The organism is Bacillus sp. LBA3-1-1.1 (genome assembly GCF_040676495.1).
GTDB lineage: Bacteria > Bacillota > Bacilli > Bacillales > Bacillaceae_G > Bacillus_A > Bacillus_A nitratireducens.
In genome coordinates this window covers 1-57,671 of record NZ_JBEGIB010000013.1, presented here as the reverse complement: position 1 = coordinate 57,671, position 57,671 = coordinate 1, and the positions used below count along the sequence as shown (strand labels likewise).

General features: G+C 35.3%; 55 protein-coding genes, 1 tRNA gene, 2 pseudogenes and 3 riboswitches (1 of these 61 running past the window's edge). Of the genes and pseudogenes, 23 read left to right on the top strand and 35 right to left on the bottom strand.

The genetic code is table 11. The features are described 5' to 3' along the window. Window positions 1–706, top strand: the 3' portion of a protein-coding gene (locus tag MRBLBA3_RS13805) for a DUF4931 domain-containing protein (RefSeq protein WP_002094762.1). It extends 203 nt beyond the left edge of the window; the window shows 706 of its 909 coding nt (coding positions 204–909); its start codon lies off the left edge, out of view; its stop codon occupies window positions 704–706. 11 nt (window positions 707–717) lie between these two features. On the opposite strand, the gene MRBLBA3_RS13800 is transcribed toward MRBLBA3_RS13805, so the two are convergent. Then, window positions 718–1,251 (bottom strand): transglycosylase SLT domain-containing protein, encoded by a 534-nt coding sequence (locus MRBLBA3_RS13800; protein ID WP_090814360.1) that lies wholly within the window; start codon window positions 1,249–1,251, stop codon window positions 718–720. Window positions 1,252–1,498: 247 nt separating this feature from the next. On the opposite strand from MRBLBA3_RS13800, the gene MRBLBA3_RS13795 reads away from it, so the two are divergent. Then, the gene (locus MRBLBA3_RS13795) at window positions 1,499–3,148 is read left to right on the top strand and encodes a polysaccharide deacetylase family protein (protein WP_363381733.1); all 1,650 of its coding nucleotides are present in this window, start codon (window positions 1,499–1,501) and stop codon (window positions 3,146–3,148) included. 35 nt (window positions 3,149–3,183) lie between these two features. Here MRBLBA3_RS13795 and MRBLBA3_RS13790 read toward each other — a convergent pair whose 3' ends face one another. The 6 genes from MRBLBA3_RS13790 to MRBLBA3_RS13765 all read right to left on the bottom strand — a co-directional run bounded on the left by MRBLBA3_RS13790 (window position 3,184) and on the right by MRBLBA3_RS13765 (window position 9,367). Continuing rightward, window positions 3,184–4,689: a DL-endopeptidase inhibitor IseA family protein gene (locus MRBLBA3_RS13790; protein ID WP_363381731.1), complete on the bottom strand. Its 1,506-nt coding sequence runs from the start codon at window positions 4,687–4,689 to the stop codon at window positions 3,184–3,186. Window positions 4,690–4,870: 181 nt separating this feature from the next. Then, window positions 4,871–5,704, bottom strand: coding sequence for a TatD family hydrolase (locus MRBLBA3_RS13785; protein WP_098775117.1), 834 nt, complete (start codon window positions 5,702–5,704; stop codon window positions 4,871–4,873). Window positions 5,705–6,450: 746 nt separating this feature from the next. Beyond that, window positions 6,451–6,807 carry a YxeA family protein gene (locus MRBLBA3_RS13780; RefSeq protein WP_363381729.1) on the bottom strand — a complete coding sequence of 119 codons (357 nt, stop codon included), beginning with the start codon at window positions 6,805–6,807 and terminating at the stop codon, window positions 6,451–6,453. Window positions 6,808–6,945: 138 nt separating this feature from the next. Beyond that, complete coding sequence (locus tag MRBLBA3_RS13775) at window positions 6,946–7,782, bottom strand: YitT family protein (RefSeq protein ID WP_000248057.1); 837 nt, start codon at window positions 7,780–7,782, stop codon at window positions 6,946–6,948. A gap of 117 nt (window positions 7,783–7,899) precedes the next feature. Further along, window positions 7,900–8,229 (bottom strand): PH domain-containing protein, encoded by a 330-nt coding sequence (locus MRBLBA3_RS13770; RefSeq protein WP_001292580.1) that lies wholly within the window; start codon window positions 8,227–8,229, stop codon window positions 7,900–7,902. 160 nt (window positions 8,230–8,389) lie between these two features. Then, window positions 8,390–9,367, bottom strand: a complete 978-nt coding sequence (locus tag MRBLBA3_RS13765; RefSeq protein ID WP_001273926.1) for a LacI family DNA-binding transcriptional regulator — start codon at window positions 9,365–9,367, stop codon at window positions 8,390–8,392. 306 nt (window positions 9,368–9,673) lie between these two features. Here MRBLBA3_RS13765 and MRBLBA3_RS13760 point away from each other — a divergent pair, with 306 nt between their 5' ends. Further along, window positions 9,674–9,769 carry a DUF3948 family protein gene (locus MRBLBA3_RS13760; RefSeq protein WP_001060010.1) on the top strand — a complete coding sequence of 32 codons (96 nt, stop codon included), beginning with the start codon at window positions 9,674–9,676 and terminating at the stop codon, window positions 9,767–9,769. Between the two features lie 223 nt (window positions 9,770–9,992). On the opposite strand, the gene MRBLBA3_RS13755 is transcribed toward MRBLBA3_RS13760, so the two are convergent. Then, on the bottom strand, window positions 9,993–10,598 hold the full coding sequence (locus tag MRBLBA3_RS13755; protein ID WP_000277793.1) for a lysophospholipid acyltransferase family protein: 606 nt from the start codon (window positions 10,596–10,598) through the stop codon (window positions 9,993–9,995). Between the two features lie 336 nt (window positions 10,599–10,934). Between MRBLBA3_RS13755 and MRBLBA3_RS13750 the strand changes: the two genes are divergently transcribed. Beyond that, entirely contained in the window at window positions 10,935–11,030 is a 96-nt protein-coding gene (locus tag MRBLBA3_RS13750) for a DUF3948 family protein (RefSeq protein WP_001061782.1), read from the top strand. A 60-nt stretch (window positions 11,031–11,090) separates the two neighbouring features. Here the strand turns inward: MRBLBA3_RS13750 and MRBLBA3_RS13745 are convergent, their stop codons facing one another. Continuing rightward, entirely contained in the window at window positions 11,091–11,231 is a 141-nt protein-coding gene (locus MRBLBA3_RS13745) for a YrzO family protein (RefSeq protein ID WP_000894059.1), read from the bottom strand. Window positions 11,232–11,252: 21 nt separating this feature from the next. Beyond that, the gene (locus MRBLBA3_RS13740) at window positions 11,253–12,221 is read right to left on the bottom strand and encodes a DMT family transporter (RefSeq protein WP_001252501.1); all 969 of its coding nucleotides are present in this window, start codon (window positions 12,219–12,221) and stop codon (window positions 11,253–11,255) included. A 128-nt stretch (window positions 12,222–12,349) separates the two neighbouring features. Between MRBLBA3_RS13740 and MRBLBA3_RS13735 the strand changes: the two genes are divergently transcribed. Beyond that, window positions 12,350–13,216, top strand: a complete 867-nt coding sequence (locus MRBLBA3_RS13735; protein ID WP_000423047.1) for a LysR family transcriptional regulator — start codon at window positions 12,350–12,352, stop codon at window positions 13,214–13,216. Window positions 13,217–13,471: 255 nt separating this feature from the next. Further along, the gene (locus MRBLBA3_RS13730) at window positions 13,472–13,573 is read left to right on the top strand and encodes a DUF3948 family protein (protein WP_212088814.1); all 102 of its coding nucleotides are present in this window, start codon (window positions 13,472–13,474) and stop codon (window positions 13,571–13,573) included. A gap of 65 nt (window positions 13,574–13,638) precedes the next feature. Here the strand turns inward: MRBLBA3_RS13730 and MRBLBA3_RS13725 are convergent, their stop codons facing one another. Then, the gene (locus MRBLBA3_RS13725; RefSeq protein WP_363381724.1) at window positions 13,639–14,586 is read right to left on the bottom strand and encodes a substrate-binding domain-containing protein; all 948 of its coding nucleotides are present in this window, start codon (window positions 14,584–14,586) and stop codon (window positions 13,639–13,641) included. Between the two features lie 133 nt (window positions 14,587–14,719). Here MRBLBA3_RS13725 and modA point away from each other — a divergent pair, with 133 nt between their 5' ends. The 3 genes from modA to MRBLBA3_RS13710 all read left to right on the top strand — a co-directional run bounded on the left by modA (window position 14,720) and on the right by MRBLBA3_RS13710 (window position 17,358). Beyond that, complete coding sequence (gene modA, locus MRBLBA3_RS13720) at window positions 14,720–15,526, top strand: molybdate ABC transporter substrate-binding protein (protein WP_044739086.1); 807 nt, start codon at window positions 14,720–14,722, stop codon at window positions 15,524–15,526. A 5-nt stretch (window positions 15,527–15,531) separates the two neighbouring features. Further along, window positions 15,532–16,206 carry a molybdate ABC transporter permease subunit gene (gene modB, locus MRBLBA3_RS13715; protein ID WP_002070208.1) on the top strand — a complete coding sequence of 225 codons (675 nt, stop codon included), beginning with the start codon at window positions 15,532–15,534 and terminating at the stop codon, window positions 16,204–16,206. 300 nt (window positions 16,207–16,506) lie between these two features. Beyond that, window positions 16,507–17,358 (top strand): GRP family sugar transporter, encoded by an 852-nt coding sequence (locus MRBLBA3_RS13710; protein ID WP_363381722.1) that lies wholly within the window; start codon window positions 16,507–16,509, stop codon window positions 17,356–17,358. 67 nt (window positions 17,359–17,425) lie between these two features. Here MRBLBA3_RS13710 and pnuC read toward each other — a convergent pair whose 3' ends face one another. Next, window positions 17,426–18,076 (bottom strand): nicotinamide riboside transporter PnuC, encoded by a 651-nt coding sequence (pnuC, locus tag MRBLBA3_RS13705; protein ID WP_363381720.1) that lies wholly within the window; start codon window positions 18,074–18,076, stop codon window positions 17,426–17,428. 187 nt (window positions 18,077–18,263) lie between these two features. Here pnuC and proC point away from each other — a divergent pair, with 187 nt between their 5' ends. The 4 genes from proC to MRBLBA3_RS13685 all read left to right on the top strand — a co-directional run bounded on the left by proC (window position 18,264) and on the right by MRBLBA3_RS13685 (window position 23,983). Continuing rightward, window positions 18,264–19,067, top strand: coding sequence for a pyrroline-5-carboxylate reductase (proC, locus tag MRBLBA3_RS13700; protein ID WP_328023975.1), 804 nt, complete (start codon window positions 18,264–18,266; stop codon window positions 19,065–19,067). Between the two features lies 1 nt (window position 19,068). After that, window positions 19,069–19,902 (top strand): aldo/keto reductase, encoded by an 834-nt coding sequence (locus MRBLBA3_RS13695; protein ID WP_328023977.1) that lies wholly within the window; start codon window positions 19,069–19,071, stop codon window positions 19,900–19,902. 154 nt (window positions 19,903–20,056) lie between these two features. Then, a riboswitch (SAM riboswitch) is annotated at window positions 20,057–20,161 on the top strand. Between the two features lie 132 nt (window positions 20,162–20,293). Next, window positions 20,294–21,934: a peptide ABC transporter substrate-binding protein gene (locus MRBLBA3_RS13690; protein WP_363381717.1), complete on the top strand. Its 1,641-nt coding sequence runs from the start codon at window positions 20,294–20,296 to the stop codon at window positions 21,932–21,934. A gap of 408 nt (window positions 21,935–22,342) precedes the next feature. Beyond that, window positions 22,343–23,983, top strand: coding sequence for a peptide ABC transporter substrate-binding protein (locus MRBLBA3_RS13685; RefSeq protein WP_363381715.1), 1,641 nt, complete (start codon window positions 22,343–22,345; stop codon window positions 23,981–23,983). A gap of 46 nt (window positions 23,984–24,029) precedes the next feature. Here the strand turns inward: MRBLBA3_RS13685 and MRBLBA3_RS13680 are convergent. Continuing rightward, window positions 24,030–24,227: pseudogene (locus tag MRBLBA3_RS13680) on the bottom strand (hypothetical protein); the annotation flags it as partial. Between the two features lie 146 nt (window positions 24,228–24,373). On the opposite strand from MRBLBA3_RS13680, the gene MRBLBA3_RS13675 reads away from it, so the two are divergent. Then, window positions 24,374–24,841 (top strand): YusW family protein, encoded by a 468-nt coding sequence (locus MRBLBA3_RS13675; protein ID WP_060749773.1) that lies wholly within the window; start codon window positions 24,374–24,376, stop codon window positions 24,839–24,841. Window positions 24,842–24,857: 16 nt separating this feature from the next. Here MRBLBA3_RS13675 and MRBLBA3_RS13670 read toward each other — a convergent pair whose 3' ends face one another. Genes MRBLBA3_RS13670 through MRBLBA3_RS13650 form a run of 5 tightly spaced genes read right to left on the bottom strand, consistent with a single transcriptional unit; the run spans window position 24,858 to window position 30,157 of the window. After that, on the bottom strand, window positions 24,858–26,468 hold the full coding sequence (locus tag MRBLBA3_RS13670) for a peptide ABC transporter substrate-binding protein (protein WP_212088802.1): 1,611 nt from the start codon (window positions 26,466–26,468) through the stop codon (window positions 24,858–24,860). A 13-nt stretch (window positions 26,469–26,481) separates the two neighbouring features. After that, a complete protein-coding gene (locus tag MRBLBA3_RS13665; RefSeq protein ID WP_363381712.1) occupies window positions 26,482–27,255 on the bottom strand; it encodes an ABC transporter ATP-binding protein in 774 nt (257 codons plus the stop codon). Further along, a complete protein-coding gene (locus MRBLBA3_RS13660; protein WP_000057273.1) occupies window positions 27,252–28,262 on the bottom strand; it encodes an ABC transporter ATP-binding protein in 1,011 nt (336 codons plus the stop codon). The genes MRBLBA3_RS13665 and MRBLBA3_RS13660 overlap by 4 nt, the downstream gene beginning before the upstream one ends. Next, window positions 28,219–29,223: an ABC transporter permease gene (locus MRBLBA3_RS13655; protein ID WP_363381710.1), complete on the bottom strand. Its 1,005-nt coding sequence runs from the start codon at window positions 29,221–29,223 to the stop codon at window positions 28,219–28,221. The genes MRBLBA3_RS13660 and MRBLBA3_RS13655 overlap by 44 nt, the downstream gene beginning before the upstream one ends. A 16-nt stretch (window positions 29,224–29,239) precedes the next feature. Continuing rightward, window positions 29,240–30,157, bottom strand: coding sequence for an ABC transporter permease (locus tag MRBLBA3_RS13650; protein ID WP_212088799.1), 918 nt, complete (start codon window positions 30,155–30,157; stop codon window positions 29,240–29,242). Window positions 30,158–30,294: 137 nt separating this feature from the next. Next, a riboswitch (SAM riboswitch) is annotated at window positions 30,295–30,400 on the bottom strand. A 171-nt stretch (window positions 30,401–30,571) separates the two neighbouring features. On the opposite strand from MRBLBA3_RS13650, the gene MRBLBA3_RS13645 reads away from it, so the two are divergent. Next, window positions 30,572–30,787: a DUF3951 domain-containing protein gene (locus tag MRBLBA3_RS13645; RefSeq protein WP_000371384.1), complete on the top strand. Its 216-nt coding sequence runs from the start codon at window positions 30,572–30,574 to the stop codon at window positions 30,785–30,787. An 18-nt stretch (window positions 30,788–30,805) separates the two neighbouring features. On the opposite strand, the gene MRBLBA3_RS13640 is transcribed toward MRBLBA3_RS13645, so the two are convergent. From MRBLBA3_RS13640 to MRBLBA3_RS13615, 6 genes are all read right to left on the bottom strand, one after another. Beyond that, window positions 30,806–31,309: a hypothetical protein gene (locus MRBLBA3_RS13640; RefSeq protein ID WP_000756513.1), complete on the bottom strand. Its 504-nt coding sequence runs from the start codon at window positions 31,307–31,309 to the stop codon at window positions 30,806–30,808. A gap of 233 nt (window positions 31,310–31,542) precedes the next feature. Continuing rightward, complete coding sequence (locus MRBLBA3_RS13635; RefSeq protein ID WP_363381707.1) at window positions 31,543–32,802, bottom strand: multidrug effflux MFS transporter; 1,260 nt, start codon at window positions 32,800–32,802, stop codon at window positions 31,543–31,545. Window positions 32,803–32,919: 117 nt separating this feature from the next. Continuing rightward, on the bottom strand, window positions 32,920–34,638 hold the full coding sequence (locus MRBLBA3_RS13630; RefSeq protein WP_044739096.1) for a DUF3981 domain-containing protein: 1,719 nt from the start codon (window positions 34,636–34,638) through the stop codon (window positions 32,920–32,922). 78 nt (window positions 34,639–34,716) lie between these two features. Next, window positions 34,717–35,250, bottom strand: coding sequence for an MFS transporter (locus MRBLBA3_RS13625; protein ID WP_000222371.1), 534 nt, complete (start codon window positions 35,248–35,250; stop codon window positions 34,717–34,719). After that, complete coding sequence (locus MRBLBA3_RS13620; RefSeq protein ID WP_363381705.1) at window positions 35,247–36,683, bottom strand: FAD-binding oxidoreductase; 1,437 nt, start codon at window positions 36,681–36,683, stop codon at window positions 35,247–35,249. The genes MRBLBA3_RS13625 and MRBLBA3_RS13620 overlap by 4 nt, the downstream gene beginning before the upstream one ends. Before the next feature lie 117 nt (window positions 36,684–36,800). Beyond that, entirely contained in the window at window positions 36,801–37,565 is a 765-nt protein-coding gene (locus MRBLBA3_RS13615) for a hypothetical protein (RefSeq protein WP_000733639.1), read from the bottom strand. A gap of 156 nt (window positions 37,566–37,721) precedes the next feature. Here MRBLBA3_RS13615 and MRBLBA3_RS13610 point away from each other — a divergent pair, with 156 nt between their 5' ends. From MRBLBA3_RS13610 to MRBLBA3_RS13595, 4 genes are all read left to right on the top strand, one after another. After that, complete coding sequence (locus MRBLBA3_RS13610; protein ID WP_000643846.1) at window positions 37,722–38,630, top strand: NAD(P)-dependent alcohol dehydrogenase; 909 nt, start codon at window positions 37,722–37,724, stop codon at window positions 38,628–38,630. Between the two features lie 80 nt (window positions 38,631–38,710). Further along, window positions 38,711–38,824: riboswitch (SAM riboswitch) on the top strand. An 85-nt stretch (window positions 38,825–38,909) separates the two neighbouring features. Continuing rightward, window positions 38,910–39,722: a MetQ/NlpA family ABC transporter substrate-binding protein gene (locus MRBLBA3_RS13605; protein WP_363381703.1), complete on the top strand. Its 813-nt coding sequence runs from the start codon at window positions 38,910–38,912 to the stop codon at window positions 39,720–39,722. Between the two features lie 12 nt (window positions 39,723–39,734). Then, entirely contained in the window at window positions 39,735–40,775 is a 1,041-nt protein-coding gene (locus tag MRBLBA3_RS13600) for a methionine ABC transporter ATP-binding protein (protein ID WP_044739099.1), read from the top strand. Further along, complete coding sequence (locus tag MRBLBA3_RS13595) at window positions 40,750–41,418, top strand: methionine ABC transporter permease (RefSeq protein WP_000527155.1); 669 nt, start codon at window positions 40,750–40,752, stop codon at window positions 41,416–41,418. Before MRBLBA3_RS13600 ends, MRBLBA3_RS13595 begins: the two co-directional genes overlap by 26 nt. Window positions 41,419–41,466: 48 nt before the next feature. Here MRBLBA3_RS13595 and MRBLBA3_RS13590 read toward each other — a convergent pair whose 3' ends face one another. Then, a complete protein-coding gene (locus MRBLBA3_RS13590; RefSeq protein WP_363381700.1) occupies window positions 41,467–42,243 on the bottom strand; it encodes an SDR family oxidoreductase in 777 nt (258 codons plus the stop codon). Window positions 42,244–42,743: 500 nt separating this feature from the next. Between MRBLBA3_RS13590 and MRBLBA3_RS20120 the strand changes: the two genes are divergently transcribed. From MRBLBA3_RS20120 to MRBLBA3_RS13570, 4 genes are all read left to right on the top strand, one after another. Beyond that, window positions 42,744–44,045, top strand: a complete 1,302-nt coding sequence (locus MRBLBA3_RS20120; protein ID WP_422653161.1) for a DUF5068 domain-containing protein — start codon at window positions 42,744–42,746, stop codon at window positions 44,043–44,045. 139 nt (window positions 44,046–44,184) lie between these two features. After that, complete coding sequence (locus MRBLBA3_RS13580; RefSeq protein ID WP_363381745.1) at window positions 44,185–44,676, top strand: RNA polymerase sigma factor; 492 nt, start codon at window positions 44,185–44,187, stop codon at window positions 44,674–44,676. Further along, the gene (locus MRBLBA3_RS13575) at window positions 44,676–45,587 is read left to right on the top strand and encodes a sigma factor regulator N-terminal domain-containing protein (protein WP_363381698.1); all 912 of its coding nucleotides are present in this window, start codon (window positions 44,676–44,678) and stop codon (window positions 45,585–45,587) included. Before MRBLBA3_RS13580 ends, MRBLBA3_RS13575 begins: the two co-directional genes overlap by 1 nt. A 255-nt stretch (window positions 45,588–45,842) precedes the next feature. Beyond that, complete coding sequence (locus MRBLBA3_RS13570) at window positions 45,843–46,349, top strand: DoxX family membrane protein (RefSeq protein ID WP_002113344.1); 507 nt, start codon at window positions 45,843–45,845, stop codon at window positions 46,347–46,349. A gap of 181 nt (window positions 46,350–46,530) precedes the next feature. Here MRBLBA3_RS13570 and MRBLBA3_RS13565 read toward each other — a convergent pair whose 3' ends face one another. The 10 genes and pseudogenes from MRBLBA3_RS13565 to MRBLBA3_RS13525 form a co-directional block, all read right to left on the bottom strand. Beyond that, window positions 46,531–48,495, bottom strand: coding sequence for a S9 family peptidase (locus MRBLBA3_RS13565; RefSeq protein WP_363381695.1), 1,965 nt, complete (start codon window positions 48,493–48,495; stop codon window positions 46,531–46,533). A 147-nt stretch (window positions 48,496–48,642) separates the two neighbouring features. After that, window positions 48,643–48,801 (bottom strand): hypothetical protein, encoded by a 159-nt coding sequence (locus tag MRBLBA3_RS13560; protein ID WP_232301892.1) that lies wholly within the window; start codon window positions 48,799–48,801, stop codon window positions 48,643–48,645. 111 nt (window positions 48,802–48,912) lie between these two features. Beyond that, window positions 48,913–50,715 carry a glutamine--fructose-6-phosphate transaminase (isomerizing) gene (gene glmS / locus MRBLBA3_RS13555; protein WP_000334146.1) on the bottom strand — a complete coding sequence of 601 codons (1,803 nt, stop codon included), beginning with the start codon at window positions 50,713–50,715 and terminating at the stop codon, window positions 48,913–48,915. A gap of 12 nt (window positions 50,716–50,727) precedes the next feature. After that, window positions 50,728–50,912: pseudogene (locus tag MRBLBA3_RS20105) on the bottom strand (hypothetical protein). A 286-nt stretch (window positions 50,913–51,198) separates the two neighbouring features. Continuing rightward, window positions 51,199–52,545 carry a phosphoglucosamine mutase gene (gene glmM / locus MRBLBA3_RS13550; RefSeq protein ID WP_000521477.1) on the bottom strand — a complete coding sequence of 449 codons (1,347 nt, stop codon included), beginning with the start codon at window positions 52,543–52,545 and terminating at the stop codon, window positions 51,199–51,201. Further along, window positions 52,538–54,031, bottom strand: coding sequence for a CdaR family protein (locus MRBLBA3_RS13545; RefSeq protein ID WP_363381692.1), 1,494 nt, complete (start codon window positions 54,029–54,031; stop codon window positions 52,538–52,540). Before MRBLBA3_RS13545 ends, glmM begins: the two co-directional genes overlap by 8 nt. Further along, window positions 54,024–54,845: a diadenylate cyclase CdaA gene (gene cdaA / locus MRBLBA3_RS13540; RefSeq protein ID WP_363381690.1), complete on the bottom strand. Its 822-nt coding sequence runs from the start codon at window positions 54,843–54,845 to the stop codon at window positions 54,024–54,026. Before cdaA ends, MRBLBA3_RS13545 begins: the two co-directional genes overlap by 8 nt. A 252-nt stretch (window positions 54,846–55,097) precedes the next feature. Further along, the gene (rocF, locus tag MRBLBA3_RS13535) at window positions 55,098–55,991 is read right to left on the bottom strand and encodes an arginase (protein WP_000711584.1); all 894 of its coding nucleotides are present in this window, start codon (window positions 55,989–55,991) and stop codon (window positions 55,098–55,100) included. A gap of 268 nt (window positions 55,992–56,259) precedes the next feature. Next, window positions 56,260–57,405, bottom strand: a complete 1,146-nt coding sequence (locus MRBLBA3_RS13530) for a glycerate kinase (RefSeq protein ID WP_363381688.1) — start codon at window positions 57,403–57,405, stop codon at window positions 56,260–56,262. A gap of 128 nt (window positions 57,406–57,533) precedes the next feature. After that, window positions 57,534–57,606: transfer RNA gene (locus tag MRBLBA3_RS13525), tRNA-Ala, on the bottom strand. Window positions 57,607–57,671 lie beyond the last annotated feature (65 nt).

Genomic DNA, 57,671 nt, shown 5'->3' with positions numbered 1-57,671 from the left:
TGACAGAGAAAATTTAACGGATATTTTAGCAGCTGAGGGCTCTATTATTTGGTTAAAAAATAAATTCCCTACATTAAAAGATACCTTTCAAACAGTGCTAATCGAAACAGATAATTGTGAAGATCATATCGGAACATATACAGAAGAACATATGAGAAAACTAATTCGTTTCTCTATTCACCATTGGTTAAACTTACAGAATAACGAGGAATTTGCATCTGTGATTTTATATAAAAATCATGGTCCGTTTTCAGGTGGCAGTTTGCACCATGCACACATGCAAATTATCGGAATGAAATATGTAGACTATCTCGAAAACGTAGAAAAGGAAAATTTCCAAGGAGTAATTGTACAAAAAAACGAACGTATTGAACTCAATATTTCCGAGCGTCCTATTATTGGCTTTACTGAATTTAACATAGTCATTGAAGATATTGCATTTATAGATGAAATGGCAAATTATATTCAGCAAACTGTACGTTACATACTGACAGATTTCCATAAAGGATGTAGTAGTTATAACTTATTCTTCTATCATCTAAATGGAAAAATCATTTGTAAAGTTGTTCCTAGGTTTGTCGTTTCACCATTGTATGTAGGATATAAAATACCACAAGTTTCTACAAAACTAGAAGAGGTGAAAATACAACTAGCGCAGTATTTCATGAAACAAGAAGACAAAATTATTCATAAAAAAATAGAGTAGGTGTCGAAAACCTACTCTTTTATTACGCCTTTATTCCGATAATATACATCTTCTAATCCAACGTTATACTTCATATTGTTATCCGTCCACTCTGGCCCTAGATTCCCTGGCCATCCTGATGTATTTGCTATATATTTCAGTAATGCAAAATCAGTCAAACCCTTTTGCACCCCACGCTTATATCCTTTCAGTAAGTGCGGCATTGCAATTTGCGCATTTGTACGCGGATCTTTCAACTCTTCATCAGTTAAATTATCCGGTGCAAGCCCACCACCGCGGTGCAATTGAAACAATCCGAATGAAGTTCCGTTATCTCCAACACTTCTTGGATTTAACCTACTTTCATGTTCGGCAATTGTAAGAGGTATCCATTCTGGAAGGTTTACTTTCTTTGCTTCCTCTATAATAATTTGTTTCATCTGTTTTGCTTCCTCTGAATTAACATAGCTTGTCTCATTTATTAGTTTATCCATTCCTTCAGACTTCTCTTGGAAATATAAATACACTCCAAGAACAACTAAAAATCCTACAAAGAATTTCTTCACTACCTCTACCTCTTTCTCCGCTGAAATTTGTCCCCTTTCAGCTTTCCCTTTACAATTACCTACATTCTATCGTTCTCTTACTCTTCCATCATAGCAAATTACTATACATATTATCATCATGCTTTAGACCGATTTTGTGAAAAAACAGTTGGTAAATACGTGCAAAAATGTAACTTACATGGACTATAACTTATTTATTGTATATAATTGTAAATTGAATTCTACATATAGAATAGGAGCACACAAAATGAAAAAATGCCTAATACTCTTGTTCAGCATTTTACTACTCATACCTGTACACACATCCGCACAAACATCATCAAAACCAAAGGTACTTATTTTATATAGTACAGAAAATAATACAGTTACAAACAATGTACAAATCCTTAATACTCAGTTAGGGCACTTTACAAAAGATATAACAGTAAAAAGTTTAAAAGAGATAAATGAAATTACTAACTCATCTTCTTATACACATATCGTTTATATAGGAGAGAAAAAAGAAGATCTTTCTACTGAAGTAAAACAATTTCTGGAAAGCTTCTCAGGTCCAGTATTAGTTTTAGGTCAAAATGTTGAGCAATTATCTAATCGTTTTTCGTTCATTACCTCAGATGAAACTGATATACGAACTCATACTATAGAATATCCGACACACAAATTAAAAAATGAATTACAAGAAGAACGCTTAATGAAGAAAATTGAAGCAAAAGGAACAACTCTTGCTTATGCCTTGAGTGCCGATGGAAACCATCCGTTAATCGTTCACCAAGGAACATCATATTACGTTGCAACTCCAAACCTTTTCGATTGGATGTCTCATTACGTCGGTGAAATGCTATTTTCTTACTTTGAACAAAAGCCGATGACAAATAAAACTTCAGCTTATTTACGTCTTGAAGACGTTCATCCAGCTGTAAATGTAAAGCAATTAAAAGAAATTGCTGAATTACTAAAAGAGAAAAACCTTCCTTATATGATTACTGTTATCCCTGTTTACAAAGATCCCGACACAGGAAAAACAGTACATTTAAAGGATAACTCTGAATTAGTCGATGTTTTACGCTTTATGCAAGATAACGGCGGTTCTATCGTTATGCATGGTTACACCCATCAGTTTTATGATAGTGAAACTGGCGAAGGTTTTGAGTTTTGGGATGTAAAAACAGATCAACCAATTCGCCAACCAAACCATGAAAAACCCAAGACAAAAGAAGATTTTCAGTCTACAGAAGACTATAATAAATACGTAGAAAACGGAAAAGCCTTCGAAGAAAAATATACGAAAGATCATATTGAAAAAGGGATTACAGAGCTTGTAGAAGCGAAATTATATCCAGTTGCCTTTGAGGCTCCGCACTATACAATGTCTCAAAAAGGATATGAAATACTATCACAATATTTTTCAACTTATGTAGGACAACTACAACTAAACGATACAACTTGGAAATCAATGCACTCACCGGCTTATATAAGTACACCGTCATTTTTACATGGGATGAAATTAATTCCTGAAACTGTTGGCTTTATTGAAGAAGATAAACCACAAGCTATAGCAAAAATGAAAGAACGTGCTGTATCTATCGAAAAATTATCCGATGGAATTATCGGTGCATTTTATCACCCTTACTTAGGTGTTACACCATTAAAAGAAGTATTAAAAGAACTGGAAAGCATTCCAAACATAGAGTGGATTGATTTACAAAAAGAAACGAATGAAGTAAAAATGAAAGATATTTATATTACTACTAATAAAGACGGCATTCACGTTGAAAAACCAACAAGTGCGAATGACATAATTGATTATATAAAACAATATGGGTTCTTCCTTATAATTGGGTTCATTATAATTGTCTTTCTTTTATTATTAAGACGTGCGAAAAAATTAGAATCCTAATATAAAACCACCAAGCAAAATGCTTGGTGGTTTTTTTAACTTAAACCAAAACGTGGCATGTTATTAATAACCCATTGATTATTTTCATAAATAAATTCAACTTCTACCTTTTCCGTTACATTATCATAGTCATTATACGTTTCTACCTGCGCTTTTATTTTTCCATCCTTTAACTCGGCAGAAATAATTTTTGTAAATTTAGTTCCTGCTCTTGACCCTGGATCTCCAATAACATAGTGCATTTTTCCATTTAACTCTTTAATATACTTACTCTTCATATACTCTGCTATAAATGATTTTGAGAAGTACGTAGATAGCGTAATCTCTAAAGTATCCTTCGTATTATAAATAGGATTCACTAATTCCCCGTATGAAAAATCCTCTACTCGTTTTGGGTTTCCTGTTAGTGCGGCCATTTGAATATTGGTAAGTTCCTTCTGTGCATTCCATACTTTCTGTAACATAGCGTCATCTGCTAGCTTCTTATCTTGTACTTCATTTGATTTCTTTGTATCTAGATTCAAAATAGTTCCATTATCTGTATAGAGATACATATCTCCTGCTACAAAATATAAATAGGATTTAGTTGGCTCTATTGCTTTATTATAAATTACCTTTTCATTTCCACCATTAATTTTCTTCTTATACACTCCATCATTTTTCAAGTAATAAAAAGTATCACCTTTCACATTCATCTGCAAGGCGTCCTTTACCAATAACTTTTCATTATTTTGTTGAGTGTCTATCTCATATATACCATGCTCAGCTTGATTTACTTCAAAAGGTAACGAAAAATCAACAACGGCATATAATTTTTCATTATTATAAGTCGCACTAGATATTGTTGCATAACTTTCTTTTGACCAAGTTTGATTGTCTTTTGTCACTTGTGTTCCACGATTTTTATTCCAATGTAGAATACTATCGTCTATCGTTCGAGACCAGCCAGAGTTTTTAAATGTAGCTTCCTCTTCTTGCCCTGTTTTCAAATCCATTTTTACAATCCCTACAATATCAAAACCACCATGTTCAGAATACTTTTTCTGGTAAAATAACATTTGGTCTTTTATATAAACATAATTTGTATCTGCTTTTAACGTATCCAGCTTTTTAGAAGATATATCATACTTCATTAAAGAAGATAGTCCCGCATTTCTATCTTCATCTGTATGAATAAAATATAAAGATTTATTTTTTATATTTATGTAAGAAGCATTCACACCTTTTACTACAAGTTCTGATGTTTGAAATTGATCCTTCGTACGATAAATGCCTCCTGTATTTTTATCACCACTTACCGCATAGTAAATCCATCCATTACTCTCTGCCATTTTTCCTTTGTTAGAACTATTTCCAACTGCATTCCCATTTTTCTCATTTTCTTTCATCTGTTTTTCAACTATTGGATCCACTTGTTCTTCCTTATTTTCTTGTGCTACGTTTGTATTTGTCGCCTTTTTTTCTGATTCGCACCCAAACATCGCAAGCGAAAGCGCTCCGGTCATAATCGTAATAGCTATCTTTTTATATGCTTCCCCCATTTTCTCCCCCTACTTCCTTCATCAAATTAAACACATGATAAATTATAGAAAATATTAGAAAAAATATCCATAACAAAAAGGATAAGAGTGACTCTCCTATCCTTTCAAATAAAGTGAAACTTTAATCAGTAAGGGTTTTGTTCATCCCCCATTGATTTATTAGCCCTCACCAATCGAGCTTTTACGGACAGCCCGACCCCCGCCTAACTTCTCTACTTTCACTGAACTTTGAGGTGGGGGTCTTACTGCCCGTTAATGCGGGGTAAAATTGAATTGTATTTTCGTATATTGTTTCTGTAACCTCATCAACAGATATGTTTTTTATAACACTAATTTCCTTTAATACCTCTCGAATCATTGTCGGATGCGTCATAACACCCTCTTGAAATTCCCATGGGCCATCTGTTTCTACCATCATATATTCAAGCGGATAATACGAAACGATTTTTCTAATTTTCTCCTTATGTAAAACATCCGGTGTGATAGAAATATAATAACCGTTCCTCATCATCCGTTTCATTGTCTCTTCACTCCCTTTAAACCAGTGGAAGTGTGCACGTGAAACTTTATATTCTTCAAGAAAATCACATACAGTGTCAGCATCTTCATAAACCGCATGCAATATAATTGGTAAATCGTATTTACTAGCTAGTTCCACAAATTTTTTTAACACCGCTATGTATGGATCGATAGCAATATTTTCATCTTCTTTCCTTAAATAATATGGCAAGCCCACTTCACCAATCGCAACGATTTTCTCTACATGATCTTCAATTAATTTATAAATTTGCTCACATTCCTCTTTATGAATCGGTTGCTCCGGATGAAAACCTATTGCTGGATGTACAAAAGGATATCGCTTTGCTAAAGATAAAGTTTCTAGGCATGATTGATAATTCATAGATACTGCAATAAGCCCTTGTATCTCTTTACTGTTTTCCACATCTATAAGTAATCTACTTTTCTCTTCATTCTCATATTGATCAACATGTATATGGCTATCAATCCATTTCATCTTTATGCCCCCATAAAAAAAACAAGAAAGGGTCTCCCTTCTTGTTTTATCATCTATATTAGTTAACAATTAAATTTGTTATTATATCAAATAATCCAATACATACTATGGCAACAGTAAAGTAGCTACAGAAATCTTTAATTGGAAACTTCACTACTTCTTCTTTACGCATCCCAGTTTTCTCCCTTCTTACTATATCCCTAATTATTTTTTATCTATTTGTATCTATTATGCAAAAAATATGACAAAATTACTATCGAATTAACTTACGTAAACCTTACAATGTTGTAAGGTTTAAAAAAGAGCCTCATCTAAATAGAGATGAGGGCTATTCAAAATTAGTTGGTTTTTTATTCTTCATTAACATTACAAACAGAAAGTAATACAGTGAGACTTTCTAGTTACACTATATGAAATTCACTATCTATTAACCATCGAATTACATTACAGAAGGCTTACATGTTTGTAAGCTATGTGTAATGTAATTCGATAGTTTCCCTTACCTATATTTCGTACAATAAAGTTAGAAAGTAAGCCAAATAAGAAGAACACTCACATAACCAAATTACATTGCTAGTAGCCGACTCTTCTTATACCTTTCACTCATGCTACTACAATTTACCCCCTTCCCCTTTATATAATAAAAAGAGCCTTAGTCCATATGGACTAAGGCTTTTTCATGCGCTTCAAAATACCCCTACCCAGTATTTTTATTTTCGACAAAAAATAGGTAGGGGTATAATCCGCTATCTCGTCGTTAAAAGTTTACTCTTCGCATTAATAGGAATATTTACAGCTTCAATTTCTTCAATCGTCTCGCCGTAGCGTCCTTTTGCGTACACTTTTAATGCTTCATCTCTCTTTAACATATGCTTAACGGTCTTCTTTATTTTTTGTTCTTTTCCACGTTCGTCAAATGCAATAAATTCATATTCATACCATTCATCACCAATATGCTGACCAATTGTATTCACAACCGTATAATATTCTTTCGTCTTATAAAGTGGATTATATTTATCTATAACTGGTCCAAATTTCGTAGGCAGTAACATTACTACTATCACTATCATCGCTATTATAGTAGTGATCATTTTTTTCTTCATACTAAACATTCCTCCTCTGCAGGATATATATACATCCATTTTAAAAAGAAGGAATAAAATCTACTATTGAATCTCATTACATTACACTTACATTTTTGTAAGAATTAAAAAAGGCGAACGAATTTACTCGTTCACCTTTTAGCTCGCTTTAAAGCCACCACCAAGTACATCACGTACATCATGAATAACAACGAAAGCATCTTCATCTACTCGGCTAATAACTTGCTTTAACTTAACAAGCTCTTGTTTATTAATAACAATATATAATACTTCTTTATTTTTACCAGTATATCCGCCGCGCCCCTCTAATACAGTGACACCGCGCGTCATGTTTTTCGTAATAGTTTCACGTATTAAATCCGGTTGATTTGAAATGATTGTAACAGCTGTTTTTGTATCCATTCCTTCTACAATGAAATCAATTACTTTCGCTCCGATAAATACAGCAACGAGTGTATACATTGCCTTTTCTTGCCCTATTATAAATACAGAACCGGCAATTACAATGATATCAATAATAAGTACGCCTTTACCAACACTCCAACCTAAGTATTGATTTGCTAACTGCGCTAAAATTGCCGATCCTCCTGATGTACCTCCAGCTTTGAACATACACCCTAATCCGATACCTACAAATAAGCCAGCGAATAGAGCCGCTAATAACGTATCACTATTTACATGATACTCAATATGTTCCGTAACATATAAAAACAAGGATGTTTCTACAATCCCTAAAATTGTATAAACCATCGTTTTCTTATCAAAAAATTTATAACCAACAGCCAGTAAAATTGCATTTATAGCAAAATTGACAATCCCTGGCGACCAACCAAATAAATAATACGTAACAACCGTTACACCAATAATGCCACCTTCTGATAAACGGTTTGGAATTGCAAAATAATTAATACCGATTGCGAATAACAATGAACCAATTGTAATTAATGTTATCTCTTTTATACGTTGATTAACCATAGTTCATACCTCCCCCCATTTGACATTGTATCACTATCTCCTAGAGGTTTAGAAGTTGTTTTTATTCCGCATTTTTCCTCACAAAGACCAAAATATTATGTTTAAACAAAGGGGTGATTAATTATTCATATTCGCTCTAACTGTACGGACAAATCGCTCCACATTACCTTTCTGAATATACTTAGCTGTTACCGTTTCCTGATTACAAGTAAACACTAATTGCGGATGAAAATTTATGTCATCTATATGCAAATACGAATACACTTCAAATGTTGATGGATAGTACGGAATTTCTCCATAAAAGAGGAGACGTCTAGTAGTAGCAACGAAAATCCCATGCCGATATGATAAGGTAAAATCATCTTTCTCAAATATCCCTATCACAAATGCTAAAATTTGTTCATCATCCTCTACATACCTTTTCATACTTAATAAAAGTTCACTCATACATATCCCTCCAAATTCTATTCATTGCTTTAACACTTGAAAAGAATCCATGGATTATTACAGACCGGTGTAACTCTTTTATAAAGTATGAAATGCGTTTCCTGTCAAAGACATTTCAAAAAATAATCCGTTATGTGATTATACACATAACGGATTATCGCTAAACTGTAGAGCGTTCCACAAGTTTATACGGAATTTCCATCTTTTCTTGTTTAGAACCCTCATCACTTACTTGCCTGTAAAACATTTCAAAAGCCGTCTTACCTATTCCCTTTAAATTTTGGTCAATAGTTGTCAGTTGTAAAACTTGAGAAATCGGTTGATTATCAAAACCAATAATCGCTAAATCCTCCGGAACTTTAATACCTAGTTTATTAACTTCTGTCATGATCCCAATAGCGACCTCATCTCCTGCCACTATTAACGCTTCTGGCGGATTCTCCATCTCCTTAAATTGATGCGCAACTCTTACACCATCTTCTAATGTAAAGCATTCTGTGAAAATCCAATCTTCCATCACTTCTTCATCTATTAATTGTAGCTGTTGTTTATACGCATCAAAACGTTTCTTACTACTTGGTCCTAACTTTCTTCCCGTACAATATCCAATCTTCTTATAACCTTTTTCAATAAGGTAACTCATCCCTAATTGAAAGGCATTAAAGTGATCTGTATATACACTCGATATACTTTCAATATCATTATCCTCACAAGCAATAACCGCCCCATACGCTGCATAAGGCTCTATAATTTCCCACTCATTCGCACGAGAACAAATGATCAAACCATCTAGTTGCTTTGTTTTCAACATATGTAAACTTTTCATTTCTTCTTTTTTATTGTAATTCGTTTGACAAAGAAGCACCCTGTAATTATGAGCTAACGCAACGTCCATCATTCCACCCACCATTGCATCAAAACACGGATGATTAATATAAGGTAAAATCACACCAACAATATTCGTCTTCCCTTTTGATAAATGAACAGCATTTGCATTTTGTGAGTAATTCAATTTCTCAACTATTTCTAAAACAACTTTCCTTTTTTCTTCACTTACATATGGATGATCATTTAATACCCTCGAAACAGTCGTAACTGAAACCCCAGCCATCTTTGCAATATCTTTAATATTAGCCATACACTCACCTCTACTTTTAACTTAATAAATCACATGAACATATGTCAAATCTTCTCATCATGACACCTTCATTCGTTTTTCTTACAAAAGTGTAATTTTCCTGTAAGCTAATTCGATAGTGACTCTCCGCTATATTTCATACAATTAAGTCAGAAACAGAGCAACAACCATTCGAAAAGGAGCGGATCTAATATGATGAACAAAATGAAATCAAACAATTTCTTAAACACAATGGGCATGGTATTATCTGCTCTTATCGATGCAAAAGCTGTTGCTTCTACATTAAACAAGTAAGGAGAATATATTATGAACAACATCACTTTTAACAAATTAGATTTTTTAGGACTTGCTAGCGGCTCGGTTCTTCTTACTGCTTTCATTTACGCTGCTACGCTTGTGTAACTTTGTGTCCCCTTTCCCCTTTATCCCGCTTTAACGGGCAGTAAGACTCCCACCTCAGAATTCGGCGAATGCGAGGAAGTTAGGCGGGAGATCAACTGCCTGTAAAAGCCCGATTGGTGAGGGCTAATAATCAGTGGGGATGAACAAAACCCCCACTGATTAAAGTTTCACTTTATATAAATAGTAATAGAAAAGACGACCGTCTATGCTCGGTCGTCTTTTCTTACTTTTGATTTGATTGAAGAGCTTCCTTTAGTTCTTCAAACTTTTCATTTAATTGATCTGTCATCATTTTCATAGCCGTTTTTCGATCTATTTGTTCTTCAGCATCAATTTGAATTGGGTCTCCAAAAACTAATTGCGCTTTTTTTCCTTTTATCAATTCTTTTACACTTGATGGACCAACATAAGCTGCTGGTATTAACGGAACGTTAGAACGCATTGCAATCGTAACAGCCCCAGCTTTTAATGAAACATCTTCTGATGATCTCGTTCCACTCGGGAAAATACCTACTACTTTTCCCTCTTTTAATAAACGAGATGGAATTTTCAATGTGCTTGGCCCTGGATTCGCACGGTCTACAGGGAATGCATTTACATTTTTAAAAAACCAATTTTTAAATTTCCCTTCAAACAATTCCTTTTTTGCCATGTAATGAATTTGGGTTGGGTACATTCCTGCCGCTAACATTAAAACATCCATAAAACTTGTATGTGTACACGCAACAACGTAAGGGCCATCTTCCGGTAATTTCTCTCTCCCTTGCACTTCTACCTTCCCAGCCATTTTAAATATATATTTCAACGAAAATGTAATTGGTTTATACATTTGTTTCGTTCCTTTCTGAATATCCGAAGTATAATCATTTTCTTACAATGATTATAACACTAAGTTTTAGGAGTTGGTAATAAAAATAAGTATTTATTGTTAAATTTCAATTCTTACAAAAGTGTAAGTTTATTGTAAGCTAATTCGATAGTGACCCCCTCCACTATCTTATACAATTAAGTCAGAAAGTAACAACAACCATTCGAAAAGGAGCGGATCTATATGATGAACAAAATGAAATCAAACAATTTCTTACATACAATGAGCATGGTATTATCCGCTCTTATCGATGCAAAAACTGTTGCTTCTACATTAAACAAGTAAGGAGAATTTATAATGAATAACCTGACTTTTAACAAATTAGATTTTTTAGGACTAGCTAGCGGCTCTCTTCTTCTTACTGCTTTTATTTATGCCGCAACGCTTGTATAACTTTGTGTCCCCCTTCCCCTTTATATAGAAAAAGACGACCGTCTATGCCCGGTCGTCTTTTTAATTTTTTCTTTCCTTCAATTCTCTTAAAAGCTGTATCAATTCAGCTTGTTGTTTTATATTCTTACGACCGTTTCGATTAATTGCCGCAAGCTCGCAGGCAACTCCAGCAGCAAAGAAAAACAATAAACTTTCTAACATATAAAATCCTCCAGTTGCCTATTAAACAGCTTGGCGCAATTGCTTTTCTTGCAACATTTGTTTATTTGCATTTTCTTCTTTTCTCTGACAAACATTATTACGAATAAGCGCTGCAATAACAAATAATGTTCCTACAATATCAAATGTTGTTATTTTATACCCTTGCATCATCATAATAACTAAAGTAGTAATTGGCACAAAGTTAATAAATAAAATACCATTAATGGATGATAAGATTTTCACACCGTAGTTCCAAGCAAGTAGTGCTACGATACCTGGTAATGTCATCATAAATAACAAATCATACTTCACAATAGAAATCGTTTCCATACTTGGAACAGATACATATCCAAGCACTGTAATGACTACAGTTATAATCCCTGTGACAGTTGTACCCAATACACACGTCAAAGTAGAATAGCGTAATGTTGACCAATCGCTACACGTTTGACCACCCATCGTATAAATTACCCATCCTACAACACCAACAAATATAAATGCTAGCGAAAACATGTTATCTTTCAATGTTAAAAAGAAACTCATATCACCTTTCGTAATAACAAATATAGCCCCTACAAACGCGATAATCATGCTCGTTATCATATACTTCTTCGGCTTTATATTTTTATATCCCCATAAAATACAAATTGAAATCATCGGCATCAGTGCCTCCATAATAGAAGCTACCATTACACCTGATTTCCCCATTAACATTTGTCCTAGAAAAATTAATACATTATATACGGTAAACGCCATTGTTCCAAAAAAGACGAGTAACTTTCCTCTTCCCTCTAAGCGAAATGCCTTCTTACCTTCTTTCATTAGCAACAATACAATCAATACGATCGCCACCGCTCCGTAGCGAATAAGTGAAAAATAAAATGGATCTATGTATTCTAACGCATGATCAGCAACCGGAAACATCGCTCCCCATGACATACTTGCAATTAAACACGCTAAAGCCCCTATTATCATTTGACCTCTTCTCACCATAATCCCCCCGCTTCTTTCTATTTGCACAAAGAGAATTGTAAAAGAAAAAATATATCACGTAAAATGATTCAAAATGATGTTAACTATCACTTATAATGATAGTTAACATCAAGGAGGATCGTACTATGGAATTAAGAGACTTACAAATCTTCCAGAGCGTTGCCGACCAAGGTAGTGTAAGTGGCGCAGCAAAGGAATTAAATTACGTACAATCAAATGTAACCGCACGTATTAAACAATTAGAAAACGAGCTAAAAACACCGCTCTTTTACCGTCATAAACGAGGCATGACTTTAACGGCTGAAGGAAGAAAAATGCTCGTTTATGTTCATAAAATTTTGCAAGATGTTGAAGAGCTAAAACAAGTGTTTTTAGATAGCGAAACACCATCTGGTATATTAAAAATTGGTACAGTCGAAACAGTAAGCACATTGCCTACCATTTTGTCTTCTTACTATAAGAGCTATCCGAATGTCGATTTATCATTACAAGCTGGTCTAACAGAAGAACTTATTAGAAAAGTAATCGATCACCAATTAGATGGTGCATTCATATCAGGTCCTATTAAACATCCATTAATTGAACAATACGATGTTAGTACCGAAAAATTAATGCTTGTTACACAAAATAAAGCTTTTCATATAGAAGAATTCACTACGACGCCCCTACTCGTTTTTAATCAAGGATGTGGATACCGTTCAAAATTAGAACGATGGCTTAAAGATGAAGGTTTGCTACCAAAAAGAATTATGGAATTTAATATATTAGAAACAATACTAAACAGTGTTGCACTTGGCCTTGGAATTACACTCGTACCACAGTCTGCTGTCCACCATCTTTCTAAAGCTGGTAAGGTACATTGTCATGCAATCCCTGAAAAATATGGTAGTATTTCAACGGTTTTCATACGCCGTAAAGATAGCTATATGACGAATTCAATGCGTAGCTTTTTAAAAACAATTGAAGAGCATCATCATATCAATATGCTTTGAAGGACATTCTTACACGAATGTCTTTTTTTCTTACAAAAGTGTAAGTCTTCCGTAAGCTAATTCGATAGTTGCAGGCGACCATATTTCCTATAATTAAGACATAAAGCAGGGCAACAACAATTCGAAAAGGAGCGGATACGCATGATGAACAAAATGAAATCAAACAAATTTTTAAATACAATGGGCATGGTGCTATCCGCACTTGTCGATGCTAAAGCAGTTTCAACTACATTAAACAAATAAGGAGAGATTATGATGAACAACATTACCTTCAACAAATCAGACTTTATCGGACTTGCAAGTGGAGCAGCTCTTCTTACTGCATTCATTTACGCACTTGCTCAAAGTCTTATTTAACACTTTGTTTCCCCCAACCCCTTTATATATAGAAAAAGCTGCTTGTCTTATAGACAAGCAGCTTTTTAGTTCGTTTCATATATAATTTGGCCTGTTTTCGTAATATCGTATCCGCCAATCGCTTTTAACTCATTATGAAATTCTTCCGATTGCAGAATGTCTTTCATAAACTCAATAAGCTCTTCATTTTCTTTATTCTTCAAAATTACTAAATCATACTGTTCTTTCATTATTGGAATAAAGTCTACATTTACAATTTGCGAAAACTTTTCTGACCCTACTCCAACATCAGCTTTTCCATTCGCAACTTGCGAGGCAACACCAAGGTGATTCGATTCTTCCCATTCATACCCGCTAATATCTTCTTTATTTATTTTTTGAATTCGTAATCGCTCATCCACTAATACCCTAATACCAGAACCCTTTTCTCGATTTATAAATCGTATAGATGACTGAGATAAATCAGCCCATGTTTTTATATTTTTTGGATTCCCTTTTTGCACATAAAACCCAACATTCCTTGATAATAAATTAATCATAATACATGGTTGTCCGACTAAAATACGTTTTACGTAAGGAACATTATACGTACCCGTTTCCCCATCAAACAAATGCAGGCTAACGACACTTCCTTCTCCTTGGTACAGCTTCACTAAACTCGTTAAACTACCTTGATACGCTCTTAATATATTAGAATTTGGCATACGATTTTCTATATGTTTTGCCAACATATCTAACGTTAGTTCTTGCCCGCTAATAATACATGTATTTGAGGTACTATTACCATCGTTCTTTACAGGAACAACTTGCACCTTACCAGTTTTCATTTGCTTTATATATTGTTCTAAATCCGCTGCATCAATGCGCATCTGTCTACCAACTCTATAAGAAGGCAGTTCTCCTTTTTTAATTAAGTCGTATACAGTTAGTTTTGATACTTTTAATCGCTTTGCTACTTCTTCCGTTGTGTAGGAATGATGATCCATAGACGATTCCTCACTTTCTTCTTTCATTGTAACAAAGAAAAGAATATTTCTCCTATTTTTTCAAAATAGCTATATGTTCAAATTATATTCAATTATAACTAGTTATATTTAGTTATATTTAGTTATAATTAAATGTGTCAAAACGAAAGGGGAATTTTTTATGAACAAATTTACATTACGATCCATTGGGGCACTTATACTTTCTTTTCTTCTTATATTTAGTGCTGCATGTACAAGCGGAGAAAAGAAAGAGAAATCAACTGCTAAAGAAGGAAAAACAGTAGAACTTACTATATCCGCTGCTGCAAGCTTACAAGATGCACTAAAAGAAATTGAAACAAAATATAAAGAAAAAGAACCTAATATTAAACTTTCTTTTAACTTCGGTGCTTCTGGTGCACTTCAACAACAAATTGAACAAGGTGCGCCTGCTGATTTATTCTTCTCAGCAGCAGAAGATAAATTCCAAACTCTTGTTAAAAAAGGATTCATTGATGAAAAAGAAGGGAAAAATCTTCTTGGGAATGAACTCGTTCTAGTTGTTCCAAAAGATAGTTCTCTTACAAAATTCCAAGATTTAAAAGATGAAAAAATCAAGAAAATTGCACTTGGTACACCTGAATCCGTACCTGCGGGAAAATACGCAAAGGCTTCTCTCACACATGAAAATCTTTGGAATGACATTCAAAATAAAGTCGTATTTACAAAAGACGTTCGCCAAGTGTTAACATATGTAGAAACAGGCAATGTCGATGCTGGTATCGTATACAAAACGGATGCTCTTATTTCAGACAAAGTAAAGATTGGTGAGACAGCAGCAGCTACCTCTCATGAGCCAATTCACTATCCTTTAGGTGTTATAAAAGAATCTAAGCACAAGAAAGAGGCGACTTCATTTTATGAGTATTTGCAGTCAAAAGATGCACAATCTATCTTTAAAAAATATGGATTTACAGTCCTATCATAATTGCCATGAGCTTTGATGCTATTTTGTCACCAATCTTTCTATCTTTACGAGTAGCTGCATGCGCCACCATTATCGTTACAATTTTAGGGACGATTATCGGGCGAGCGCTAGCACGCTCCTCATGGAGATATAAAGTAATACTAGAAACTATTTTCTTATTACCAATGGTACTTCCGCCAACTGTAATCGGCTTTTTTCTCATTATCATTTTTGGAAATAATAGTCCCATTGGAATGTGGATAGAATCATTATTTCAGCAGTCTATTATGTTTACATCCACTGCTGCTATCATTGCTTCTACAGTCGTTGCATTTCCACTCATGTACCAATCAGCAAAAACAGGATTTTCTATTGCGAATGTACAAATAGAAGAAAGTGCTCGTGACCTTGGTGCGAGTGAATATCAAGTTTTCCTGCACGTTACACTCCCACTTGCATTTCCTGCCTTACTAAGCGGAATGATTTTGAGCTTTGTTCGTGCGCTCGGTGAGTTTGGTGCTACACTCATGTTTGCTGGGAACATTCCTGGTAAAACACAGACTATCCCAACTGCAATTTATATGGCGATTGATGCAAGTAATATGCAACTCGCCTGGACACTTGTAGTTATCACTATTAGTATGTCACTCCTATTTCTGCTATGTATTCAGCTTATTAATAAAAGAATTACTAACTCTTAAAGCAGCTTTTTCCGAAGCTGCTTCTTTATTTCTCAGGAAATAAAATATACCGTCGGGAAATAACTGAATTTTACCTCTTATTAAAATAGACATTTTATTTGAATTCACTTTCTAAAATAGGCAATTTCCTGTTATTATATGGAGGTGTTTCAAAAAATGAAGAAATGAAAACGCATTTATATCGTAAGTTCTTCATCCTGTTTTAGCGATCGGTAATCTTCTACTCTATTAGTGGGGCATTACCGATCGTTAGAACGATATGTAATTATATTGGTATAGAAAACCGAAGGGAGTCTTGTAATGGACATTTTATTAGCGCTTCTTCCTGCAATCGCATGGGGAAACATCTTATTAGTAAGCGTAAAAATGGGCGGTGGTGCATATAGCCAAACGGTAGGTATGACAATCGGTGCTCTATTCTTCGCAACAGTTATGTATGTATTTACTCAACCAGTTTTAACAATGACAGTCTTAATTGTTGGTTTTATTTCAGGTTTATTCTGGGCTTTAGGACAAGTAAACCAATTAAAAACAGTTGAAAAATTAGGTGTTTCAACTACTGTAACTATTTCTACTGGTATGCAACTTGTTGCAACTTCTATCTTTGGGGTTATCGCTTTCCGTGAGTGGACTACTACAACAACGATTGTTCTGGGAACGATTGCAATCCTATTAATCGTAGTTGGTGTTGTATTCACATCACTAGACGACAAAGAAAATGCACAGCCACCAGGACAATTGAAAAAAGGACTTCTTACTTTAATTGTTTCTACTTTCGGCTACCTTGTATATGTAATTATTATTCGTTGGTATAATATCGATGGTTGGTCTGCTATTTTACCACAAGCAGTTGGTATGTTTGTTGGTGCGGTTGTACTGACATCTAAACATAAACCATTTAACAAATATGCAATGCGTAATGCTTTATCCGGTTTACTATGGGGAACTGGAAACTTATTCTTACTTCTTTCATTACCACGTGTCGGAGTAGCAACAAGCTTCCCATTATCTCAAACTGGAATCGTTATCTCAACATTCGGTGCGATTGTATTCTTAGGTGAAAAGAAAACAAAACGTCAATTGATCTTTATTGCACTAGGTAGTATTTTAATTATCGGTGGCGCTGTATTGCTTGGTATGACGAAAGCATAAGCTTATATTCTATTAATAAACCCCTGAAGTATATGTGCTTCAGGGGTTTTTCTCTTCCAATTGTTTTCTAAATATAATTATTTACATGCACTTGTTTTTTATAGTTGTTCTTCCACTCTAGCAAACCAGCTACACATATAAAGAGATTAATAACAGCTAATATTAGCATGACGTATAAACCTGTGGAAATATAAATCACAATGCTAAACACGTTATACAAAATCCATAAATACCAGTTTTCTAAAATTTTTCGACTTAGCATAAATTGAGCTACTAATCCTAGTACAGCATTTAAAGCGTCTAAATATGGACTAGTTGATTCTAAATAACGGATTTGATAATAGCCCCAACCAATCCAAGCAACTAACATAAAGATTATATAAATAGTCCACCCTTTTACACCTAAACGAACTGTTGCTTTTACCTCTTCCTCCCCACTACGTGCAATCCAATAATACCAACCATATACATTAAATATAAATTGAAAGGCTGCCAATACTGCCATTGCATATAAACCTTGCGTGATGAAAATATACAGAAATACCGCAACCGTAATCATGCCAAACAAAAAGTTAGATACCCTTTCCCTCGCTAATAACCAAACATTAATAATCCCCATAACCGATGCAAAAATTTCAATATAACTCGATTGAATATAAAATCCAACCAATACGCAAATAATACTAGAAATGAGTAAAAAAAGTGGACTTCTGACCATGATCATCTCTCCCCAGATGTATAATAAATTCCCTATCACCAGTATAAGGAATAGCTCTTCCCTTTACCATGAATTTCCTCCTTCTCGTTATCCATTCCATCTACGGTAAGTCTTTTCTTTTTACAAATTTCTCTTAAAAATGGTATCGTTTTTTATAACATATCTCCACTAGAAAGGAATAAAGGATATGCTAACTAAACATCGAATTCTATTTATTGGTGCTGGTCGTATGGCAGAAGCTATATTTTCCGGATTACTTAAAACAAGCAAAGAATACATCGAAGAAATTATTGTTTCTAACCGAAGCAACGCAGAAAAGCTAGAACAATTACAAGGGCGATATAATGTGTCTACTGCAACAGATTGGAAGCAGCATGTTACATCTGTTGATACGATTGTTTTAGCAATGCCGCCTTCTGCACATGAAGAATTATTAGCAGAGTTATCTCCGTTACTATCGAATCAACTTGTCGTAACGGTAGCTGCTGGCATTGGCCCATCTTATTTAGAAGAAAGACTTCCCGGGGGAACACCTGTTGCTTGGATTATGCCAAATACAGCTGCTGAAATTGGAAAGTCTATCTCCTTATATACAATGGGACGATCAGTAAACGAGATGCATCAAGAAACCCTGCAACTGCTTTTAAGAGGCATTGGTACTTCGCAACTTTGCACCGAGGAAGAAGTTCATCAGCTTACTGCAGTTACTGGAAGTGCACCAGCTTTCCTTTATTACTTTGCTGAAAGCTTAATTGAAGCAACAAAAAGTTATGGAGTCGATGAAGCAACCGCAAAACACCTTGTCATTCAAATGATTTCCGGCTCTGCTTCTATGCTTGAACAAACGCAAGATCCAGCTAACCTCCGCGAACAAGTAACAACACCAGGTGGTTCCACAGCTGAGGGTCTCAAAGCTTTATATGAATATAATTTTTCAGAGGCAATTCAAAAAGCAGTAGAAGCAACAAACAAAAAAGCTAGGGGGAAATAATATGAATTTAACAAGTTTAAAAGACTATACAACATTACATAACGGTGTAAAAATGCCTTGGTTCGGTTTAGGTGTTTTTAAAGTAGAAGATGGTTCAGAAGTAATTGAATCTGTAAAAGCAGCAATTAAAAATGGCTATCGCAGCATTGATACTGCAGCAATTTATCAAAACGAAGAAGGCGTTGGACAAGCGATCCGTGAAGCAGGTGTTTCACGTGAAGAATTATTTATTACATCAAAAGTATGGAATAGCGATCAAGGGTATGAAACAACACTTCAAGCATTTGAAACTACATTAGAGAAATTAGGTCTAGAATATTTAGATTTATATTTAGTACATTGGCCTGTAAAAGGGAAATATACTGAATCATGGAAAGCGTTAGAAAAACTTTATAAAGACGGCCGTGTTCGTGCAATTGGTGTGAGTAATTTCCACATTCACCACTTACAAGACGTATTTGAAATTGCTGAAATTAAGCCAATGGTCAACCAAGTGGAATACCATCCACGTTTAGCACAAGAAGAATTACATGCTTTCTGTAAAGAGCATGGTATTCAGCTTGAAGCTTGGTCACCATTAATGCAAGGACAACTACTAGATCACCCAACATTACAAGAAATTGCTACAAAATATAATAAGTCGACTGCACAAGTGATTCTACGCTGGGATCTACAAAATGAAGTTGTAACGATTCCTAAATCAATTAAAGAACAACGCATCATTGAAAATGCGAACATCTTTGATTTTGAATTAAGCTCGGATGATATGAAAGCAATTCAAGCTTTAAATGAAAATCACCGTGTTGGTCCAGATCCGGATAACTTTAACTTCTAATAGGGAAACCACTGCCATATGCAGTGGTTTTTTTATTTTTAATAAAACTGAAAATTTAAACTATATTCCATTTGATTGACACTTCATTATCTAAGGTGTAAGATTTTGAATTATCAAAGAAACACAAAAATTAATAAATTTCATTTGTTTACTCATTGTATCAAGAGAGGTGGAGGGACTGGCCCTTTGAAACCTCGGCAGCAGGTTCATTTTGAATACTGTGCCACTTCCTGCAAGCTTTGTGCTTGAAAGATAGAATGAGGGACTTCGTTTATATACGGGTGCATAACTTGTACGTAAAAATCCCTCTTTCTCAATACGAAAAGAGGGATTTTTTATTTTTCATTTCCCTCATCATCATCCAAACTTAATTATTTAGGAGGAAAATCAAATGAAAAAGAAGTTTGTACCCGGTATTGCATCAGTTGTAGGAGTAAGTATTTTATTAACTGGTTGCAGTAGTTATAAAAACGAAGCAAGCGGAGCAAATGCAAAAGACGAGGCACCTAGTAAACAGGTTTTAAACTTATCTTCACCTACTGAAATACGAACAATGGATACAGCTCGTGCTACAGATACTGATTCTGGTCAAGTAATGAGAAATGTATTTGAAGGTTTGTATAATCTTGGTGAAGGTAACAAACCTGTCCCTGGTGTTGCAAAATCTCATGAAGTAAGTGGCGATAAAACAAAATACACATTCCATTTACGAGATTCAAAATGGTCAAACGGCACTCCTGTTACAGCGAAAGATTTCGTCTTCGCTTGGCAAAGAGCTGTTGATCCAGCGACAGCCTCTGAATACGCATTTCTATTCTTTGATATTAAAAATGCAACAAAAATTAACAACAAAGAACTTCCAGCCGATCAACTTGGTGTAAAAGCAATTGATGACCATACGTTTGAGGTAGAATTAGAACGTCCTGTTCCGTACTTTATTAGCTTAACAGCGTTCCCAACATTTCTACCAATTAACGAGGAATTCTTTAAAGCACAAGATGATAAGTACGCTTTAGAAGATAATACAATCTTGTACAACGGAGCTTTTACACTAAGCGATTGGAAGCACGAACAAAGCTTTAAATTCAAGAAAAACCCTACCTATTGGGATAAAGATACTGTCAAACTGGAAGAAATCAATTTTAACGTCGTAAAAGAAAAATCTACAGAAGTAAATTTATTCGAGTCAAAACAATTAGATCGTATCAAACTAACATCTGACTTCGTTGATAAATATAAAAAGGATGCTAACTTTAAAGAACGTCCAAACGTAGGGGTACATTTTTTACGTATGAATCAACAAAACAGAGTACTTCAAAACGTTTCTGCACGCCAAGCAATTGATCAAACAATTGATCGAAAATCCTTTGTAAATACGTTATTAAATGACGGCTCTACACCAACCTTGAGTCTCGTGCCGAAAAACTTTGCAAAGGGGCCTGACGGAACAGACTTCCGTACTGCAAACGGCGATTTAACAAAATTTGATACAACATCTGCACAAGAATTATGGAAGAAAGCAAAAAAAGAACTTGGTTCTGAAAAGATAACATTAGAATTATTAACAAGTGATGGTGACCTTGAGAAGAAAACTGGTGAGTTCCTAAAAGGACAACTAGAAAAGAATTTAGATGGCTTAACAGTAAATATAAAACCGCAACCACGTAAACAACAAATTTCACTTTTATTAAAAGGTGACTACGAGATTGGAATTGACGGTTGGAGCCCTGACTTTGCGGATCCAATTACATTCCTTGAGTTATTTACAACGAATAACCCTTACAACTTAGACCATTACTCTAATAAGGAATTCGATGAAACAATAGCAAAAGTGAAAACAACTTTAGCTGGTGATGAAAAAGCTCGCTGGGAAGCATTACTAGCATCCGAGAAAATATTATTTAAAGACTCTGTTATCGCTCCTCTTTACCAAAAAGGCGAATCTTATTTAGAACGTTCTTTTGTGAAAGGAATTGTGCAAGTAGACTTTGCAGGTCAATTAAACTTCAAGTGGGCAAAAATTGAAAAATAAAGTGAAACTTTAATCAGTGTAGGTTTTCTTCATCCCCACTGATTATTAGCCCGTACCAATTGTTTTTTTAGCAAAACATATTAAAAGCAGATTCCCCAATACGAGGAAATCTGCTTTTTTAATATATTATTCTAAGAAATTAACAATCTATTTTTATTATTGACATATAGTTCTTTCCAGTGTTAATATTCTAAATAATCAAAGAAACAAAATATTTAACCATCAAAATGTAATGTCTACCAAGTTGAAACATATAACGCCAGATTATAGTTCAACATGTATATACATATAGAACACCTGATTACCTATATGCACATATTTATAATAGGTTTTCTCTTCTTCTATAGCTACACTTCAAGACATGGACATTATGACGTTACGAACAACACATTTAGGGAGGAAAGAACAATGAAGAAAAAAGTTGTACCTGTTGTTGCATCTGTTTTAGGGGCAAGTCTACTACTAACTGCTTGCGGGGGAAATAAAGATAATGCAGGCGGAGCAAAAGCGAACGATAAAGCACCTGATAAACAATCGATTAACTTATCATTTGCTTCAGAAATTCCAACAATGGATGTTGCAAAAGCAACGGATGGGGAATCCATGAACGTAATGCGAAATGTTTTTGAAGGTTTATATGCAATGGGAGAAGATAATAAACCGATTCCTGGTGTCGCTGAGTCGGTTGACGTAAGTCCCGATAAAACAAAATATACATTCCACCTGCGTGATTCAAAATGGTCAAACGGTACTCCTGTAACAGCAAAAGACTTTGTCTTCGCTTGGCAACGTGCCGTAAACTCTGAAACAGCAGCTGAATATGCATTCTTATTCTTCGATATACAGAATGCAAAACAAATAAACCAAAAACAATTACCAGTTGATCAATTAGGCATCAAAGCTCTTGATGACAAAACTTTAGAAGTACAACTAGATCGCCCTGTTCCCTACTTCTTAAGCTTAACGACGTTCTCAACATTCTTACCAATTAATGAAGACTATTTAAAATCTCAAGGCGATAAATACGGTTTAGAAACAAATCATTTAATTTACAATGGTGCTTTCACATTAGATAACTGGAAACACGAACAAAGCTTCCAATTGAAGAAGAACCCTAACTATTGGGATGCTAAAACTGTAAAATTAGAAGAAATCAACTTCAATGTCGTTAAAGATAAATCTACAGAAGTTAACTTATATGATTCAGGACAAATTGACCGTGTTGCTTTAACTGCGGAGTTTGTTGATAAATATAAAGGTGATCCAAACTTCAAGGAACGCGCTGAAGTCGGCATTCAATTTTTACGACTAAATCAGAAAAATGCAGTATTAAAAAATCAACATGCACGCCTTGCTATTAACGGAGCAATGAATAAAAAAGCGTACGTAGAAACAATTTTAAATAACGGTGCAATCCCAGCAGAAGGAATGGTTCCTGCGAAATTCGCAAAAAGTCCAGACGGTAACGACTTCCGTAAAGAGAATGGAAATCTAGTCAAAGATGATGTGAAATCTGCAAAAGAAAACTGGAAAAAAGCGAAGCAAGAACTTGGTACTGACAAAGTAACAATTGAACTATTAACAAGTGATAATGCTTTAGCTAAAAAGACTGGCGAATATTTAAAAGGTGAACTAGAAAAGAATCTAGATGGATTAACAGTGACTTTAAAACCTCAACCACGTAAACAACAGTTAAAACTACTATTAAGTGGTGATTACGAAATCGGAATCGATGGCTGGGGCCCTGACTTCGCAGATCCTATTACATTCTTAGATCTATTCACAACAGATAGTGCTTATAACTTCGATAAATACTCTAACAAAGAGTACGATGAGCTCATTCATAAAGTGAAAACAGATTTAGCTGGTGATGAAAAAGCTCGCTTTGAAGCAATGAAGCAGGCTGAAAAAATCCTATTACAAGATGGTGCTGTCGCTCCTTTATACCAACAAGGTCGTTCTTACCTACAACGCGGATTTATTAAAGGGCTTGTAACAACTGACTTCGGCGGTGAATTTAACTACAAGTGGACAGAAGTTGCAAAATAATAAATGCTAGTAAAAAAGGTATCCCACGAAGGATACCTTTTTTACTTTATACTTCTTTAACTACACAACTTCTCTTCTTTACTATCCCTTTTATACCTATAGTGATTCCCGCTATTAATTGTGTAACTAGTATAACCAGTAATAATGAAATAATATTTTTCTCTAAATCAACTTCCCTGAATATTATTGTGTAATAACCATTCGCTGCATATGTTGTGGGAAATAATTCGCCGATTGTTTGAAATGCCTATATACATACCATTTTTTTCAATTTAATTGATACATAAGCATGTGTCCCCCCTTAAGTAAATAATTCATTTGGTTTATACATAATTACATGGAATTAGGAAAAACTTGTATAGAAAGAAGTTACATAAGGAGGAATTTATAATGAGAATTTTACTATCAGCTTTATTAGCACTTATGCTAGTACCTGCATTAACAGGATGTAAAGCTCCTGCAAAAGAAGATACAACTTCTAATAAGAAAACGACTGAAGAAGCAAAAAATGAGGCTCCTGCAGATTTAAAACTAAACTTTAATGAATTTGATTTAAAAGCAGACTATCAAGATACGAAGAAAGACTACGAAGCTGATTATAAAAATGTAGCAGCCGATAAAAAAATGGAAGCAAAAATTGAAGACCATAAAACAGATGTAAAGTTCACAGGTGACGAGGCTATCACAAAATTAAGCCCACTTCTACAAGAATTAAAATTTGATAAAGATACTCCTGACCAAGAAGTAATCGATCAAGTAGTAAACGTGTTCAAACTTGATAAAGACTACCAAAAATTCGATTTAGAAGTTGTCTTCTCTGATGGAACGAAAAAAGAATATAAAAGAGAAATAAAATAAAGAAGTAGGCGATTGCCTACTTCTTTATTTTTGCATATCTTAGTTCTGGACTAGACCCGATAATGAATTGGACGCCAGATACTGATGATTTTTGTAAATACGAAGCACTTGGGAAAATAATTGGGATTAATGGTGTATCATCAAACATAATATCTTCTGCTTTATGCAATAAGTCAAAACGCTTATCTTCGTTTTGTTCAACTTCTGCTTCTTTGATTAATGCATCAAATTCTTTATTATGCCATTTTGCATAGTTGTTTGGACCATCACCTGCATATAAATCTAGTTTAGTAATCGGATCCAATAGAGAGCCGCCCCATCCCATATAAGCTAATTGGAAATCACTTTGCTTATATGTGTCGATGTAACTCTTCCACTCTTTATTTTCTAATTTAATATCTACACCAAGATTTTTCTTAAACATTTCTTGCATTGCTTCTGCTACTTTTTTATGTTGTGTATCTGTAGTGAATTTTAATGTTACTTCAGGTAATGTAGACCAACCTTGCTCTTTCATGCCCTCTTCTAATAATTTTTTCGCTTCTGCTGAATCGAATTTTACGTAATCGCCTTTTTCTTTACGGAAATCACGACCACCTTGTGTTTTTGCTCCTTCTGGAACGAATGCATATGCTTCTTGTGCATTATTTTTATACAATTTTTCAACGATAAACTTACGATCAACCGCTAATGAAAATGCTTTACGTACTTTCGCATTTGTAAACGGCTCTTTTTCTACGTTAAAGGAATAAATATAAGATGAGAATCCTGCAACACGCTTATATTCTTTGTTTCCTTTTTCTTTTTCAATCATCTCTTGTGGTAAACCACTTAGTAAATCTAATTCTTTTGACTTGTACAATTGGTACGCTGTTTTAGAATCTGGAATAATACGAAACTCAATTTCTTTTAATGTTACCTTTTTATCATAGTATTCTTTATTTTTTTGTACTGTAATTGCTTGGTTATGCTTCCATTCTTTTAACGTGAATGGTCCGTTCGTAATTAACTCTTTTGGATCTGTTTTTAATTTATTATTATCATCAATTGATTTTTTAGATAATGGAATAAATAATGAACTTGCTAATTTTTGTTTAATAGAAGCAACTGGGTGCTCAAGTGTTACCTTTAATGTTTGAGGATCAACGACTTGAATACCAACTTGTCCTTCTTCACCTTTTCCAGTATTATATGCCTCTGCTCCTTTAATAAAATACATTTCTGTCGCATTCATAGAACCTGTTTTCGGGTTTAATAATCGCTTCCATGCGAACTCAAAATCATTTGCTGTAATAGGAGAACCATCTGACCATTTAATATCTTTCTTTAAATGAATTGTATATTCAGTTCCATCAGCATTTACTTCTTCTTTCTCTGCTAATTCATTTTGATATTTCCCATCACTATCTTGCGTATATAAACTTGAAAACAACTGCCCAATTATATAACCTGACGTGCTATCTGTCGCAATAGCGGAATCAAGCGTATATGGATCACTACTAATATTCGTTACTAATCGATCTCCTTCTCCCTTACCAGCACTCGCTTTTTGCGTCTCTTTCTTACCGCAAGCGACAGAAGTTATTGCTAAAACAGTCATAATGACAAACAGTAAAAACTTCTTCATCCTACATTCTCCTTTAACCTGAAATTTTTGGTGTTGATGCTAATAATGTTTTTGTATAAGAATGTTGTGGATTACGGAATACTTCGTCCGTATTTCCAAATTCAACAAGTTCTCCTTTATATAGGACAGCCACTTTTTCACATAAATAGTGAACCATCGGTAAATCATGTGCGATAAATACATATGTATAGCCTTGTTCCTTTTGAATCTTTTGCAGCAAATGTACAATTTGGATTTGCAGTGAAACATCTAATGCTGAAATTGGTTCATCAAGGATTAAAACTTCTGGCTCACATAATAACGCTCTTGCAATAGCGATACGTTGACGCTGTCCACCGCTAAACTCGTGTGGGTAACGATCAATATATCGTCTATCTAATCCAACACGCTCTAGCGCATCACCTGCGACTTTATCTTTCAATCCTTTATCGCCTAAACCGAATGAAATATAGCCTTCTGTTACGATATCGCGTACTTTCCAGCGCGGATTTAATGCAGCTGTGGAATCTTGAAAAATGAACTGTACTCTCTGTAAGAAATTGCGTTTATTCGCTGATTTCAGCTTATGAACAACTTGACCGTTGTAATCAATCTCACCAGAGGTTTGCTTTTCAATTCCAGCAATTAATTTTCCAAGTGTTGTCTTTCCAGAACCACTTTCTCCAATAATGCCAAGCGTTGTTCCTTTTAGAATAGAAAGTGATATATCTTTTAACGCTGCGATTTCTTTATTTTTACTTCCATACGTTTTCGTTACTTGCTTTACAGTAATTAAACCTGTCGTCATGAGGCATTCACCTTCTCTTTTGATTTCGCTTTATTATGCTCTAGAATATGTTGCCAACAATGTGAACTATGCTCCCCAGAATATGTCGTTCTCTCTGGGAAACGATGAATACATTCTTTTATCGCTACTGGGCAACGATTTACAAAAGGACAACCAAAGCTATTTAATGTTTCAATGGAAGGTGTCGTTCCTTCTATAGCGCGTAATACTTTTTCGGAATCATCCATATTCGGAATTGCTTGTAATAAACTTTTTGTATACGGATGCTTAGGTGAACCTATTACTTCTTGTATCGTCCCTTTTTCAACAACACGGCCCCCGTACATAACTACCACCCGGTCAGCTACTTCACGTACAAGCGCCAAATCGTGAGTAATTAATAAAATACTCGTATTTTGTTTTTCTTTTCGCTCTTTTAATAACCCCATAATTTGCTTTTGAATCGTTACATCTAATGCCGTTGTAGGTTCATCTGCAATAACGAGCTTCGGGTGACATGCAAACGCAATAGCCAAACAAATACGTTGCCTCATACCACCGCTTAACTGATACGGGTATTGTTCAAAGCGTTTCTCTGCTTCATGTATGCCTAAATCATTTAGTAAGTTAATTGCAATTTCTTTTGCCTCTTTCTTCGATTTCTTTTCATGCTGCAAAATTACTTCTGTAATTTGCCTTCCGACCTTCATCGTCGGATTTAAAGATGAAAGCGGGTCTTGAAAGATAAAAGAAATATCTTTCCCGCGAATTTGATTCCATTCTGATTCTTGTAAATTAGTTAATTCCTTTGATTGGAAAGATACATTTCCATCATCAATATGAATTGACTCTTGATTTAAGCCAATAATGGATTGTGCTGTAACACTTTTTCCTGAACCACTTTCTCCGACAAGTGCAACTATTTCACCTTCGTTAATAGAAAAGGAAACATGCTTCACAATCGCTTGCTTACTATTCTCTTTTTCAACGGCCAACGTTACGTTTTCTAAAGATAAGATTTGTGCCATGTTTTTTCTCCTTTCGATTACGTTTTACGATTTTCGGATCAATCGCATCTTGCAAACCATCACCAATTGCATTAAATGCGAACATGATGAGTGCAATCATGATTGCCGGGAAGAATAGTTGCCACCATTCACCGCTTAGTAATGTCCCGAGTGCATCGTTCGTCATCGTGCCCCAGCTTGCCGCTGGTGATTGTACTCCAAGTCCGATAAAGCTTAAAAATGATTCTGAGAAAATAGCTGCTGGAATTGTAAATGATAAATTTACGATAATAATCCCCGTTAAGTTTGGAATTAAATGCCCATATATAATTTTCATATGAGATGTACCTAATCGCTCTGCTGCGATAACAAATTCTCTTTGCTTTAAAGATAAGACTTGGGCTCTAATGAGACGTGCCATGCCAATCCATCCCGTTAACGCAAGGGCGATTATAATTGTAAAAAGTCCTGGTTTCATAACGATTAATAATAAAATAACAATTAATAAATATGGGATACCGTATAACAATTCAATTCCTCTTATAATCCACTCATCAATTAACGTTCCAAGACGATTACGCCCTCTCACATATCCACTGAACCCTCCGATAAGTACACCGAGCCCTATATCAAGAGCTGCTGCTACCAATCCAACTGTTAGTGAAATTTTCCCACCAGCCCAAGTACGCGCCCATATGTCTCTTCCTAAATCATCTGTTCCGAACCAATGCTCACTACTAGGCGGTAAATTAGTTGCTTCTTTTACTTGTTCACTCGCAGTAAATGACGTTAAACTTTCGCCAATAAGCGAGAAAACAATAATTAGTAATAACGTCACTGCCCCTAAAACTGCTATAGGGTTTGATATAAACTTGTGAAACACTTCCTTTTTTCGGCTAATCGTTTGCTGATCTTTATTTATCGTTAATTCTTTTTTCTCTTCATTCGTTAATAACTGGTCATTAATTTCATAAGCCCCCATTTAAACATTCCCCTCCTTACGTAATAGAACGAATACGCGGATCAACAATACGATGAATGATATCTGTAATAAAAATACATACAATTAATAGCGAACTATAGAAAATGGTTGTTCCCATAATTACCGGATAATCTCGGTTAAAAATACTATCTACAAAATATTTTCCTAAACCAGGAATTGAAAAGATTTTTTCAATAACGAAAGTTCCTGTTAAAAGTCCAGCCATTAATGGGCCAACAAATGTAAGTACCGGAACAATTGCATTTCGAAGAGCATGTCTTATAATGATTTTCTTAATTGGTATACCTTTCGCTCTCGCTAGCTTAATATAATCACTCTGCAACACTTCAATCATATTAGAGCGAACAAATCTTGTAATAACCGCGATTGGTCCTAACGCTAATGCGAAGGAAGGTAATACAGTATGCTCAAACGTTCCCCAAGACGCCACTGGTAGTAATTCAAATTGGATAGCGAATACTTGTATAAATAGTGGAGCTAAAATAAAACTAGGAACAGAAATACCGAGAATCGCAAGCAAGCTCACACTATAATCAATCACTTTCCCATGATATAGCGCGGCAAATGTACCTGCGGCAATTCCGACTAACAATGAAATAACAAGTGCTTGTAAACCAATAATCGCTGACGGGCCAAACCCTGTCGTTATAATTTCCGATACACCTTGACCTGTCGATTGAACAGATTCACCAAAATCAAAATGAACTACCCCATCCAAATAAGCAACATACTGATTCCATAACGGTTCATCAAGGTGATACTTCGCTCTCATGTTTTGTATCACTTCTTCAGGAAAGATTTTCGCATCTGACGAAAATGGATCCCCTGGAATAATATGCATAATTAAAAATGTTACTGTCGTAATAACCCATAGAGTAAATACCATAACCGATAGTTTTTTAATAACATACACTTCAATAACCTCCTAAACAAATGAATTTACTTTGTTTTATTGACATATTTGTTCCCATTACTCCTTCTCCACTTCTTAAAACACAAAAAGCCTTGATCTTAAAAAATAAGATCAAGGCTTAATAAAACCATGCCCATCACTTATCTTTCAAGCCTTGCTTGCTGGAATTAGCACGGTGTTCCTACTACAGAACCCGCTGCTGAGGTGTCATAGGGCCAGTCCCTCTACCTCTCTGGATAAGTAAATTGCTATATTATTATTTGGTTCAAATTGTATATTTCGAATTATAATTCTGAAAAAAAGAAAAGTCAATCAAATTGGATATATTTAGAAAAATCAGTTTTTAATGGTATTATTTCTTAAAGTCACTACTTTAACCTATAATAAAATTAATTACTTTAAAGGAGTTATAAGATGGATCCCTTACTTCTAGCCACCATAGGATTGCCATTAACAATTGTCATACTCGTAATCATCGGCTTCTACAAACTCTTCATTAAGAAGAAACGTATCACTTCTTTTTATACTCCATTCGATAATATTACTGGACAAACAATTTCGGAATTTCACGAAGAACAGAAGGTATTGATATCCGAGGATGAAGACGGAGATGGTAAGAAGAAAAAATAACCTTGCGCATGCGCAAGGTTATTTTTGGGCCTCTGTTTGAAAACGTTTATAGTATGTGGATGCTGTTGCAAAGTTAATTTCTATATCACGAATCAACGATGAATCTTCTTCTTTAGCTAACTTCTGTAATTTTTTCATCGCTTGTTCCGATTCATCCAAGAAACCAGCATATACCTCATGCTCTTGCTCTTTCGACTTTGGAACACGAATCTCTTTACGTATATGATCAATATCTTCTAACATGCTCGTTGTTACCTTTTGCACGTCTTCCTTATATTTAGCATTCGTTATTTCCTTACCGCCCTTTTCTTTTGCCACTTCAAATAACTGTAATGCTTTATTGATTTCTTTGTTCATTTTTATATCATATTTTTCATGTACTGCAAGGTATTCTTTCATCTCTTCTGTTTGTTCAGTAGATTGCTCTACCTTTTCTTTCGGTTCTTTCGTATCTTTATTTCCATTACACCCTGCTAGAAGGAGCATACCTCCCATTACAGCAATACCCAAAACCTTCTTCATCTTCAATTCTCCTTTTATCTACAGCTACTTCTAATTATAGTTTCTTTTATCTCCACTTGTTTTATTATACCGAGAACATCCTAAATTTTGTACTTAAGATGATTTCTTAATATATATACCCACATTTTTGTCACAGTATCGTCACTTTATGCAAGTAACTTTTGCATGAGTTATTTCAAAGAAATGAAAAAAGAGCTGATTCAAAACATGTTTGAATCAGCTCTTTTTATGAATTAAGCCTCTAAATTTTGTCTTTGTTGCAGTTCAAACTGCTTTTCACTTCTTTTTGCCATGAATAAATAACATAACACAGCACCAATTTCACAAAGAGCTATAACAACACCCATAGGAAGTGCTGTATTGCTTCCACCAATACCTACTAGCGGTGCTACAAGTGCTCCTGAAATAAACTGTAATAAACCTAGTAAAGCTGATGCTGTTCCTGCTGCTTGTTTTTGATTTCTCATTGCTAACGAGAAGCCGGTTGTTGATACAACCCCAACACTTGATACAACAAGAAATAGCGAGCATAAAACACCAATTAGCCCTATTCCTAATACGATTGTAAGTAGTAACGACAGACCGCCAACAGCCGCAATAATAATACCCGCAACAAATAAAGTTTTCTCATTAACTTTCCCCGCTAAGCGGCCAGTAACTTGGCTAGCAATAATAATACCAATACCGTTAATTGCAAAGAACAAACTAAACTGTTGTGGTGATGCCCCGTATATATTTTGCAACACGAACGGTGAACCAGAAATATAAGCAAACATTGCTGCTGTTACTAATCCTTGCGACAATGCATATCCCATAAATAAACGATCTTTCAGAAGCTTTCCGTATGTTGCAAGCGTTCCTGATAATCCACCTGTCTCTCTTTCTTCAGGAGGTAATGTTTCACGTAATACGAAAGTAGCTGATATTAGCATGAATACACTAATTGCTCCAAGAACGATAAAAACGCCGCGCCATGATGTGAACTGTAATAATTGCCCTCCAATAATCGGTGCCAAAATAGGTGCTGCTCCGTTTACTAACATAAGCAGTGAGAAAAACTTCGTCATTTCAGAACCTGAATACATATCGCGTACCATTGCACGTGATATAACGATACCAGCAGACCCTGAAGCACCTTGTAAGAAACGTAAAAGCATTAAACTCCAAATTGATGGTGCAACAGCACAAAGTAAAGAAGAAGCAACATAAATAATAAGAGCGATAATAAGAGGTTTGCGTCTTCCGTAAATGTCACTAATTGAACCAACAAATAACTGTCCTACTGAAAGCCCGAGTAAACAAGCTGTCAATGTAAGCTGCGCAAGAGATGCCCCCGTTTGTAAATCATCTGTTAACTTCGGTAAAGATGGCAAATACATATCAATCGATAATGGCCCAATTGCCGTAAGTGTCCCTAATACAAGAATCATCCATAACCTGTTTGTCTTTACAGGTTTATATACTTCGTGATTAACTCCATTCACTTTTTTCATTCACCCTTTCATATAAATATCAAATCGTAACAATTATAGTTACAACATAAATATACGTCAAGTATACTGTATTTTCCTGTTTAATAATGTAAAAAAAGCGATAGAATCTCTATCGCTTTACTTTTTCAAATTACTATTTGTAAATTTAGATACAGATGCCATCGTTTCTCCTGTGTCTAAATATGTGATTTGAATTGGATCTCCTACTTCTGTAAACATTGCATATGGGAATTTCTTCGCTGGTACCATAAATACTTTTTGCTCATTTTCTAATAGTACGTACACAATCGTATTTTCACCTGATTTTTCTTTATACACACGTTGTACAGTGCCTTCTTTTTGCGCTTCTTTCCCATTTGAAGTCGGTCTAAATGAATCACCACTTCCGCTTAGCGCATTTTTATAGTTCTCAAGTGCTTCTTTTTGCGTCGAACCTGACGCAAACACTTTTGCATTAGAAGCATATATAACAGTATGAGCACGTACTAACCCGCCGTCATCAATAACTGGTACAATCCAAGAAGGCTTACCGTATACGTTATAAATAACTGGCATTGTTCCATGCCATTTCTCTCTCTTAAAGGAATTATCTACTACTTCTGTAGCAGCCGAACCGTCCATAATTCCTTTCACTTCTTTTCCGTTATAGTAATACAACTTTCCTGTACGTGCATCAACTAATGAGTAACCGAGAGCAGAATCTACTCCTTCTTTCGGAGAGGTAAAGTCTGTAAAGTAATACAGTTTACCATCTTTTCCGAAGATCGGCGTAACGCCCTCCTTCGTCCCCCACTCAGTCGGAATCTTCATGTCAGTTTGTGAGAATTTCGTATTCCAAAATCCGTGAATGTATTTTCCGAAGTACGTATTTAACGTAGATGCTGTTTCATGATTTAATACACCATCAACGAATTTAGGTGCATTCTCTTTATCATATCGCTTCACATCACCTGTTTGTGCATCAACAACGACAACGCCTTCTACTTCAAACCCCGATCTTCCTGAAATAAACTCACCGTATGTCATTGTATAATACGGTTTTCCTTTATCATCAACTTCAAATTTTGGTTTCCCTTTAAAAACTAAATCTGGCTCTGCTTTTCGAACAGCACGTTCTAATTTATTACCAAAAAACATACTTGGTACATACTTCATTTTATATCCAAGATGTAATTTCGCTTCCGCATCAGGATTTGTACCTGACATTGTTACGTAACCTGGTATTGTTCCTGCCTTACGCGCTTTAAAAAATCCCGAAACTTCTATCGGTGCTACATACAAGGCTTCACCATTTACCATCTGTGGCGTTAATTCCCCTAGCTCAAAATAAGCTACTTTCGGAATATCACCAAATACCTTTTTCATTTTATTTTCCGCTGTTTTAGGCGGAACTGTAAACGGTTGGTCATTTTCAGTAAATGTCTCTGAAATATCTTTCTCTACCTTCACGACCGAATCATATTTCTTTTGCGAGATTACTATATCGTGCAAATAACCAAAATAGCCGTAACTTGCGAGTAAAACAAACATTAGAAGTCCTTTTAACGTACCTTCTAATTTCCCTACCTGCTCTTGTGAAAATAAAACAAGCCCAATTAAAACCGCTACTGCAACAGAATAATGAGTAAGAATAGAATCTGCTCGATCATCAATTAGCCAGAAATATTCATAGATTGCAATACCTATCCAAAATAAAACAGGAATAACTAAAATAGATGATTTCTTACCCTTTACAACTTTCTCATTTCCTCCTTTATCCACCGCGCGAATTTTATTACCGCTTCTAGTCCATGGAATCAAAAACAAAGTGAGAATAGCTAAAACTATAAATTTCATCAAAGGCAATGTCCCCTTTTCTTTTGTCTTCTCCATAAGTATAACAAATAAAGGGTAATCAGGTAAAAATGGGTATGATTATATTTTTTTGCTACTTAATACAATTCCACTCACTGCATATAAAATAGATGCTATATAAAAAATGGTGCCAATCGTAAAGAAATCTACTAAATATCCCGTTGCAATAACTGCTACTGCTCCTCCAACCGATGTCCACACATGATATTTTCCAATCTCATAACCAGCTTTTTTCTGTTCTACCTTTCGTGCTAACGACGTCTTCTCCGTATTGCGCTGCACAGCACCTAAAATACCCATTAAAATTTGGAGAATATATACATGCCAAACTTCTGTTGCAATAGGAAAACAAAGCATTAATATAGCCATGGACCAGGCGTATATAATTAATAACTTTCTATCACCTACTCTATCAGAGGTTCTTCCAACTAACGGATATACTAGAGCTGAAGTTAAGGCAAATAAGCCGTACGCCCAGCCAAATTGCGAGAAGCTATTCCCAACATTTCGAAGCAATAGAATGTAAAAAGGAAATACCATACTTCCCGCCATCATAATTATGCTTTGTGACGCTACAAATCTTCTATATGTCATTTGCTATACTCCTTATAAAATAAATTCACAAACCTTTCCTCTGGGTCTAATTCCTTCTTCTTCTGAAGGAATTCTTCTATACGAGGATATGCTTTCTTTAGTTGCTCTTTTTCCGGATAAGAATAATACGGTAAATAATAACTTCCATTATGCTTTAACGTAACATCAATCATCTTTTGAATGACCACTTTTGTTTTCTTTATTTCATCCTCAGAACGCCCTTGATTAATTAGAAGCACAAGCGCAAACATATCATCTTTCGCATAAGATAGCACCGCATTCTCATTCTTTTCTACATAGCGGATTGTAATGTTAAGAAGGTTTAATTCCTCTTCATTTAAAACACCTCGCAAATCATCTATATACTCTGCAAAACCATCTATCGGTATAAAGTACTCTTGTAAAATTTCGGTCAAGTTTGGATTATCGTATTCCATAAAAGCACTATCAGATCTCATTACGTTATTTCGCGTTTCGTACTTACCATCTGTACGTTCAAAATAACTTCTTTGTATATCCCAAAATGCGCCCTTTCCCCAGTCACTATAACGTGATAACCCAAGTAAGAATTTCGGCGCAGCTATAATATTTTCTTCCTTTAATTTGCTGTACTCTCTCAGCTTCTGCTGATCTTCTGATAGTACATAATCTGTCACATACATTTCTTTTAAAAATGAATTTGGGGCAACAGAAATACGTGCTAAATGCATGCGTATATTCTCATCCCTTCGCACTTTATTCTTAAAGTATGAAGAGTATTCTTTATACTCTAGTACTTTCGTATGCGTTTCATAAAATTCATCGTTTGTTAACTGTAGCGTCACATCTAAAATTACACCAAACAATCCGTATCCCCCAATTACATACGGAAACAAATCAGCATTTTCTTCTCTACTTACATTACGCACCGTACCATCTGCCATTAACAATCTGAACGACTCTACTGTATCAATCAATGCTTCATGACGAATATCACGCCCATGTACATTTACACTTAATGAACCACCCACAGTAAAAATATTTTGAGATTGCATCACTTGAACTGCAAGACCATATGGATTGATTTTCTTTTGAATATCATTCCATGTGACACCGCTTTGCACCCTAATCCTCTTCTTCTCCGGATCGAATTCTAATATTTCATTATACCCTTTCATATCAAGCATCGTACCGTTCGGATAATATGTCTGTCCGCCTTGGCTATGTTGCATACCTGCAATAGAAATCTTCTCTCCAGAAACAGTTGCATCTTGCACTAACTGTTTTAATGAACTTTCATCCTCAGCATTTTCAACACGTTTAATTTTCGTTGGAAGCAGCTTTCCTACATCACTCATAATAGGATGGTCCAGTTGCTCCTTGTATGTATATATAGATGTCGCGAGCAACACTGTATATGCTACAATAACAGCTGCTATCTTTCTTTTTTTCAAATGGCACTCTCCTCTTCTAACGTTCTTCCTCTTCATATTGTACCTACTTTCCTACGAAGAAGGTATTAACAAAAAGAGAGAGACCCTTTATTTTAGGTCCCTCCCTCATCAAAACTATTACTTTGCTGCTGGCAGCTGTATTGGCTCAAACTTTTCGTACGATGTATATTTTGCATTCGTAATAATGTGTGCCTTATCCTTACCATTACTACTCATAATCATATCTATCTTCGCTGATTCATATTTAAAATCTTTTGTAATGATGTATTCTGCATCCACTTCTTCTATCTTTGCATTTTGTGCTTGTAGCATTTTCTTCTGCGTTTCATCCATGCTAGTTAACATACTCTCTGTTTCTTGCCCTTTTAATATAAACGTCAGCTTATATTTATCTCCGCTTTTCTCCATCTTCATTTTATCTAAAACTACTGCTGGCACTTCTAAATTATCTACAATATCTTGAGTTGCTTTCATCCCGCTAGCATTTAATTGCTCCTCCGGTACAGATATAACTTCTCCTGTATTAGGATTTTTCACCTGACCAGCAACTTTACCATCCACCGCATACACTACAACCTCTGTACCAGAAACATTCATTTCAGAACGAGAATTCTTTTTCTTTGGCTCTAATTGCATTTTAGCCTTTAGCAGATCCATCTCTGTTCCTTCAGCTTTTATCCCTACATCATATGTCATCGTTACATGTTCTTCATTTTTAAAAGCTTCATTCGCTTTCTTGAAAACATCCTTCGCGGCTAATTCCTTCTCTTTTTGAACCGATTCTTTTTTCGGTTCATCCGTCTTTGTTGTTTTCTCATTACTACACCCTGCACCTAAAATAACTGCAAGGATCATACTAGAAGTTAAAATAAGTTTTTTCATAATTTCTCCTCCTTTCCAAAAGGATATCATCTATTTTCCTTTGAAATCTATATACTTTTTAATATTTCTATTTCACTTTATTTCTCGAATAACAACATGTTTAAAGAAATACTTAAATATGATGTAAATAAAAACAACTAAATTCAGGAGGTCATTATGAAAGCAATTATTTGCACAAAGTATGGGCCACCTAATGTTCTCAAACTTCAAGATGTAGAGAAACCTACTCCAAAAAAGAATGAAGTATTAGTTAAAATTCACGCAACAAGTGTAACAACTGGAGATTGTAGAATGCGCGGCTTTAATAGCCCCCTTTTATTTTGGATTCCTATGCGGATTATATTAGGTTTTAAAAAACCAAGAAAACCTATACTCGGCGTCGAGCTATCTGGTGAAATCGAAGAAATAGGAACAGATGTAACTCAATTTAAAAAAGGAGACCAAGTTTTCGCATTAACAGAGCTTAATGTCGGTGGTTATGCAGAATATACATGTGTGCATGAAAGCGGATTGATATCATTAAAACCTACCAATGTGACGTATGAAGAAGCTGCCATTATTCCTTTTGGCGGAACTTCAGCATTACACTTCCTGAGAAAAGGACGTATAAGAAAAGGGCAACAAGTACTTATATATGGCGCATCTGGCTCAGTAGGAACAGCTGCCGTACAACTTGCTAAATATTTTGGCGCGACCGTTACAGCTGTTTGTAGTAATTCAAACTTTGAACTAGTGCAATCTTTAGGAGCTAATCACGTAATTGATTATACGAAAGAAGATTTTACAAAGCGAGCTGAACGCTACGATATTATATTTGATGCAGTTGGAAAAATTAAAAGATCCCTTTGTCAAAAAGTATTAACGCAAAATGGAAAATATGTATCTGTTAATGGAATGATGGCAAAAGTAAGTAAAGAAGATATGATTCTACTAAAAAAATTAACTGAAACAGAAAATTTAAAACCTGTTATTGATAGAATTTATCGCTTAGAAGAAATTCCAGAAGCTCATATATATGTAGAAAAAGGGCATAAAAAAGGGAATGTTTCCATTACCTTAAAATAAAATATATTCAGAAAATACCATTGACAATTCTTTTTGTAAGATTTACTATTAGTACCATATTTAAAAACTACATACACATACTCTTATCAAGAGTGGCGGAGGGACTGGCCCGATGATGCCCGGCAACCGAGCTTATAACGTATAAGCTAAGGTGCTAATTCCTGCAGAACGATTTTCGTTTTGGAAGATAAGAGAGGAACCTATTTCGTCTATTCGGCACCTCTCTTATTTTTGAGAGGTGCTTTTTATTTTGGAACGTATATTAAGGGGGAATTATAGATGAAGAAGGTATTATTAAGTATTGTAAGTGGAGCTGTATTATTGTTAGGCGCATGTGGTGCTAATTCTGATAAAGAGGTAAAAGCATTAGATGAGAAAAAGATTACCGTTGGTGTAACAGGTGGACCGCATGAACAAATTTTTGAAAAGGTGAAAGAAGTTGCAGCAAAAGATGGTCTCGAAATTGATGTAAAGGTATTTAATGATTATGTAGCGCCAAACGTATCTTTAGATGAAAAAAGCCTCGATGTAAATAGCTATCAAACTAAATCTTATTTAGACGTATTTAAAGCTGAACGCAACATGAAATTAACTGAAGTATTTTCCACAGTAACATTCCCTATGGGTGTATATTCTAAAAGCTTAAAAAATGTAAAAGAATTAAAAGAGGGCGATGCAATCGCTGTCCCAAATGACCCAACAAATGAGCTTCGTGCTTTAAAGCTATTTGAAAAAGCAGGGGTTTTAAAAGTTGATCCAAAGGCTACAGAAAAAGCGACTGCAAAAGATGTAATTGAAAATCCGAAAAATTTAAAGATTGTTGAATTAGAGGCATCTCAATTACCAACGCAGCTAAGTGAAGTAAAGGCAGCTGCAATTAATACAAACTTTGCATTAGGTGCAAAATTAAGCCCAGCGAAAGATTCTATTTTCCGCGAAGGAAAAGATTCACCATATGTGAACTGGGTCGTTGTTCGTACTGAAAATAAAGATGATGCTGTTGTTAATAAATTAAAGAAAGCTTATCAATCTAAAGAAGTAAAAGATTTCATTGAGAAAAAATTCGATGGTTCTGTTTTACCGTCTTGGTAGGAGCTGACTATAATGATTGAATTAAAAAACGTCTCCAAAGTATTTACAACAAAAAAAGGGAATGTTGAGGCTCTTAAATCAACTTCCCTTAAAGTAAAAAAGGGCGAAGTATTTGGAATCATTGGATATAGTGGCGCTGGCAAAAGTACATTAATTCGTTGTGTAAATTTATTAGAAAAACCAACGACAGGAAATATCATTGTAAATGAACAAGATTTAACAACCTTATCAACAAAAGAACTCGCAAAAGCAAGACAAAAGATCGGCATGATTTTTCAAGGATTCAATTTACTTAAAACCGTTACCGTTTATGAAAACATCGCACTACCCTTACGTCTATCTGGTCTTCCCAAAAATGAAATTGAAAAAAGGGTAGAAAAGTATTTACGTATTGTTGATCTCTTTAATAAAAAAGACGCCTATCCAAGCGAATTATCTGGTGGTCAGAAACAGCGTGTTGCCATTGCACGTGCACTATCACATGAACCTGAAGTTTTATTAAGTGATGAAGCAACGAGCGCATTAGATCCAGAAACAACCGATTCTATTCTTGATTTGTTATTAAAAATTAATGAAGAAATTGGGATCACGATTTTACTAATTACACATGAAATGAATGTTATCCAGCGTATTTGTGACCAAGTTGCTGTTATGGAACATGGGGCGGTAGTCGAAAGTGGAACCGTAAAAGATATTTTCACAAACCCACAACATGTAACAACGAAGAAATTTGTAAATAGCGCGTTTGCAGCTAAAATTCCAGAAGAGGTACAGAAAGAACTACAAAGCACCGGGGAAATTGTAACACTTTCATTTATAGGAACCGCTTCAGGAGAACCAGCGTTAGCTGTCGCTACAAAACGTTTTCAAGTATATCCAAATATTTTATCAGGCAATATTACGCAGTTAAAACATGAGGCATATGGAAAACTGATCGTTCATATGCAAGGTGAAAAAAATGAAGTACACCGTGCCTTATCATTTTTACAAGAACAAGGGATCATCGTAGAAGGAGGTAGAACAGATTATGGGAAACAAGTCCTTTTTGGATGAGTGGGGTAACGTAATATGGGAAGCAACAATTCAAACATTTCAAATGACATCTATTTCACTACTTATCTCTATTCTTATTGCATTACCACTCGGTGTCACACTTGTTTTAACGAGACCTGGTGGACAGCGAGAAAATAAAATTATCTATCCTATTCTTAATACAGTTATTAATATCATTCGTTCTCTTCCATTTATCATTCTATTATTCTTTATTTTACCTTTCACAAAGTTTCTAATGGGAACATCCATTGGCGTGCAAGGTGTTATCGTACCACTTGTCGTATTTACAGCCCCTTACATTGCACGTTTAATGGAAACTGCTTTATTAGAAGTGGATCGCGGTGTCATTGAAGCATATCAAGCAATGGGAGTCTCTACTATAAAAATCATTTGGCACGTTATGGTTAAAGAAGCTCGTCCGTCTCTCGTACTTGGATTAACAATCGCAACAATTGGCTTAATCGGCGCAACAGCAATGGCTGGACTTGTAGGTGCTGGAGGCCTCGGTGATCTCGCATATCGATTCGGACATTTACGCTACGAACCTGAAGTAATGTATGCAACAGTCTTTATTTTAATCATTCTCGTTCAAGGATTACAGTCATTAGGGAATGGTATAGCGCGAAGATTGAAGAAAGATTAAAAAGGAGGTATCTCACTGAAATGAGATACCTCCTTTTTATTTATAAACTTATCTCTTAAATCCACCTTCTGAATGAATAACTTGCCCTGTAATCCACCCGGCTTCTTCGCTCACTAAAAACTTAATAAGTCTTGCTGCATCCTTTGGCTCACCAATTCTGCCGAAAGGAAACATCGGTCTTAATCCTTGCTTTATCTCCTCATTCATCCAACCCGTATCAGTTGGACCTGGGTTAATTGCATTCACCGTTATCCCTAAATGAGCCACTTCTGCTGATAACGTACTAGTGAGAGCATCAATAGCTCCCTTCGTTGTTGCATAGGCTAGTTCTCCAGCCATAGGCCCTTTAAATTGCCCCGAAGTAATATTAACAATTCTACCGCCAGATTTTTTATCAAATCCTTGAGCAAACTTACTACTTAATAATGTAGTCGCACGAACATTTACCATGTAGTGCTTATCTAATTCTTCAGCAGTCAAATTAGAGAAATCATTATTCGTAGAATACGCTGCATTGTTAATTAATATATGAGGGTACCCTAGTTGTTCAGTAACTTTATTTATAAGCTGATTTGATGCATCATTCTGAGTTAGATCTAATTCCATGCTCGATACTTTGACACCGTTTTGTATCAGCTCTTCTTTTAATTGCATTTGTTCATTTTTATCAACGCCCCAAGGCATCTCTTTATCATATTCTGTCCAATACGTAAAAAATATATCGTATCCAGCCTCTGCTAACTCCGTGCAAATAGCTGCTCCTATACCGTCTAGACGACTTACACCTGTAACAACAGCTACTTTATTTTTTAATTGATTCATCATATACTCCTCCAAAGTTAAAGGGCGCATATTTTATATAAGAGATATAAATTTCCCCACATAGGCATCTATCCTTACAAAAGGGATGTACAAGCTAAATATGCAGTCCTTGAATGATTTACAGATAGCTAAATAAACCCTCACTTACGAGAGAAAAATTCATCTATCTAATTTCTAATCATTACAAGTTCGTACGCATATCGAGTCTTTGTCCCCTTTCAATATATCTCTATTATTTACTCTAACAAAAAGATTCAATATTTAAAATAGAAAAGATAATCTTCTCTCTCTTTTGGCGGAAAAATATTGTAATTACCTACATAAGCTTTAACTATGTTTCTATTAAAAATAACCATTAAGATATCAAAATAATAAAAACAATCAGAAAAACACTGGTAAATACTGGTTTACTTTCTTATAATAAAACGTGGGGCTAATGTGAGAGATATAAAGGGTCTGATTATACAGACTCAACTGGTTTTAAACAAATAGGGGGAAGAAACATGTCAAAAAAATTACTTTCTTTATTTTCTACACTAATCGTAGCAGCTTTTGTAATAACTGGCTGTGGTCAAAGCGATACGACAAATAAAGAACAAAAAGAAGATGTAACGAAAGAAAACAAAACAGAAAAAACGGATACAACGAAAGAAAATAAACCTGAAGAAAAAAAATCCGAAGATAAAAAGACTGAAGATAAAAAGACCGAAAATACAGCCACTAGTTCCAGCGATTATTCCAAGCTGATTTCCTATATGGAAAAAGAAACAGGTGGTAAAACAAAAGTTCTTTTTGAAAATAAGGAACCACAAGTCCATAAAGCTGAAGATATTTCAGTATCAATGAATAGTTATACATTAGTTGAATTAAATGGATTCCATACGGACTTTAACATTCCATTTAACCGTCAAACAGAGGGCGGAGTTATTCTTGTGAACTATAGCGTAAAAAATAGTTCAGCTAAAGACCTTTATTATATGCCAACATTGGACATGTCATTTACTGGTGCTCAGAAAGCATATAGTAACTATAGAGATTTAATTCCAACAGAAGATCAGCTACCAACTAAGCTTGCTCCAACGAATGATTACTTAGTAAAAGCAGGAGAAACTATTTCTGGTTATATCGCTTATCCATTCGGAAAAGATGATCTAGCAAAAATTTCAAATCTCTCAACGGTCTCAGTCACAGTCCCAACTGCACAAGCTAATAAAGGAAAATTTGATGCTCCAATCGGAAGTCCCGGAAGCTTTTCATTAAGTTTAAACAAACAAGGTGCTGAAAAGGTTGCAACAGATAACACTTTCTACCAAGATAAAGCTACAGCTAATAACATGGGCGATAAAAAAATGTTAAAAGAGAAATCAAGTATTAATAACAGCCAAGAATTAGGCGCTGTTAATGTTACATTAGACGGATACCAATTCACTCAATTCACACCAAATTCCGTCGAAGCTCCACGCTTTGCAAATTTCAAAAACGGTCTCGTTCTATTAACAGTGAAATTCAAGCTTGATAACAAAGATGCTCAAGACGTTTCACTATCGCCTATAAGCTCTACATTAAGAGTGAATGATGGTACACAATATACGATTAATGAAGGTATGCTATTAAATTATGACTATAATGCTTCAGTCAAAACAGGAACATCTGGAGAGTTACTACAAGTATATATTTTAGATCAAGAGCAGTATGAAAAGATTTGGAAAGACAAAAGCTTTGAGATTGAGTTAGGACCTATGAGAAATAAAGAAGCTAAAGATATTTCACAAGGTAAAAAAGTTAAATTTACATTACCTAAATAAATTACTAAGTATATATTAGAAAAGGCATATAACATATGATTGTTATATGCCTTTTTTATTTTATAAAGAACAAAACTTTTATTTAAGTGTATACATTTATCATTACCTATTCGTTGTATAAGTGTAGGGAGGAAAAATGATGGGAAAAGAAAATATATTGACCTCCTATCTTATCAGTTTAGGAGAGGAAGTGTTCAAACTATTAATAGCGAAAGGGGCTATAAAAGAAGATGCAGAAGACATCATCCAAAATACTTTCTATAAAGTATACACATTGCTAGATGACCTAACCGAGAGTAACATACGTCCATGGTTTTTCAGAGTCGCACTAAATGAATACATTGACTTGAAGAGAAAAAAAGAGCAGCAAAACATCTATTTAACTGAAGAGGTTTATTCAAAATTACAATATACAGACCGAGAATTGGATGCTGTTTTAAATAAAGATGAGATTTTCTATCTATTAAAAGATATAAAACTAGAATATAAAGAAGCCTTCTTTTTAAAATACTATTACAACTTTTCATATGAAGAAATCGCTCTAATATTAGATATTCAAGTAAACAGTGTCAAACAAAAATTACATCGCGCACGTAAAACAATTCATTCTACAGTAGGAGGAAAAACTTAATGGACACTTCTTTAAAAGATGCGTTAAAAAGGGCTAAGCGTAAGCAATTACTCAAAATCATTATTACCTCTATTATCGTCGTAATAATACTTATCCCTATAATTTATAAGATCGGTAATTACTTCGCAGCGAAAAGTTCTACGAAACTTCACGAACATCTCTTTTTACATAACGCAATTGCAGAACCGAATGTGCAAATTGATTCTCAAGTAACGAGTAACTCATCCATGTTTGGCGGCAATATTATATCAAATCGTTCTAAAAATATTAATGGTTATGTAGTCCCATGGAACACATTAACAAGTTCCTATGGTTGGCTCCGTACCAACATTGATACCAATGAATTAACGCCCGGCTTTTATTGGTCCGATACAGAATTTTATGAGTATGATAAACAAACAAAGAATAAATTTGCAACATTTTATAATCCAGCTATTAAAGAATATCATGATGGTGTCCAAAATGAATTAGGTGAAGTTTCACAAATGAACAACTATGTTGCGGAAGTTGCTCTCTCATTCAATCAACCCTATACATTACAAGAAATTAAAGAAAAAATTCCAGATACCTTAAACATTGTATGGCTATATATGACATCACCAATTGGAGATGAAAGTAAAGGGCCTGCTGGTATGCCGGTTTACGGATTCAATCCAGAGAAATCCCCTGAAGAAGCGTACAAAGAGTTCGTTGATTCACTTAAACAATACGATGACGATGGACATGATGAAGACATTCAGAAGTTTTTAAAATCAAACAAGGACAAACCATTCGATCAAGTAAAAATTTTAGGTGTCATGCTAACCGGGAAAACAGAGAATTTTAAGGCGTTAGAAAACCAAGACTTTATTCGCGGTGCCTCTGTAGGAGCTACTGCGCAAGTAGTTCCTTATATAAAACCAGAGAAATAATAAAGAAAAGATAAGATAAGATAAACTAATAGTAACTAGTTAAAAGAACGTGCATTAATCTATTTACTATGGGAGCTATCTATTTTAGCGGAAAGCTCCCATCCCTCATTTATTATTCATCCTCCAAAAATAAATTTCCAAATACTTTATGTACAAATAAAAAATCATAATTTTTGTTCACATTATATCCATTGTGAATTTATTCACAATGGATATATAATAAACATGTAAATACAATACATTGGAGGGATTTCAATGGTTATCAATTTTTTAAGAACTGATAAACGCGCTACTTTCATATTATTATTTTTACGACTTTACATAGGATATGCATGGCTCGCTGCTGGAATAGGAAAAGTTTTTGGACAGTCTTTTGATGCAAGTGGTTTTCTAAAAGGAGCTATCGCTCAAGCGTCAGGTGACCACCCTGCAGTACAAAGTTGGTGGGCAGATTTTCTTCAACATTTTGTTCTTCCAAACGCAGACCTATTTAGCTTTTTAGTTCAATGGGGAGAAATTTTAGTAGGTCTAGGTTTGATTTTAGGTGGATTAACAAAAACAGCTGCATTTTTCGGCATCATAATGAACCTTTCATTTTTATTAAGCGGAACTGTTAGTGTAAACCCAAACCTACTTATTTTAACTATGTTCATTTTAGTTGCAGGACAGAATGCTGGACGTATTGGATTAGATGGTTATGTTTTCCCAAAACTTTTCAAAAAAAATAACCGTGAAGCATATAAATTAAGTAAAACTGCATAAGAATAGTTCATCTTTTAAATATAAATAAGAAAAGAGCCTACATTCAGGCTCTTTTCTTATTTACACCAAAATATTTCACAGTTTGCCTTATCCGAAATGTTAAACTCAATCATATATAACCGGATAAATGTGTACGACTTTATTTCAAGCATCTAAAAAGCTTAAAGACTAAAACAAGCCATTATAAAACCCTAAAACCTTTCATACTTTCTCCAAGAATATAGTGTGAAAACCACATCAAATTCTGCTTCATAATAGCCACATTCATTCCCGGCTGATCAGAACTATATGCCATTCCTTTAAATATAATTAATTCTGTATCAACTTCCATATCCCTTAACCCTTGATATAGCTCATACGCGTTTAGAGTTGGAATTCTTGCATCCTTTTCGCCATGTTGGATTAGGGTGGGAGTACAGGCTGATTTAATATATGTCATTGGTGATGTTTTCCTATATATATCTGGATCATTCCATGGATTATTTCCTAAATACATCCTAATAAAGTAAGGGATGTCTGTATTTACATAATGGGTACTCCAGTTAGTGATTCCACCTCCAACTGAAATAGCTTTAAATCTACTACTAAATGTAGAACAGAAAGCTGATATATATCCCCCGTTACTCCATCCCATAACCCCTACTCTATTTTTATCTGCAATCCCTTTTTCAACTAGTTTATCCACTCCAGATATAACATCCTCGTAGTCAGCAATCCCCTGTTTTCTATAGTTTGCTTTTAAGAATTCATTACCATAACCAGAACTTCCCCTGTAGTTTGGTTCTAAAACGATAAAGCCTTTTTCGATAAACTGCTCGATAGGATATTTTTCATTAAAACAATCTGAAAATATTGGGAAGGATGCCCAAGCCGGACCACCATGGATTACTACTAATAAGGGATATTTTTCATTTGTGTCAAACTCTACTGGAGTCGATAAAACACCCTCTATTTCAAGACCATCACTACTTTTCCATGAGATTATTTCCCTATTACTTTTAAGCTTTCCTTCGAAAAAGCTATTTTCATTCGTTATTTTTTTATCGTCTAAATAAATTTCAAAGGTTTCATTTGTAATAGCCTTATTATAGGATATATAATTTCCATCCCTTGTTATAGAAGCATCCATTATAAAGCCATCTACTTTTTCACTTAACATTTCTACAGTGCCATCCTCAGATAACAACCCAATAAGGTAATTCGTTTTATCCTGCCATCTAATTAAAATTCCTTTAGCTGTCCACTGTAATGGCATAACCGTACTATCAAAATTTGTTAAAGGTCGAATTACCTCTCCAGTGTTCATATCATATATCTCTAATGTATTATCTTGTATATGGTTTCTATAATAATCCTTCTCTCTTATGCTTGCTGAGTAACATATTTTGCTGCCTTCAGGAGAAAAGCAAACGCTCCCTCCCAACAACTTATCTATATTCATCTTTTGTAGTTCTCCAGCTTCAATATCTAATATGTATAGATCACCATTCATATAATCGTTTAGGCTTGGTGTAGCTATAAATACAACCTTTTTCCCATCATTTGAAATATCAAAATTATGTATATAAAAATCCTTACCCTCAGTTAATTGATAAACACCGCTAATCTCTCGTTCCCCTTTATCATTTTGTATCACTTTTTCTATTTCAATGTAATATAAACAATTATTCCGATGTTCCTTACCTACATGCTGGAAGTCCCCATATAGCTCTTTACGTTTCTTTATTCCCTCACATTCTTTTGACTGTGCCACATAATAAAAGCCTTTGCCACTAGGCTCCCATTTAAAATTACTGACCCCTTCTTTCTCATCAGTAATTTGAACCTCACTACAACCGTCTATTGACTTAACAAAGATCTGATTTTTATTAGCCCCGTCACCGCCTGGGCTAAGGTATGCAATAGTCTTAGAATCTAGAGACCATAATGGATGTGTACTATCTATATCTCCAGTTGTTAGTGGGTAACTCTGCTCCTTATCTTTTTCATATATCCATATATGATTTCTATACGTATTGTCTTTCCAGTTAGCTGTCTTCTTGACAAATGCTACATTTTTTCCATCATCACTTATGTTTGTACCTGATAAGGTTGGTAACGAGATAACCTCTTCTATACTTAAATATGTTTTTTCTTTCACCTTCATTAATAACCCCCCTTGTAATGTCTAGTAATCTAATTTGTTCAATAAAGTGAAACTTTAATCAGTGGTTTTTTCCATCAACGAATATCCGGAATAACAACAGAAAATTCAGTTAAATAAAAGTAGTTCCGTCCCAAATCCGATAAAAGCTCATGTTGTCTGCCGGTTTTTATACTTTTTAAATCCTACTGACCAATCTAATGAGGGACCGTCTTGAATTTCAAGACAAGGCTGATAATCTCTCCCACTGCCAGTTCCTTTCCTCTCTTTAATCCACTTATCAATATTAGATGTTCTTTTTTTCGACACAAAAATGCCCCTTTAGATAATCATATCCAAAGGGGCAAAGCTTCACAACTTTTTTATAAACGTCGTGACTTTATTTTAAATTTACAATAATCTAGTTACTCTACCAATCTCCTACTCAACAGTAACAGACTTAGCTAAGTTACGTGGCTTATCAACGTCACACTCGCGGTGAAGTGCTGCGTAGTATGAGATAAGTTGGAATGGAATAACTGCTACTAGCGGTGCTAGTGCTTCGTGTACAGCTGGTAATACGAAGCTGTCACCTTCCATTTCTAAGCCTTTCATTGAGATGATACATGGGTTAGCCCCGCGTGCTACTACTTCTTTCACGTTACCACGAATTCCAAGGTTTACGTGCTCTTGTGTAGCAAGCGCGATAACTGGTGTACCGTTTTCGATTAAGGCAATTGTACCGTGTTTTAATTCTCCTCCAGCAAATCCTTCTGCTTGGATGTAAGAGATTTCTTTTAGTTTTAACGCACCTTCTAAACCTACGAAGAAGTCTACGCTACGTCCGATGAAGAAGCAGTTACGCGTTGTTGCTAAAAATTGTTTTGCTAATGCGTCCATCTCTTCTTTTTGATCACAAAGTACTACCATTGCATTTGCTACAAGTCCTAATTCGTGAGTTAAATCGAAATCAAGAACCTCACCTTTTGCTTTTGCAATGTCAGCCGCTAAGATTGAAAGTACTGCAAGCTGTGCTGTGTATGCTTTCGTCGATGCAACTGCGATTTCTGGTCCTGCATATAACGGAAGTGTATAATCAGCTTCACGAGAAAGCGTAGAACCAGGTACATTTGTAATCGTTAATGCTTTATGACCCATTTCATTTGTTTGCACAAGTACTGCACGGCTATCAGCTGTTTCACCACTTTGTGAAATGTAAATGAAGAATGGTCTTTCTGTTAATAATGGCATGTTGTAAGAGAATTCACTTGCTACATGTACTTCAACTGGTACTTTCGCAAATTTCTCAATGAATTGCTTTCCAACAAGACCTGCATGATAACTTGTTCCACATGCAATGATGTAAATGCGATCGCTATCTAAAATTGCATTACGGATATCTTGATCTAATTCAATTTCGCCATTTTCATCTTGGTACTTTTGAATAATATTACGGATTACAAGTGGTTGCTCGTCGATTTCTTTAAGCATGAAATGAGGATACGTTCCTTTTTCAATATCACTTGCGTCTAATTCCGCTGTAAACGGTGCACGTTCAATCGTTTCACCTTGTAAGTTTTTAATTGTAATGCTTTCTTTTGTTACGATTACCATTTCTTTATCCATTAACTCGATAAATTGATCTGTAACTTGTAACATCGCCATAGCGTCGCTTGCAATAACATTAAAGTTATCACCAGCACCTACTAATAGCGGGCTTTTGTTTTTAGCAACATAAATCATGTTTGGATTTTCAGCATCAAGTAATCCGATTGCATAAGAGCCATGTAAAAGAGATAGCGTATTACGGAACGCTTCTTCTACACTTAGTCCTGTGCTCACTTGTTGTTCCATAAGCTGTACGATAACTTCTGTATCTGTCTCACTTACGAACGTTACATCTTGTAAATATTCCTTTTTCACTAACTCATAGTTTTCAATTACACCATTATGAACTAGTGTAAAGCGTTTTGATGTACTTTGATGCGGATGCGCGTTTACTTTGCTTGGAACACCGTGTGTAGCCCAGCGTGTGTGACCGATTCCCACGCTTGCTGCTACATTCTCTTCTACGACTTCGCGAAGTTTTGCAATACGGCCTTTTTCTTTGTATACAATAACACCGTTCTCTGCTTGTACTGCAATACCTGCTGAATCATATCCGCGATATTCTAGCTTTTCTAAACCTTTTAATAAAATTTCCTTTGCATCTTGCTCTCCAATAAATCCTACGATTCCACACATGTTTAGTCGCCGTTACAAATGCTTACACTGCTTTGCGAACATGTAACGACATAGTCCGATACCATTTATTTATATTAAAAAAACGGATTACATATTGCTAGCCCTGTAAGCTTGTAACGGCTTTCACCTTCCTCTCGATTGGGTTAAAGTCCGTATATACTTATACAGCTAGTATTCATCCGTTCCTTTTCTCTCATCACACTTTCACCTTTGTCCACTAAGTCACCTTAATGTTTTAAGTAAAAGATTGCGGTTGTGATGAACAACCGGGAGTCATCCGCCGAAATCTCGATAAACTCCACCTCGTCAACTACACTACCTGTAGTTCTGGCGCTTTTATAATTTACAATATTTCCTTTGAGAAAAAGAACAAGACAATCTTATAACAAACAAGATAAATCGTCAATGAAATTTTTTTCATTGTCTATAAAACATATGAAAAAGGAGCACTTCTTGTGCTCCTTTTAAAACAAATTTGGTAAATTATTCAGCTCCAACTTCCGCTTTCACAACTTCTACAATACGATGTACATACCCATCACAAATTTCTTGTGTCGGTGCTTCTGCCATTACACGAATAAGTGGTTCTGTTCCAGATGGACGAACAAGAATACGACCGTCTCCGTTCATTTCTTCCTCTACAACACGAATAATTTCTTTAATTTTCTCATTTTCTAATGCTAGTTTTTTATCTGTTACACGAACGTTTACTAGTAATTGTGGGAATTTTGTCATCTCGCCTGCAAGCTCAGATAATGGCTTTTTCGTCATTTTCATGATGTTTACAAGTTGAAGTGCACTTAACATTCCATCACCAGTTGTAATGTAATCAAGTAAGATAATGTGACCTGATTGTTCTCCGCCCAGGTTATATCCACCGCGTTTCATTTCTTCCATTACGTAGCGGTCACCAACTGCTGTTTTATCACTTGTAATATTGTTTGCTTCAAGTGCTTTGTAGAAGCCTAAGTTACTCATAACTGTTGAAACAACTGTATTATGTTTCAATTGACCAGTTTCTTTCATATACTTCGCACAAATAAACATAATTTGATCGCCATCAACGATGTTTCCTTTTTCATCTACCGCGATTAAACGGTCGCCATCACCATCAAAAGCAAGTCCGATATCAGCACCTTTTTCTTTTACTAATTCAGCTAAGACTTCTGGATGTGTAGATCCTACGCCTTCGTTAATATTCATACCGTTTGGAGAAGTTCCCATCGTTGAAATATCAGCTTCTAAGTCTGCAAATAAGTATGGAGCTAAAGAAGAAGTCGCACCGTGTGCGCAATCTAAAGCAATATGTAAACCAGAGAAATCTTCCTCTACAGTTTGTTTAATGTATTGTAAATACTTTTGTCCACCTTCAAAGTAATCACTCACTTGGCCAAGGTTAGTACCTGTTGGACGTGGTAACTCGTCAACTTCTTTGTCTAATAATGCTTCAATTTCAGCTTCTTGCTCATCTGTTAATTTGAAACCATCTGAACCAAAGAACTTAATACCATTATCTTGTACTGGATTATGAGATGCAGAAATCATAACACCCGCTTGTGCATCTAAAGCTTTTGTTAAATAAGCCACACCTGGTGTAGAAATAACACCAAGACGCATTACTTCTGCTCCAGTTGATAATAGACCTGCTACTAAAGCTCCTTCTAACATATGTCCAGATACACGTGTATCACGGCCAATAATTACTTTTGGACGATCTGTATCTTTTGTTAATACATAGCCGCCAAAACGTCCTATTTTAAAAGCTAATTCAGGTGTTAATTCCTTATTTGCAACCCCGCGTACTCCGTCTGTACCAAAATATTTACCCATTATTATTCGCTCCTTTTTCGTGCTCTTTTTGATTATCTACTGTTGGTTCTTGGCTCGTTTCTTGGCCATTTTCTTTGTCTTTTTCTTTGTCTTTTTCTTTGTCTTTATCTTGTTCCTGATCCTTTTCTGGATCCGGTTCAGGATTTTTTGGTTTTTCAGTTTGATTTTCTTTATCGTTTGCTGGATCTGGTTGTTCAATATTACCCTGTACTTCTTTATCTGGCTTTTCTTTCTTCACAATTGTGACTTTAGCACTTTTTTGTTTTGGTTCTATCGAAATATTACCAGGACCACTCACTTGAATAGAAACATCCTTCGTCCCCGGAGATACATTTTGCAGATTAATCGCAGCTGTTATTTGAGCAGCTGTTATTTTATCTACTATACTTGCTTCTCCTGAAATATCAACGCTTATCTTTCCATCTTGTGGCGAAAGTAGCTGAGCAGTAACATCATTCGGAATTCCATTTTTTTGAATCGGGATACCATCTATAGTTTTACTTTTCGTTTGTTTTACCTTTTGTACCCCTACAGAAACCTTCACTTGATTTGGTTTTGCACTTGTCACACCTTTTGGCAATAAAACAGAGGCATCGAATGTTGTAGAATCCGTCAATTGACTAAGATCTACCTCGACCCCCTCTATAGATTGTATATTATCCAAAATGTCTTTTGGACCTGATATCGTTACTTCTTTTGGTTCAACACTAATATTTGTAACAGCTAAACCTTCTGGTAAATTACCTTTTTTCGAATATGTTAAAGGAACTGTTTTTTCGACGTTATTTACTGTAGCTTGCGTCGCCACATTCAACGTTACACTAATTTTAGATGGACTTGTTCTTACATTTAAACGTTTTCCTTCTTTATTGTATAATGTAACTTCGGGTGTTTTTGTAACAGTTTTATTAACACCTTTCAAATCAATATACGCCTTAGCAGATGAAATACTTTCGATTTCTTCTTTCGTCCCAACTACCTCAACAGTATCAGGTTTAATGTTTGATTTTTCGAGAGTAGCACCCGCTGGCATCTGATCCTCATTTGATAATTTTAAGTCTACATGAACATATTTTCTCGCTTTTTCATGAAGAGTAACTTTGATTGTTGCTGGTTGGACTGTTCCTTTCACATCATCTGGAAGCCCATTCGCTTTTAAAGAAACTTCATAAGTTCCTTTTGGACTATCTCGCAAATCAACTGATATATCAAATTGTTTTTTTGCTTTTGCTGTAGCAACTGCTGATTTTGGACCTTCCAACTTCACCTTGACTCCACCTGATGGAATACCACTTACAATATATTTCTCTTCATCATACTTAAGGGTAATAGGATAATCAGTTAATGTTTCTTTCGTTTCATTTACGAAAGGTAATATACTCGATGTCGTATTTTTTTCAGTTAAAGTTGCTGACATGAAAAGCATACACGCCAATAGTAATGAGATTCCTTTTAAAAACCAATGATTCTCCATTAACTTATCCATGACGCTTTCTCCTCCAATTCCATAAAGACGAAGAAGTCGATTTTTCGTTCCCACTAAATTCTGCTAACAACATATCCTTCAGCTGCTCTGTCTTCAAATCACGATGTAACTCACCGTTTTTCGTTAAAGAAATTTGACCCGTTTCTTCCGACACAACTACTGTAATACTATCAGTAACTTCACTAACTCCCATTGCAGCGCGATGCCTTGTTCCTAACTCCTTAGAAATAAACGGGCTTTCTGATAGCGGAAGATAACATGCTGCTGCTTTAATTGTACTTCCCTGCATAATTACTGCTCCATCATGAAGAGGCGTATTAGGGATAAAAATATTAATGAGTAATTCTGATGACACATTTGCGTTCAGCGGAATACCCGTTTCCACATAGTCACCCATCCCAGTCTCTTTTGACAACGTAATTAATGCACCTATTCTACGTTTTCCCATATATTCCGTAGCTTTCGCTATCGCTGTTGCAACAATTTCAGGTTCATCTTCCTCGTGAGTTCCCACACGCGAAAATAGGCTACCTCGTCCTAGCTGCTCAAGTGCTCTTCGCAATTCTGGCTGGAAGATAATAATAACAGCTAAGAATCCCCACGTTAATACTTGTTCCGTTAGCCAATATAGCGTATGCAATTCAAGTAAAATACTGATCATCCGGACGACAATAATAACTGTAATACCTTTTAAAAGTTGAACAGCCTTCGTGCCCCGGATTATAAGAATTAGCTTATATATAATAAACCATACAACAGCAATATCTAATGCCGTACTAAGATATTTCAAAATGGTCGTATCTTCAAAAGGCATGCTAACCCTTCCTCCTACTTACGAGCAATTCTATCCATATATTGAAATATTGTTTTATGCTCTATCTGTATGTATTTCCAACAACTAGTTAATTATACCATACATGAAACAAACGACAATTACAAACGCCCCGCCCCCTTTAGCTTAAATTGGTAAGATGTCAAACTTTCTTATCCTACAGTATAATATAAGTCATTATTATACGCCTATTTTCCAATAAAAAAAGCAACTTCACAGTTGCTTTTCTTACATTTATTTCAGTTTTTCACCGAATAAAGAACCCATTAAAGCAACCGCTGTTGTTGCTGTTCTGTTTCTCTCATCTAAAATTGTATTTACTTCAACAAACTCAGCAGATGTAACAATATCAGCTTCTGCTAACATCTCCATCGCTAAGTGGCTTTCACGATAAGATAGACCACCAATTACAGGTGTTCCAACTCCTGGTGCGTCATGAGGATCAAGCCCATCTAGATCTAATGATAAATGAACGCCATCCGTATGAGATAAATACGCAATTGTTTCTTCCATAACAGCCGTCATGCCCATACGATCGATTTCATGCATTGAGAATACTTTAATGCCTTCATCGCGAATAAAGTCTTTTTCTCCTTCATCCAATGCACGTGCACCGATAATTACAACGTTCTCTTTCTTCACCTTTGGATATGCTTCATATAAGTCTACAAGCGTCGGATGTCCATAGCCTAAACTTGCAGCAAGTGACATACCGTGAATATTTCCAGATGGTGAAGTCTCTTCTGTATTTAAATCACCATGTGCATCATACCAAATAACACCTAAATTTTTATAATGTTTCGCTACACCAGCTAGCGTACCGATAGCAATACTATGGTCACCGCCTAATACAAGTGGAAAACGACCTTCTTCTATAATATGATCAACCTTACTCGCTAATTCATTACATACAGTTGCAACTTGTGTAAGGTTTCTTAATTTTGTATTTTCATCTACTTCTTTTTCTCTCTCAATACATATATCTCCCAAATCTTTAACGTCATATCCAATTTGTTCAATTCTTTCAATTACCCCTGCATAACGGATCGCGCTTGGTCCCATATCAACCCCGCGACGCATCTGTCCTAAATCCATTGGAACTCCAATAACTGAGATTTCTTTTTTCATAGATAGTATCCCCCTTTTATGCCTTCCTAAATATTTTAAATCTTTTATATAGTCTGACTCAACTCGACATTTTTCTGCATGGATATACAATATATTCACTTGTACTCTCATTGAAACCTAAATTTCAAGACTATTCTATGTATAAAGTTAACTTAATGAAACAACTGACCTTTCTATCAGCTAATATTTTTACCCGCACTTTTCTCCATCATCACTCAGGATTATGCAAAATATCATCAAATAACTGGATAAAAAAACACTTCTACATTTAGAAGCGTTTTTCTGATGCTAATTTCCACACCGCTGCAATATTTCTTGCTGTCATTTCGATATTCTCTTCTGCCCTTTTATATGCTTCTTCTAAAGTCATTGGACTCGCTGTAATACTAAACACTGCATCAATTCCCTTTTCGTAAACAGTCGTATAGTTCGAGGATACAGATCCACCAATAGCAATTACAGGAATATGACGACATTTCGCCCGCTTCGCGACACCAACAGGAGCTTTTCCATACGCTGTTTGTTCATCTATTCTTCCCTCACCAGTTACAATCAGATTGGCGCCCTCTATACACTTATCAAAATTTGTATAATCTAATACAATTTCAATTCCTTTTCTTAACTGCCCCTTTAGCACTGCAACGACAGCTGCTCCCATTCCTCCAGCTGCCCCCGCCCCTGGTATTTCAGATACATCTAAAGACACATGTTGTTTAAGTATATTAGCATAATGTTTTAAATTCTCATCTAGCTCTTTCATCATCTCTACATTTGCACCCTTTTGTCTCGCAAATACAAAAGATGCCCCGCTAGCTCCAACTAAAGGGTTATCTACATCACACGCCGCTTCTAACTTTAGATTTTTTAGGCGTGAATCAACCCTAGAAAGGTCAACAGTAGTAATCAAATGTAATGTCCCTCCAGAGGGTTCTATTACTTCACCTTTCCTGTTTATAAACCTTGCACCTAAAGCAGATAGCATACCAGCCCCACCATCATTTGTAGCACTTCCTCCAAGTCCTAAAATAATGTGTTTCGCTCCTTGATCTAATGCATGTAATATAAGTTCACCTGTCCCTTTTGTCGTTGTAATAAGTGGGTTTCTCTTTTCAATTGGAACGTGTTGTAATCCTGACGCTGCTGCCATTTCAATAAATGCTGTCTTCTTATCCTTAGACATACCATAAAAGGCTTGCACGCTCTCTCCAAGCGGCCCTGTCACATTAAGTGGTATAATTTCCCCCATTGTAGCACCAACAAGAGATTCGACCGTTCCTTCACCTCCATCTCCAATTGGCACTTTAACGTACTCTGCTTTAGGAAAAACTGCTGCAAAACCTCTTTCAATAGCTTCACATACCTCCATAGCTTTCAAACTTTCTTTATATGAATCAGATGCAATGACAACTTTCATAATTATCCCCCATTCCTTATTTACACCTTTTCTTCATTTTAAACGACAAATATGAAAGTTGCCTTTCCCAATAAAATTTAAACACAAAAAAAGCTTACATCATTTGATGTAAGCTTTCCCTATTTATATGGAGCCTAGCGGGATCGAACCGCTGACCTCCTGCGTGCAAGGCAGGCGCTCTCCCAGCTGAGCTAAGGCCCCGTAGTAATAAAGCGGAAGACGGGATTCGAACCCGCGACCCCAACCTTGGCAAGGTTGTATTCTAC

Excerpts from the sequence above, each read along its gene's own strand:
- MRBLBA3_RS13795 (WP_363381733.1), top strand. The coding sequence starts at position 1,499 with ATGAAAAAATGCCTAATACTCTTGTTCAGCATTTTACTACTCATACCT.
- MRBLBA3_RS13790 (WP_363381731.1), bottom strand. The coding sequence starts at position 4,689 with ATGGGGGAAGCATATAAAAAGATAGCTATTACGATTATGACCGGAGCG.
- MRBLBA3_RS13785 (WP_098775117.1), bottom strand. The coding sequence starts at position 5,704 with ATGAAATGGATTGATAGCCATATACATGTTGATCAATATGAGAATGAA.
- MRBLBA3_RS13780 (WP_363381729.1), bottom strand. The coding sequence starts at position 6,807 with ATGAAGAAAAAAATGATCACTACTATAATAGCGATGATAGTGATAGTA.
- MRBLBA3_RS13775 (WP_000248057.1), bottom strand. The coding sequence starts at position 7,782 with ATGGTTAATCAACGTATAAAAGAGATAACATTAATTACAATTGGTTCA.
- MRBLBA3_RS13770 (WP_001292580.1), bottom strand. The coding sequence starts at position 8,229 with ATGAGTGAACTTTTATTAAGTATGAAAAGGTATGTAGAGGATGATGAA.
- MRBLBA3_RS13765 (WP_001273926.1), bottom strand. The coding sequence starts at position 9,367 with ATGGCTAATATTAAAGATATTGCAAAGATGGCTGGGGTTTCAGTTACG.
- MRBLBA3_RS13760 (WP_001060010.1), top strand. The coding sequence starts at position 9,674 with ATGAACAACATCACTTTTAACAAATTAGATTTTTTAGGACTTGCTAGC.
- MRBLBA3_RS13755 (WP_000277793.1), bottom strand. The coding sequence starts at position 10,598 with ATGTATAAACCAATTACATTTTCGTTGAAATATATATTTAAAATGGCT.
- MRBLBA3_RS13750 (WP_001061782.1), top strand. The coding sequence starts at position 10,935 with ATGAATAACCTGACTTTTAACAAATTAGATTTTTTAGGACTAGCTAGC.
- MRBLBA3_RS13745 (WP_000894059.1), bottom strand. The coding sequence starts at position 11,231 with ATGTTAGAAAGTTTATTGTTTTTCTTTGCTGCTGGAGTTGCCTGCGAG.
- MRBLBA3_RS13735 (WP_000423047.1), top strand. The coding sequence starts at position 12,350 with ATGGAATTAAGAGACTTACAAATCTTCCAGAGCGTTGCCGACCAAGGT.
- MRBLBA3_RS13730 (WP_212088814.1), top strand. The coding sequence starts at position 13,472 with ATGAACAACATTACCTTCAACAAATCAGACTTTATCGGACTTGCAAGT.
- MRBLBA3_RS13725 (WP_363381724.1), bottom strand. The coding sequence starts at position 14,586 with ATGAAAGAAGAAAGTGAGGAATCGTCTATGGATCATCATTCCTACACA.
- modA (WP_044739086.1), top strand. The coding sequence starts at position 14,720 with ATGAACAAATTTACATTACGATCCATTGGGGCACTTATACTTTCTTTT.
- modB (WP_002070208.1), top strand. The coding sequence starts at position 15,532 with ATGAGCTTTGATGCTATTTTGTCACCAATCTTTCTATCTTTACGAGTA.
- MRBLBA3_RS13710 (WP_363381722.1), top strand. The coding sequence starts at position 16,507 with ATGGACATTTTATTAGCGCTTCTTCCTGCAATCGCATGGGGAAACATC.
- pnuC (WP_363381720.1), bottom strand. The coding sequence starts at position 18,076 with ATGGTCAGAAGTCCACTTTTTTTACTCATTTCTAGTATTATTTGCGTA.
- proC (WP_328023975.1), top strand. The coding sequence starts at position 18,264 with ATGCTAACTAAACATCGAATTCTATTTATTGGTGCTGGTCGTATGGCA.
- MRBLBA3_RS13695 (WP_328023977.1), top strand. The coding sequence starts at position 19,069 with ATGAATTTAACAAGTTTAAAAGACTATACAACATTACATAACGGTGTA.
- MRBLBA3_RS13690 (WP_363381717.1), top strand. The coding sequence starts at position 20,294 with ATGAAAAAGAAGTTTGTACCCGGTATTGCATCAGTTGTAGGAGTAAGT.
- MRBLBA3_RS13685 (WP_363381715.1), top strand. The coding sequence starts at position 22,343 with ATGAAGAAAAAAGTTGTACCTGTTGTTGCATCTGTTTTAGGGGCAAGT.
- MRBLBA3_RS13675 (WP_060749773.1), top strand. The coding sequence starts at position 24,374 with ATGAGAATTTTACTATCAGCTTTATTAGCACTTATGCTAGTACCTGCA.
- MRBLBA3_RS13670 (WP_212088802.1), bottom strand. The coding sequence starts at position 26,468 with ATGAAGAAGTTTTTACTGTTTGTCATTATGACTGTTTTAGCAATAACT.
- MRBLBA3_RS13665 (WP_363381712.1), bottom strand. The coding sequence starts at position 27,255 with ATGACGACAGGTTTAATTACTGTAAAGCAAGTAACGAAAACGTATGGA.
- MRBLBA3_RS13660 (WP_000057273.1), bottom strand. The coding sequence starts at position 28,262 with ATGGCACAAATCTTATCTTTAGAAAACGTAACGTTGGCCGTTGAAAAA.
- MRBLBA3_RS13655 (WP_363381710.1), bottom strand. The coding sequence starts at position 29,223 with ATGGGGGCTTATGAAATTAATGACCAGTTATTAACGAATGAAGAGAAA.
- MRBLBA3_RS13645 (WP_000371384.1), top strand. The coding sequence starts at position 30,572 with ATGGATCCCTTACTTCTAGCCACCATAGGATTGCCATTAACAATTGTC.
- MRBLBA3_RS13640 (WP_000756513.1), bottom strand. The coding sequence starts at position 31,309 with ATGAAGAAGGTTTTGGGTATTGCTGTAATGGGAGGTATGCTCCTTCTA.
- MRBLBA3_RS13635 (WP_363381707.1), bottom strand. The coding sequence starts at position 32,802 with ATGAAAAAAGTGAATGGAGTTAATCACGAAGTATATAAACCTGTAAAG.
- MRBLBA3_RS13630 (WP_044739096.1), bottom strand. The coding sequence starts at position 34,638 with ATGAAATTTATAGTTTTAGCTATTCTCACTTTGTTTTTGATTCCATGG.
- MRBLBA3_RS13625 (WP_000222371.1), bottom strand. The coding sequence starts at position 35,250 with ATGACATATAGAAGATTTGTAGCGTCACAAAGCATAATTATGATGGCG.
- MRBLBA3_RS13615 (WP_000733639.1), bottom strand. The coding sequence starts at position 37,565 with ATGAAAAAACTTATTTTAACTTCTAGTATGATCCTTGCAGTTATTTTA.
- MRBLBA3_RS13610 (WP_000643846.1), top strand. The coding sequence starts at position 37,722 with ATGAAAGCAATTATTTGCACAAAGTATGGGCCACCTAATGTTCTCAAA.
- MRBLBA3_RS13605 (WP_363381703.1), top strand. The coding sequence starts at position 38,910 with ATGAAGAAGGTATTATTAAGTATTGTAAGTGGAGCTGTATTATTGTTA.
- MRBLBA3_RS13600 (WP_044739099.1), top strand. The coding sequence starts at position 39,735 with ATGATTGAATTAAAAAACGTCTCCAAAGTATTTACAACAAAAAAAGGG.
- MRBLBA3_RS13595 (WP_000527155.1), top strand. The coding sequence starts at position 40,750 with ATGGGAAACAAGTCCTTTTTGGATGAGTGGGGTAACGTAATATGGGAA.
- MRBLBA3_RS13590 (WP_363381700.1), bottom strand. The coding sequence starts at position 42,243 with ATGATGAATCAATTAAAAAATAAAGTAGCTGTTGTTACAGGTGTAAGT.
- MRBLBA3_RS20120 (WP_422653161.1), top strand. The coding sequence starts at position 42,744 with ATGTCAAAAAAATTACTTTCTTTATTTTCTACACTAATCGTAGCAGCT.
- MRBLBA3_RS13580 (WP_363381745.1), top strand. The coding sequence starts at position 44,185 with ATGGGAAAAGAAAATATATTGACCTCCTATCTTATCAGTTTAGGAGAG.
- MRBLBA3_RS13575 (WP_363381698.1), top strand. The coding sequence starts at position 44,676 with ATGGACACTTCTTTAAAAGATGCGTTAAAAAGGGCTAAGCGTAAGCAA.
- MRBLBA3_RS13570 (WP_002113344.1), top strand. The coding sequence starts at position 45,843 with ATGGTTATCAATTTTTTAAGAACTGATAAACGCGCTACTTTCATATTA.
- MRBLBA3_RS13565 (WP_363381695.1), bottom strand. The coding sequence starts at position 48,495 with ATGAAGGTGAAAGAAAAAACATATTTAAGTATAGAAGAGGTTATCTCG.
- glmS (WP_000334146.1), bottom strand. The coding sequence starts at position 50,715 with ATGTGTGGAATCGTAGGATTTATTGGAGAGCAAGATGCAAAGGAAATT.
- glmM (WP_000521477.1), bottom strand. The coding sequence starts at position 52,545 with ATGGGTAAATATTTTGGTACAGACGGAGTACGCGGGGTTGCAAATAAG.
- MRBLBA3_RS13545 (WP_363381692.1), bottom strand. The coding sequence starts at position 54,031 with ATGGATAAGTTAATGGAGAATCATTGGTTTTTAAAAGGAATCTCATTA.
- cdaA (WP_363381690.1), bottom strand. The coding sequence starts at position 54,845 with ATGCCTTTTGAAGATACGACCATTTTGAAATATCTTAGTACGGCATTA.
- rocF (WP_000711584.1), bottom strand. The coding sequence starts at position 55,991 with ATGAAAAAAGAAATCTCAGTTATTGGAGTTCCAATGGATTTAGGACAG.
- MRBLBA3_RS13530 (WP_363381688.1), bottom strand. The coding sequence starts at position 57,405 with ATGAAAGTTGTCATTGCATCTGATTCATATAAAGAAAGTTTGAAAGCT.